This window comes from Gemmatimonadaceae bacterium, from assembly GCA_036003045.1.
Classification (GTDB): Bacteria; Gemmatimonadota; Gemmatimonadetes; order Gemmatimonadales; family Gemmatimonadaceae; genus JAQBQB01.
In genome coordinates this window covers 1-57,671 of the sequence record DASYSS010000104.1, presented here as the reverse complement: position 1 = coordinate 57,671, position 57,671 = coordinate 1, and the positions used below count along the sequence as shown (strand labels likewise).

The 57,671-nt window shown below is 65.6% G+C and carries 44 protein-coding genes (1 of these 44 running past the window's edge); 23 read left to right on the top strand and 21 right to left on the bottom strand.

From position 1 onward, the window contains the following. On the bottom strand, positions 1-820 hold the 5' portion of the coding sequence (locus VGQ44_22835) for a hypothetical protein (GenBank protein HEV8449676.1). It extends 5 nt beyond the left edge of the window; 820 of the gene's 825 nt are visible here — the first part of the coding sequence; it begins with the start codon at positions 818-820; its stop codon lies off the left edge, out of view. Positions 821-1,004: 184 nt separating this feature from the next. Between VGQ44_22835 and msrB the strand changes: the two genes are divergently transcribed. From msrB to VGQ44_22815, 4 genes are all read left to right on the top strand, one after another. Then, entirely contained in the window at positions 1,005-1,592 is a 588-nt protein-coding gene (msrB, locus tag VGQ44_22830) for a peptide-methionine (R)-S-oxide reductase MsrB (GenBank protein ID HEV8449675.1), read from the top strand. Positions 1,593-1,654: 62 nt separating this feature from the next. Next, on the top strand, positions 1,655-2,569 hold the full coding sequence (locus VGQ44_22825; protein HEV8449674.1) for a 2-dehydropantoate 2-reductase: 915 nt from the start codon (positions 1,655-1,657) through the stop codon (positions 2,567-2,569). 38 nt (positions 2,570-2,607) lie between these two features. Continuing rightward, positions 2,608-3,258, top strand: coding sequence for a sigma-70 family RNA polymerase sigma factor (locus tag VGQ44_22820; GenBank protein HEV8449673.1), 651 nt, complete (start codon positions 2,608-2,610; stop codon positions 3,256-3,258). Further along, positions 3,251-3,508, top strand: a complete 258-nt coding sequence (locus VGQ44_22815; GenBank protein HEV8449672.1) for a zf-HC2 domain-containing protein — start codon at positions 3,251-3,253, stop codon at positions 3,506-3,508. Before VGQ44_22820 ends, VGQ44_22815 begins: the two co-directional genes overlap by 8 nt. 110 nt (positions 3,509-3,618) lie before the next feature. On the opposite strand, the gene VGQ44_22810 is transcribed toward VGQ44_22815, so the two are convergent. Continuing rightward, entirely contained in the window at positions 3,619-4,632 is a 1,014-nt protein-coding gene (locus VGQ44_22810; GenBank protein ID HEV8449671.1) for an alpha/beta hydrolase family protein, read from the bottom strand. Positions 4,633-4,734: 102 nt separating this feature from the next. Between VGQ44_22810 and VGQ44_22805 the strand changes: the two genes are divergently transcribed. Beyond that, positions 4,735-6,102 carry an MFS transporter gene (locus tag VGQ44_22805; protein HEV8449670.1) on the top strand — a complete coding sequence of 456 codons (1,368 nt, stop codon included), beginning with the start codon at positions 4,735-4,737 and terminating at the stop codon, positions 6,100-6,102. Here the strand turns inward: VGQ44_22805 and VGQ44_22800 are convergent. Continuing rightward, complete coding sequence (locus VGQ44_22800) at positions 6,062-6,559, bottom strand: hypothetical protein (GenBank protein HEV8449669.1); 498 nt, start codon at positions 6,557-6,559, stop codon at positions 6,062-6,064. The genes VGQ44_22805 and VGQ44_22800 overlap by 41 nt on opposite strands. Before the next feature lie 59 nt (positions 6,560-6,618). Between VGQ44_22800 and VGQ44_22795 the strand changes: the two genes are divergently transcribed. Further along, positions 6,619-7,191 carry a TMEM175 family protein gene (locus VGQ44_22795; GenBank protein HEV8449668.1) on the top strand — a complete coding sequence of 191 codons (573 nt, stop codon included), beginning with the start codon at positions 6,619-6,621 and terminating at the stop codon, positions 7,189-7,191. A gap of 176 nt (positions 7,192-7,367) precedes the next feature. On the opposite strand, the gene VGQ44_22790 is transcribed toward VGQ44_22795, so the two are convergent. Both VGQ44_22790 and VGQ44_22785 read right to left on the bottom strand, forming a co-directional pair. Beyond that, positions 7,368-8,699 carry an ABC transporter permease gene (locus VGQ44_22790; protein ID HEV8449667.1) on the bottom strand — a complete coding sequence of 444 codons (1,332 nt, stop codon included), beginning with the start codon at positions 8,697-8,699 and terminating at the stop codon, positions 7,368-7,370. Next, positions 8,692-9,657, bottom strand: coding sequence for an ATP-binding cassette domain-containing protein (locus tag VGQ44_22785; protein ID HEV8449666.1), 966 nt, complete (start codon positions 9,655-9,657; stop codon positions 8,692-8,694). Before VGQ44_22785 ends, VGQ44_22790 begins: the two co-directional genes overlap by 8 nt. A gap of 103 nt (positions 9,658-9,760) precedes the next feature. Here VGQ44_22785 and VGQ44_22780 point away from each other — a divergent pair, with 103 nt between their 5' ends. The 7 genes from VGQ44_22780 to VGQ44_22750 all read left to right on the top strand — a co-directional run bounded on the left by VGQ44_22780 (position 9,761) and on the right by VGQ44_22750 (position 20,419). Beyond that, positions 9,761-10,651, top strand: a complete 891-nt coding sequence (locus tag VGQ44_22780; protein HEV8449665.1) for an extracellular solute-binding protein — start codon at positions 9,761-9,763, stop codon at positions 10,649-10,651. After that, positions 10,635-11,474, top strand: a complete 840-nt coding sequence (locus VGQ44_22775) for an ABC transporter permease (protein HEV8449664.1) — start codon at positions 10,635-10,637, stop codon at positions 11,472-11,474. The genes VGQ44_22780 and VGQ44_22775 overlap by 17 nt, the downstream gene beginning before the upstream one ends. A 46-nt stretch (positions 11,475-11,520) precedes the next feature. Further along, positions 11,521-12,594: an ATP-binding cassette domain-containing protein gene (locus tag VGQ44_22770; GenBank protein ID HEV8449663.1), complete on the top strand. Its 1,074-nt coding sequence runs from the start codon at positions 11,521-11,523 to the stop codon at positions 12,592-12,594. A 134-nt stretch (positions 12,595-12,728) separates the two neighbouring features. Further along, complete coding sequence (locus VGQ44_22765; GenBank protein HEV8449662.1) at positions 12,729-15,842, top strand: serine/threonine-protein kinase; 3,114 nt, start codon at positions 12,729-12,731, stop codon at positions 15,840-15,842. A gap of 287 nt (positions 15,843-16,129) precedes the next feature. Then, entirely contained in the window at positions 16,130-17,557 is a 1,428-nt protein-coding gene (locus tag VGQ44_22760) for an Ig-like domain-containing protein (protein ID HEV8449661.1), read from the top strand. Between the two features lie 202 nt (positions 17,558-17,759). After that, complete coding sequence (locus tag VGQ44_22755; GenBank protein HEV8449660.1) at positions 17,760-19,034, top strand: M20/M25/M40 family metallo-hydrolase; 1,275 nt, start codon at positions 17,760-17,762, stop codon at positions 19,032-19,034. Beyond that, positions 19,031-20,419, top strand: coding sequence for a M20/M25/M40 family metallo-hydrolase (locus VGQ44_22750; protein HEV8449659.1), 1,389 nt, complete (start codon positions 19,031-19,033; stop codon positions 20,417-20,419). The genes VGQ44_22755 and VGQ44_22750 overlap by 4 nt, the downstream gene beginning before the upstream one ends. Positions 20,420-20,609: 190 nt before the next feature. On the opposite strand, the gene VGQ44_22745 is transcribed toward VGQ44_22750, so the two are convergent. The 7 genes from VGQ44_22745 to sufB form a co-directional block, all read right to left on the bottom strand. After that, entirely contained in the window at positions 20,610-22,064 is a 1,455-nt protein-coding gene (locus VGQ44_22745) for a DUF4403 family protein (protein HEV8449658.1), read from the bottom strand. Between the two features lie 60 nt (positions 22,065-22,124). Beyond that, positions 22,125-22,796: a hypothetical protein gene (locus tag VGQ44_22740; GenBank protein ID HEV8449657.1), complete on the bottom strand. Its 672-nt coding sequence runs from the start codon at positions 22,794-22,796 to the stop codon at positions 22,125-22,127. Positions 22,797-23,108: 312 nt separating this feature from the next. Then, positions 23,109-24,320: a cysteine desulfurase gene (locus VGQ44_22735; protein HEV8449656.1), complete on the bottom strand. Its 1,212-nt coding sequence runs from the start codon at positions 24,318-24,320 to the stop codon at positions 23,109-23,111. After that, complete coding sequence (locus VGQ44_22730) at positions 24,317-24,802, bottom strand: SUF system NifU family Fe-S cluster assembly protein (GenBank protein ID HEV8449655.1); 486 nt, start codon at positions 24,800-24,802, stop codon at positions 24,317-24,319. Before VGQ44_22730 ends, VGQ44_22735 begins: the two co-directional genes overlap by 4 nt. Before the next feature lie 17 nt (positions 24,803-24,819). Continuing rightward, positions 24,820-26,130 (bottom strand): Fe-S cluster assembly protein SufD, encoded by a 1,311-nt coding sequence (gene sufD, locus VGQ44_22725; protein ID HEV8449654.1) that lies wholly within the window; start codon positions 26,128-26,130, stop codon positions 24,820-24,822. Beyond that, complete coding sequence (sufC, locus tag VGQ44_22720; GenBank protein ID HEV8449653.1) at positions 26,127-26,894, bottom strand: Fe-S cluster assembly ATPase SufC; 768 nt, start codon at positions 26,892-26,894, stop codon at positions 26,127-26,129. Before sufC ends, sufD begins: the two co-directional genes overlap by 4 nt. Before the next feature lie 144 nt (positions 26,895-27,038). Then, complete coding sequence (sufB, locus tag VGQ44_22715; protein HEV8449652.1) at positions 27,039-28,472, bottom strand: Fe-S cluster assembly protein SufB; 1,434 nt, start codon at positions 28,470-28,472, stop codon at positions 27,039-27,041. 335 nt (positions 28,473-28,807) lie between these two features. Between sufB and VGQ44_22710 the strand changes: the two genes are divergently transcribed. Beyond that, positions 28,808-29,815, top strand: a complete 1,008-nt coding sequence (locus tag VGQ44_22710; protein ID HEV8449651.1) for a DUF6252 family protein — start codon at positions 28,808-28,810, stop codon at positions 29,813-29,815. Here VGQ44_22710 and VGQ44_22705 read toward each other — a convergent pair whose 3' ends face one another. Beyond that, a complete protein-coding gene (locus tag VGQ44_22705) occupies positions 29,816-30,778 on the bottom strand; it encodes an FAD binding domain-containing protein (protein HEV8449650.1) in 963 nt (320 codons plus the stop codon). 81 nt (positions 30,779-30,859) lie between these two features. Next, positions 30,860-31,057 (bottom strand): hypothetical protein, encoded by a 198-nt coding sequence (locus tag VGQ44_22700; protein ID HEV8449649.1) that lies wholly within the window; start codon positions 31,055-31,057, stop codon positions 30,860-30,862. 195 nt (positions 31,058-31,252) lie between these two features. Between VGQ44_22700 and VGQ44_22695 the strand changes: the two genes are divergently transcribed. Further along, positions 31,253-33,769, top strand: a complete 2,517-nt coding sequence (locus VGQ44_22695; protein ID HEV8449648.1) for a protein kinase — start codon at positions 31,253-31,255, stop codon at positions 33,767-33,769. A 130-nt stretch (positions 33,770-33,899) separates the two neighbouring features. Here VGQ44_22695 and VGQ44_22690 read toward each other — a convergent pair whose 3' ends face one another. Continuing rightward, complete coding sequence (locus tag VGQ44_22690) at positions 33,900-35,138, bottom strand: aspartyl protease family protein (GenBank protein ID HEV8449647.1); 1,239 nt, start codon at positions 35,136-35,138, stop codon at positions 33,900-33,902. A gap of 195 nt (positions 35,139-35,333) precedes the next feature. Here VGQ44_22690 and VGQ44_22685 point away from each other — a divergent pair, with 195 nt between their 5' ends. The 4 genes from VGQ44_22685 (at position 35,334) to VGQ44_22670 (ending at position 39,093) form a co-directional block, all read left to right on the top strand. Next, positions 35,334-36,044 carry a hypothetical protein gene (locus tag VGQ44_22685; GenBank protein ID HEV8449646.1) on the top strand — a complete coding sequence of 237 codons (711 nt, stop codon included), beginning with the start codon at positions 35,334-35,336 and terminating at the stop codon, positions 36,042-36,044. Between the two features lie 353 nt (positions 36,045-36,397). Next, positions 36,398-36,652, top strand: a complete 255-nt coding sequence (locus VGQ44_22680) for a phosphopantetheine-binding protein (GenBank protein HEV8449645.1) — start codon at positions 36,398-36,400, stop codon at positions 36,650-36,652. 6 nt (positions 36,653-36,658) lie between these two features. After that, positions 36,659-37,885, top strand: coding sequence for a beta-ketoacyl-[acyl-carrier-protein] synthase family protein (locus VGQ44_22675; protein ID HEV8449644.1), 1,227 nt, complete (start codon positions 36,659-36,661; stop codon positions 37,883-37,885). Beyond that, positions 37,885-39,093 (top strand): aminotransferase class I/II-fold pyridoxal phosphate-dependent enzyme, encoded by a 1,209-nt coding sequence (locus tag VGQ44_22670; protein HEV8449643.1) that lies wholly within the window; start codon positions 37,885-37,887, stop codon positions 39,091-39,093. The genes VGQ44_22675 and VGQ44_22670 overlap by 1 nt, the downstream gene beginning before the upstream one ends. Here the strand turns inward: VGQ44_22670 and VGQ44_22665 are convergent. Beyond that, positions 39,021-40,271: an MFS transporter gene (locus tag VGQ44_22665; GenBank protein HEV8449642.1), complete on the bottom strand. Its 1,251-nt coding sequence runs from the start codon at positions 40,269-40,271 to the stop codon at positions 39,021-39,023. The two genes, VGQ44_22670 and VGQ44_22665, sit on opposite strands and share 73 nt — an antisense overlap. Continuing rightward, the gene (locus VGQ44_22660) at positions 40,250-40,699 is read right to left on the bottom strand and encodes a DUF2147 domain-containing protein (protein ID HEV8449641.1); all 450 of its coding nucleotides are present in this window, start codon (positions 40,697-40,699) and stop codon (positions 40,250-40,252) included. The genes VGQ44_22665 and VGQ44_22660 overlap by 22 nt, the downstream gene beginning before the upstream one ends. A 114-nt stretch (positions 40,700-40,813) precedes the next feature. On the opposite strand from VGQ44_22660, the gene VGQ44_22655 reads away from it, so the two are divergent. Continuing rightward, positions 40,814-41,785: an NAD-dependent epimerase/dehydratase family protein gene (locus VGQ44_22655; GenBank protein ID HEV8449640.1), complete on the top strand. Its 972-nt coding sequence runs from the start codon at positions 40,814-40,816 to the stop codon at positions 41,783-41,785. A 26-nt stretch (positions 41,786-41,811) separates the two neighbouring features. Here VGQ44_22655 and VGQ44_22650 read toward each other — a convergent pair whose 3' ends face one another. The 4 genes from VGQ44_22650 to VGQ44_22635 form a co-directional block, all read right to left on the bottom strand. Continuing rightward, entirely contained in the window at positions 41,812-42,702 is an 891-nt protein-coding gene (locus VGQ44_22650) for a GAF domain-containing protein (GenBank protein ID HEV8449639.1), read from the bottom strand. A 178-nt stretch (positions 42,703-42,880) separates the two neighbouring features. Then, positions 42,881-43,969 (bottom strand): hypothetical protein, encoded by a 1,089-nt coding sequence (locus tag VGQ44_22645; protein ID HEV8449638.1) that lies wholly within the window; start codon positions 43,967-43,969, stop codon positions 42,881-42,883. Positions 43,970-44,057: 88 nt separating this feature from the next. Further along, the gene (locus VGQ44_22640; GenBank protein HEV8449637.1) at positions 44,058-44,210 is read right to left on the bottom strand and encodes a hypothetical protein; all 153 of its coding nucleotides are present in this window, start codon (positions 44,208-44,210) and stop codon (positions 44,058-44,060) included. 28 nt (positions 44,211-44,238) lie between these two features. Then, positions 44,239-44,766: a DUF664 domain-containing protein gene (locus tag VGQ44_22635; protein HEV8449636.1), complete on the bottom strand. Its 528-nt coding sequence runs from the start codon at positions 44,764-44,766 to the stop codon at positions 44,239-44,241. A gap of 138 nt (positions 44,767-44,904) precedes the next feature. On the opposite strand from VGQ44_22635, the gene VGQ44_22630 reads away from it, so the two are divergent. The 3 genes from VGQ44_22630 to VGQ44_22620 all read left to right on the top strand — a co-directional run bounded on the left by VGQ44_22630 (position 44,905) and on the right by VGQ44_22620 (position 57,545). Continuing rightward, positions 44,905-48,789 (top strand): protein kinase, encoded by a 3,885-nt coding sequence (locus VGQ44_22630; protein HEV8449635.1) that lies wholly within the window; start codon positions 44,905-44,907, stop codon positions 48,787-48,789. 162 nt (positions 48,790-48,951) lie between these two features. Continuing rightward, positions 48,952-49,323 (top strand): hypothetical protein, encoded by a 372-nt coding sequence (locus VGQ44_22625; protein ID HEV8449634.1) that lies wholly within the window; start codon positions 48,952-48,954, stop codon positions 49,321-49,323. A 218-nt stretch (positions 49,324-49,541) separates the two neighbouring features. After that, positions 49,542-57,545 carry an RHS repeat-associated core domain-containing protein gene (locus VGQ44_22620; GenBank protein ID HEV8449633.1) on the top strand — a complete coding sequence of 2,668 codons (8,004 nt, stop codon included), beginning with the start codon at positions 49,542-49,544 and terminating at the stop codon, positions 57,543-57,545. Positions 57,546-57,671 lie beyond the last annotated feature (126 nt).

The window sequence follows — 57,671 nt, the reverse complement described above, 5'->3', positions numbered from 1 at the left end:
CGTTTGCGCGTTGAATGGCCCTCGCCGCCAAGATCGCAGAGTCCAAGAAGGCGTGCACCTGCTCCTTGGGCTCTTCGCCGAGTCTCGATCCGGGAAGCACGGCGCCGACCCATTCGTGCGTGTGCCACGCCCCGCCGCCGCCGAGCGAGGCCGTCGCCGCGTCGGGCTTGGGGGAAGGCGACATGTTCACGTAGAAGTACGGCTCGTCGTAGTACTGGTCGCCCGGCTCCATGCCGACCCCGATCGTCTTTCCGCCGCCGAGGTCGATGAGCGTCGCGATGTCGAAGTGGTGCGGCCAGCAGCGAATCTCACTGGCGTCGGTCGTCGATGAACGGACGTAGTCGAGCGCCTTGCTCGCGGCGAAGTACCATGCGTCCAACTGCGCGAGCGCGGCGGCGTTCTTCGTGTCGAACGTCGCGCCGTCGTCGACGTCGTGGTGCGGAATCTCGTAGTGGCGTTTGAGCGTGAGGCGGTCGCCGTCGGCGCCGCGTTCGGCGATGCGTGCGCGGAGCCAGTTGGCGGCGTCGTCCATCGTGAGGCCGTGAAGCAGCGTAGACGCGACGATCTGATTGTCTTCGCCCGCGACGGAGAGCGACAGGTCGGCCGGTTGGACGAGGGCTCGGAACGGCTGGGGCGCGGGAATCACACGCGCGGCGAGCGCGCGCAAACTCTCGACCCACTCGAGATTGGTGTGGCTGTCGTCCGGCTCCGCCGGCAGGTACGAAATGCCGGTCGCCGTAGCGAGCTGCGCCGCGTGGTGCAGCTGCAGCCGGGCATCGGTGAGCGTTTGGGCCAAACCAGGATCGATAGCGACGGCCACGGCTAGCTCCGCGGTGAGTGAGCGAAAGGACCCGAGATCCAACGGTGTTCCACGGGCGTATTGTAACCGGATGCCGCCCGCCGCCGGTCGGCGTAACTTATCGAGGGTGGAACCAAACGCCGCGCGGAACGGTTTTGAACGGTGAAGGCAAGGACGCCTTCCACGCGCTTTCTAAGGGACTGACATGCTCGAACGAACTCAATTGGCGCGGTTTGCCGGCATCATCGCGATCGCCGCCGCAAGCATGACGACCGCAGGGGTGGGCGCTCTTGGCGCCCAAACGACCAAAATGGCGCAATCGGGTAGCCATACCATGAAGAACTTCACGAAGCCGTCCGACGACAGCCTGAAGAAGGAGCTCACGCCGCTGCAGTACGAGGTCACGCAGCACGAGGCCACCGAGCGTCCTTTCCAGAATGCTTATTGGGACAACCACGAGCCGGGGATCTACGTCGACGTCGTATCCGGTGAGCCGCTCTTCAGCTCGACCGACAAATTCGAGTCCGGAACGGGCTGGCCGAGCTTCACGAAGCCGCTCGCGCCGGAGAACATCAAGACGAAGAGCGACCGCACGCTCGGCATGGTGCGCACCGAGGTTCGCTCGGCACACGCCGATTCACACCTCGGCCATCTCTTCGACGACGGGCCGCGCCCGACCGGCATGCGCTACTGCATGAACTCCGCGTCGATGCGCTTCATCCCGGCGTCCAAGCTCGCGGAAGAAGGGTACGGCGAGTACGCGCATCTGTTCACCGCCGCAGCCAAGAAGTAAACCACTCCGTCCGTAGCGGTCCGTCTCCGCACTTCGCACCCGCACTCCGCCTCATTTTCCACGTGAATATCGGCGTCGTTGGCGCGGGCGGAATCGGCAGCTACTACGCGGGAACGTTGAGTCGCGCGGGTCATCAGGTTCACCTGGTGGCCCGCGGCGAGCATTTGACCGCGATGCGCGAGCGCGGCCTCGAGGTGCGGACACCGGACGAATCGTTCACCGTTCGCCCGGAAGTGTCCGACGACGGTGCGCTGGTCGCGAACTGCGAGTTCGTCGTCGTCGCGGTGAAGAGCTATTCGTTGAGCGAAGTCGGCCCGACGCTCGTCGGCGCGGCGAACAATGGCGCGACGATGGTCCCGCTGCTCAACGGCGCCGACGTCACCGAACGGCTCGTCGCGCTCGGCGTGCCCGAGGCGGCGATCCTCGGCGGCATCGTCAACGCGAGTCTCGTGCGCACCGAACCGGGGGTCGTCCATCGAAAGGGACCGAGCGACCGCGTCACGGTCGGCGAATTCGGTCAACCATCGAGCGAGCGCGCGACAAAAATAGTAGACGCGTTCGCGAAGGGCGGATCGAACGCGCGTCTCAGCGCCGACATCTCGGGCGACATCTGGCGCAAGTTCGCGTTCATCGTGCCGATGGGCATCGCCTGCGGGCTCGCGCGTCAGCCGATGGGTCCAGTTCTCGCGACGGACTCCGGCCGGCGAATCCTGACGAACTCGCTGCACGAGGTGGCGTTGGTTGCCCGCGCCGCGGCCGGCAGGCTCGACGACGCCGACGAGATCAAAGTGCGAGACGAGCTCTTTTCGATCGGGCCGGCGATCAAGCCGAGCTTTCTGCTCGACCTCGAGCGGGGCGGGCCGTCGGAGCTGGATTTGCTCGCGGGGACCGTTCGCCGGCTCGGCCGAGAGCACGGCGTGCCGACGCCGATCACGGACCTCGCGACGGCCGCGTTCGAGGTCGCGCTGGCCGGATAGCCGGGAACTCTCGTCCCGCGTCGCTCGTTTTGAGAAAAATGGATCAAGCCGACGCGCACGTTCCACAGGCTTCGCCCGGATCGAATCGCGACCGCGAGTTCGCGGAAATCGCGCTGCCGCTCCTGCCGACGATCGCGCGCGTCGCTGCCGCGCTCACCGACGATCCGTCCGACGCCGACGATTTGGTGCAAGAGACTTTTCTTCGCGCATACCGCCACTGGAACACGTTCGTGCCCGGCACCGATTGCAAAGCGTGGTTGTCGACGATCTGCCGGCACGCGTTCGTCGAGCAGCGGCGGCGGAACGCGAGGTCTGTCGTGGCTGACGACCAGGAGTTGGAGAATCTGGCCGCGGTGCGCCAGCACAACCGCGCCAAGGCGAGCGATCTGGACGGAATGTTCGGCCGCCTCGATCTCGGCCCCGCGATCGCGCGGGCGATCGCGGCGCTCGAGCCGCACTACCGCGACGTCGCCACGCTCGTTGACGTCGATGGATTTACCTACGAGGAGGTCGCGGCGGCGCTGGACATACCGATCGGCACGGTCCGATCGCGGCTCTATCGCGCGCGGCGCCAACTTCAAGAATCTCTCATCGACTACGCGGTCGACGCCGGTTTCAAGACGTCAGACGCGTCGCAGCGGTCTCAAACGATCACCCTTCGACCGATTCCCGAGCGTCGCCATGGTTAGTCGCGCAGAATGTGAGTTCGTCGTCATGCGGCTCTGGCCGTACCTCGACGGCGTCCTGTCCGAAGAGGAGCGCGAACGCATCGTGCGGCACCTCGAGGTGTGCCGGGATTGCCACTCGCACTTCGACTTCGCCAACGCGTTTCTGGATGCCGTCGCGGCGGCGCGGCCGCACCTCAAAGTGAACGACTCGCTGCGGAGCCGAGTGATGGGCGCATTGACGGCCGAGGGGTTTCGCGCGGCGGGGAACTAGGCGGACGGGTGGACCGGTAGGCTGCGAGGCGGGTAGGCCGGTAGGCCGCTACGACGAACGGCGCGGGTGACTAATGGCTTACTCTCACACGTCGAGCGGCCCAGCGCCCTTTACCCGATTCTCCTCCCCATCCACGCCAGACTCTCCCTCACATGCGTGTTCCAGTACCGCCACGTGTGCGCGCCGGGCCACTCGGCGTACTCGTGCCGAATGCGAAGGCGATTGAGCTCGTCGTGTAGCGCGCGGTTCTGATCGATCAGCGCGTCTTCGGTTCCGCAATCGATGAACATCGACGGCATGCGCCCTTGCCGGCGCTGGAGTGTTTCGGCGGAACGCGCGGGATCGGCCGTGCGCCAGCGCGCGAGGTCCGTACCCCAGTACGTCTTGTACCGCGACCAATAGACGGCGGCCGCGGGAAGCAGTATGTCCGCTTCGGTCGCGTACTGCGGCGGTGCGACGAACGGATGCGGCCCGACATACAGCGGCGACACGACACCGGAATGGCTCGCGGCCGCGCTGAACACGTCCGGGTAGTGCAGCGCGATGCTCAACGCTCCGTAGCCGCCCATGCTCAATCCACCGATGCCTCGGTGCGCGCGGTCGGCCTGCGTGCGGTAGTGCGAATCGACATAGCGCACGACGTCATGCGCGATGTAGTCGTCGTAGCGCTGGTGATTCACGCAGAACGAGAGCGGCGCCTCGGCGTGCACGGTGTCGGCGCATGCCCGATAGTCGAGTTGGTTCGTCCACGTCGTGTACCAACCGTCGTCGCCGTCCGGCATCACGATGATCATCTCGGGCGTGCCGCGGTTGAACAGCGAGTCGGCTGCCGCGTCGATCCCGCCTTTCGCCACCCAGTCGGATTCGGCTCCAGAGAGTCCGTGCAGGTAGTAGGCGACCGGGTATCGCACCGACGTGTCTTTCGCGTACGACGGCGGCAAGTACACGACGAGTCGCTTCGCGACGCCGAGCGCGGGCGAGACGAATAGATCCTGGCGGATCGTGCCGTTCGGGATCGTCGTGCGGGGAGACGCCGACGGAGGGGTCCACGACCAATGCCCGCACGCGGTGGTGAGCGCCAGCGCCGAGGCGGCTGTTGCAATCAACGTCCGTGGACCGCGCATCGATCGCTCCGTTGGTGACGACGACAAACTGGAGCAAACCCGGACATCGCGCCACGCGGCCGAGGACGATGACCGGCAGCCGAGCGCGGCTATCTTCTTGTCATGCACGACTCGAGCGCGCGTGGGCGCGGCGGATGGTATCCGTGGTACGTGGTCGCCGTGCTGACGTTGTTCAGCGTCAGCGGGAACATCGACCAGCAGATTCTCAGTCTGCTCATTCGCCCGCTCGAGCGCGATTTTCACCTGACCGACTCGCAGTTCGGCTACCTCGGCGGGGTTGCCTTCGCGCTGTTCTTCGCCGTGCTCGGCTTGCCGATCGCGCGCCTCGCCGATCGTACGAGCCGCCGAAACGTGATGGTCGGCGGCGCGACACTCTGGAGCTTGTTCACGTCGCTGTGCGCCGGAGCCAGAACCTTCGGGCAACTGTTCGTGTTGCGCATGGGCGTGGGTGTGGGCGAAGCCACGCTCAACGCTCCCGCCGCGTCGCTCCTCGCGGACTATTTCCCACGCGACAAGTTCGCCGGCGCGATGAGTGTTCTCAGCTTGGGAATCTTCATCGGCTCGGGCGCGGGCTACGCCATCGGCGGGTACATGGTAGGAGCGACGGCCAACGCGGCTACAGTCGATGTTCCGATTCTTGGCAGCATCCACGCGTGGCAGCTCGTCTTTCTTGCCGTAGGACTTCCCGGGCTTCTCATCGCGCTGTTGTTGCTGACCGTCCGCGAGCCTCGTCGGCCGCGCGACGGCGAGCAGCCTTCCGGTTCGTTCGGCGCGCTGATGGCCCACGTCGGCAAACATCGCCGCACGTTTTTCACGCAGGGCGTCGGCTTCGCGATGTCGTCGAGCGTGAACTTTTCGCTCGTGGTCTGGATTCCCGCCGTCTTTCTTCGTCGCTTCAATTGGAACGAGGCGCAGGCGGGGCGGCTTCAGGGACTGCTCACGATCTTCATCGGGCCGATCGGCGTTCTCGTCGGCGGCTGGATCGCGAATCGTCTCGTGCGAGCGGGAAAGACGGACGCCCCGCTGCGTGTCGGCATGATCGGCGCCGCGGGAATGCTCGTCGCGGCGACCGCGTTCCCGCTCGCGCCGACGGGGATGGCGGCCGGCTGGTGGCTCGCCGTCGTCAACTTGTTCGCGGCGATGCCGTGGGGCGCGGCGTCGGCGTCAGCGGCCGAAATCGTTCCTCGGCATCTGCGAACGCAAGGCGTCGCGTTCTACGTGCTGCTCGTCGCGCTGATCGCGCGCTCGCTCGGTCCGAGCTCGGTCGGATGGTTGAACGACTATGTGTTCCACGACCCGCTGGCGGTCGGCCGATCGCTGGCCATCGTCAACGTCGCTGGAATGACCATCGCGATCCTGTTGTTCGCCGCGGGACTCGGCGCGTTTCGCCGGACGCTCGCCGAATTGGACGCCGCGGAGTCGCACGGCCTCAGTCAAACTCCACGCGCGACGGCGGCTGCTCGCGGGTGACCTGCCCGACGGCGATGTCGGCGCGCGCGTAGTTCTCACCGCGCACCGGCGCCGCGGCGATGCGGCGGAGCATGTTGATCTGCCCGACGTGCGTGAGCGAATCGGCGATCGCGCCCTGGAAGATCTTCTGCGCGCCGAAGTGCACCTGGGCGTCGGACGCGAGATAGGCGTCGAGCGCGGCGAGCGAACGGAAGAACCGGTCGACGTCGGCGTTCCAGTCGCCGGGTTTCGTGTCACTCCACCTCTGTTGACCCTGCGCCTGGGTCAGCGCCCAGTCCATGAGGTCGCCGAGGTGGGCGAGGATCTGACCGGGTGTGCGCGTCCCGTCGGCGACGATGAAGGTCGAGAACGACGACGGCGCTCCGCGCATGGCCTTCGATGCTCGATAGGCGAGCGTGGCCAAGGTATGGCGAAGGAACTGCCGGCCGCCGGGGATCGGGGGAATCGGATGCGTCATGGGATGTCGAAGTGGATCGTGTGGGTTGCCGCGCTTGGACGGCAGCTTAAGTGTTCGGCATGTCGAAAGGGAGACTCGAGGCGTTCAGCGACGGCGTGATCGCGATCCTCATCACGATCATGGTCCTGGAGCTCAAAGCTCCGCAAGGCGTGTCGCTCGGCGCGCTCCGCGAGGTGATCCCGTCACTGCTCGTCTACGTGCTGAGCTTCGTCTACCTCGGCATTTACTGGAACAACCATCACCACATGCTGCACCTCACGGACCGCGTCAACGGCGCCGTGCTGTGGGCGAATCTGCACCTCTTGTTCTGGCTGTCGCTCATCCCGTTCGTGACGGCGTGGATGGGCCGGAATCACTATGCGTCCGTGCCGACCGCCCTGTACGGTGTGGTGATGGTCCTCGCCGCGATTGCGTACGAGGTCCTTCAATTCGCGATCATCGGAGCGCAGGGCGTGGACTCGCAGCTGGCGCGCGCCATTGGAGCGGATCGCAAGGGCAAGATTTCTCTCGCTCTCTACGTCGCGGCGATTCCGCTCGCCTTCGTGCAGCCGATGATATCGGACGCGATTTTTGTCGTCGTCGCGGGGGTGTGGCTGGTGCCGGATCGGCGGATCGAACGGGCGGTGGAGTAGATCAGTACTCGGCCACTCGGAGTTCGATCGCGCGTTCGACGCTCGCTCGCCGCTAGAAATCGGACGTCTGACGTCTGATTTCGGACATCAGACTCGGCGTCCAAACGGAGCCCGAACACACTCGGAGCTCCATCTAGTCACGCCTAGTCAGACGTCCGATATCAGACGTTAGTCGTCTACGCGTACCGTATCCACCGCGCGACTTCGGCAAAGCTCGGCTTCTTCCCGTACATCAGCATCCCCACACGGTAGATGCGAGCCGACAGCCACACCGCGCCGATGCAGCCGAGGATCGCCACCACGATCGAACCGGCGATCGTGATCGGTGAAACCGTGGTGAGTCCGACCCGCAGCGGCACGATGATCGGCGACGACCACGGGAGCCACGAGAGCGCGACGGCGAGCTTGCTGTTCGGATTCACGAGGACCGTGTTGACCAGCAGCCACGTGCTCATGAGGAGAATCAGCACGGGCGCCGCGGCCTGCTGTGCTTCCTGCTCGCTGTTCACCATCGATCCGGCCGCGGCGTACAGGCTGGCGTAGAACACGAATCCGATGATGAAGTAGACGAGAACGAGGCCAATCGTCGCCAGGCTGATCGTCGCGAATCCGCCGCCGAACTGGTCGGCCGCCGCGGCTGCCGCTTGCCCGCTCAGCCCCTTCGTCAGGATCGGCGTCACGAAGCTCATCAAGTACGCCGTGATTCCGAGCCACGCGGCCTGCTGCGTGAGTCCGACCCCGCCAACGCCGAGCACCTTGCCGGCGAGCAGCACCTCGGGTTTCACGCTCGAGATCACGACTTCGGCGACGCGCGTCGATTTTTCCTCGAGCACGCCGCGCAGCACGTTCTGGCCGTGGAACACGATGGACATGAACAACAGCACGCCCACGATGATGCCGGCGAGGAATCCGCCGGTGCCCGAGCCCGATCGTCCGCGCTCGGTGATGCGCTCCGATTTGAGACGGAACGTCGCCGTCGCGAGATCTTTCACGACGTCCGCGCGAACGCCCTCGCGCTGGAGCCGCGCGATCATGACGTCCTGGCGCACGATCGTGCGCAGTTTGTCGATGTCGTTGATCGTGGATGCGTTGCGGCCGGAATAGCTGGCGACGTTGTTGGTCAGCGTGCTGTCCGTGAGGACCAAGTAGCCGACCAGACTGTTCGGCTGCTCGACCTGCGTCTGCAGCTCACGCTCTTTCGCGGGAAGTTCGGCCGTCGTCGCTACGATGACTCGCGGCTCGATTCCATCGGGCCGGCCGAGCGTCGTGTCGGTCTTGAGCGTCGTCGCGATCTGTTCGCCAAGCCCCGTCCCGCTGGCGTCGAGAATCGCGATGTTGCGCAGCGCGCCCCCCGACGCGCTGCTCCGCGCCGCGACGTACACTGGGAACAGCATCGCGCCGGAGAAGATCGCCGGAACGAGCAGCGTCATCACGATGAACCATCGCGAGCGAATGCGTTCCATGTACTCGCGCTTCGCCACGACGAAGAGTTTGCCGATGTTACCCATGGCCGGACATCCCCGTTTCGACGCCGCTCGCGCCGACGCGTTGTAGGAAGATTTGGTGCAGCGACGGCTGCATCAGCTCGAAGCGCTCGATCGACGCGCCGGCGTCCACCAGGCGGCGCAGCAACACCTGCGCGTCGGCGTTCGGCGCCAGCTCGAGCTCGAAGTAGTTGTTGGTGTCGTCGAATTTGCGGACGAGCTGCGAATCGCGCAGCACTTCGGTCACGCCGTTGTGCGCGCCGCCGGAAAGGCCGAGCGCGATGTTGCGCGTGCCGGCGCCCCGCTTCACCTCGGCGACGCTGCCGTCGAGCACCTTCTCGCCGCGCGCGATGATGCACACCGAGTCGCACATCTTCTCGGCGTTGTCCATCACGTGCGTGCTGAAAATGACCGTCTTGCCGCGCCGCTTGAGCTCGAGCACCGCGTCCTTGAGCGCCTGTGCATTGATCGGATCGAGTCCGCTGAACGGTTCGTCGAGGATCACCAGTTCGGGGTCGTGCAGCAGCGTCGCGATGAACTGCACCTTCTGCTGCATGCCGCGAGACAGCTCGTCGACCTTCGCGTCGCCCCAATTCTTCTGCGGCGTCACGAGCCCGAAGCGCTCGAGCCATTCGTCGATGCGCGGCGCCACGTCAGCGGCGCGCATCCCCTTCAACTCGGCCAGAAAGAGCAGCACGCGGCGCACTTGCATCTTCTTGTACAGCCCGCGCTCCTCGGGGAGATATCCGACGCGGTCGAGGACGCCGTAGTCGGTGTTCGGACGGCCAAAGATCTCGATCGTGCCGGCGTCCGGAAGCAGCACGTCGAGAATCATGCGAATGGTGGTCGTCTTGCCGGCGCCGTTGGGGCCGAGGAGACCGTAGACGGATCCGCGAGGAACCTGAAGCGAGAGCTCGCGCACGGCGACGTGCTCGTCGAATCGCTTGACGATCTTGCGGATGTCGATTGCCAGATCAGACATGGGAGAGGTGTTCGAGGAGCTTGCACGTGGGTGCCACGACGGTAAAAGATGGCGAAAGTTTCCGTCTGTGGCGCGCCCCCCGCCGGAGGGCTTTCTTTAGGGCATGATTGGCCTCCTCGCCGCCGACACCCTGGTCTTGTTCGTCGCGGCCAGCCTGACCAAGCCCCTGCAACCCGTTCTCGACGCCTTTACCGCGCAGACCGGGATCGTGGTCCAAAGAGAGAGCGGCGCCTCGTTGGAGCACGTGCGCAAGATCACGGACCTGCACCGCGTCCCCGATGTCCTTCTTTTGGCGGACGCCGACGTCTTTCCGCGATACCTGGTTCCAGCTCATGCCACCTGGTACGCCGACTTCGCCCGCAACCGGATGGTGGTGGCCTACACTCCCAAGTCGAAGCACGCCGCCGAGATCACGCCGGACAACTGGATGTCGATCCTCGCGAAAGGCGACGTCGAGGTCGGGCGAACGGATCCGAAGATCGCGCCGGTCGGATATCGCACGCTGCTGATGTTCCAGCTCGCCGAGCGGTTCTATCAAAAGCCGGGGTTGGCGAAGTCGCTCCTCGACCACGCGCCGGACCGCAACATGCGGCCCAACGCCGCGGAGCTCGCGGGGCTCCTTGCCGCGGGAGAGCTGGACTACATCTACGATTATCAGTCCGTCGCGGAGTCGAACGGTTTTCGCTATGTCGCCCTGCCGCCCGCGATCGACCTCGGCGACGCACAACGCGAGAAAGAGTACGAGAGCGTTTCGGTAGACGTGCGGGGCCCGACTCCAGGCTCGACGATGCTCCTGCGCGGCGAGCCGATTCTCTATGGAATGTCCATCCCGCGCGCGGCACCGCATCCGGCGAGCGCCAACCGGTTCGTCGAGTATCTCTTCTCGCCGACGGTGCTGAAGCAACTGCGCGACGCACACGTGGACATGATTGCCCATCCCGTCGTACATGGCGCAGGCGCCCCGTCCAGCATCCGCGGTGGGGACGACCGCTAGCGCCGACCGGAAGGCGCCGCCCGCGGCGCCGGCCCCGGTCGCGACGCGGGGAAGGGGCGGCGGAACGGTCGCGTCGATCGTCGTCGCGCTGATCGCGTCGATCTTCCTTCTCTTCATCGTCGGCCCGGTGGCGGGCCTCGTCGGTGCGGGTGGAGCGCGCGGCGTCGCCTCGCTCGGCAGCGACTCGGAGCTTCGGCAGTCCCTGTTGCTCACGGCGCTCACCGCGACGACGGCGACGCTGCTCGGCATCGCGGGGGGCACGCCGATCGCCTACGTGCTCGCGCGACGCACTTTCCGCGGCAAGGCGTTTCTCGCGGCGATCATGGATCTGCCGCTCGTCATTCCGCACCCGGTTGCGGGCATCGCGTTGCTCCTCGTGCTCGGCCGCGGCAGTGCCGTCGGCTCGGCGTTGTACTCCGCCGGGTTGCGCATCGCCGGCTCGCCGGCCGGAATCATCTGCGCGATGCTGTTCGTATCCGCGCCGCTCTACGTGAGCGCGGCGAGAGAAGCGTTCGCCCGCGTCGACGCGCGCTTCGAGGCGGTCGCGCGAACGCTCGGCGACGACGCATGGCGCGCGTTTCGCCGAGTGACGCTGCCGCTGGCGTCGCGCGGACTCACGGCGGCGGCGATCGTCATGTGGGCGCGCGCGGTGAGCGAGTTCGGCGCGATCGTGATCCTCACGTACAATCCGAAGGTCGCCAGCGTGTTGAGCTACGATCGATTCACCGCGTTCGGGTTGAACGAGGCGTTGCCGGTTGCCGCGGTGCTCGTGCTGCTCGCCCTCGTTCCGCTGGCCGCGCTGCGCGCGTTGAGGAAAGAATGACGGGTGGACGGGTGGACGGGTGGACGGGTGGACAGGAGCCGCGCGAATGATCGCCCTCCGACTCGTCAATTCGCGCGTTGGAGGGTTCCGGCTTACGGACATCACGTTCGAGGTCTCCGCCGGCGGCTACGGGGTCGTCATCGGCCCAGCGGGGGCGGGGAAGACGACCCTGCTCGAGACGATCGCCGGCGTGACGCACGCGACGTCGGGGCAGATCATCCTGCGTGGCGAGGACGTGACGACGCTCGCGCCCGAGCGGCGGCGGCTCGGCATCGTCTATCAGCACGCATATCTGTTCCCTCATTTGACGGTGCGCGAGAACGTCGAGTACGGCGCGGCAAGCGCGGACGACGCCGACGACGCGGCCGACCGATTCGGCGTCGAGCCGCTCTACGATCGCGCGGTCGCCTCGTTGAGCGGCGGCGAGCGCCAGCTCGTGGCGATCGCGCGCGCGGTCGCGGCGCGGCCGGAGGTCCTGCTGCTCGACGAGCCCTTCAGCGCGCTGGACCCGCGCACGCGCGGCACGACCCGTCGACAGCTTCGCGCGACGTATTTCGAAAGAGGATTTACAGTTCTGCAAGTCACGCACGATTTCGCCGAAGCGGGGGTGCTCGGCGACGTGGCGATCGTGCTCGACGGCGGGCGGGTGGTTCAGAAGGGCGACCCGGCCGACGTGTTCCACCGCCCGGTGTCCCCGTACATCGCCGACTTTTTGGGTGTCGAAAACGTCTTCGCGGGCACGGCGCGCCCGATCCGGACCGAGGCGCCGGACTGGCGGGACGCGGCGAAGAACCAGTTCGCCGAGCTGCCGGTGGCGTTCACGACCGGCAATTTGACGTTCTACGCCCTCGGCGACGTGGTCCCCGGCCCCGCGCACGCGGTGATCCGGGCGGAAGAGGTATCGCTTTCGGCTGAGCTCTCGATGTCGTCCATGCAGAACCAATTCCGTGGACGAATAGTGGAGATCGTTCCCGCCGGCGCGTTGAGCAAGGTGACGGTGGAAGCCAGCGGCACGCCGATCGTGGCCGCGGTGACGGCGCGATCTGTCAGGGAGCTTTCACTCGATGTGGGTCGCGAGATCGTCGCCGGGTTCAAGGCGACGGCCGTTCACCTCTGTTAATACCGGTTCATCGATAGGCCAGTTCTTGCCGTGGATATAAGGGCGTCCGAGGTCTTCTAGCGGACGCCGTATACGGGGGGTATTGTGTGCTGAACGGTCCAGCCAGCCGACGACGGCCTCGGCTCCCGCCTCCCATGGCTTCGCAAACCCCACCTTCGGGTACGTTCGCCGGTCGCTACACCATCGAGCGTGAGCTCGGGCGGGGCGGGACGGCGACTGTTTTTCTCGCGCACGACACGACGACGTCGACGTCGGTCGCGTTGAAGGTATTGCATCGCGAGCTCGTGGAGAGCGTCGCGGCCGATCGTTTCCTGCGCGAGTTCCGCATGAACGCGGGGCTTCGCCATCCGCACATCGCGCCGATTCTCAACTCGGGGCAATTCGGCGCCGATCTGTTCTTGGTGATGCCGCACATGGAAAGCGGCTCGCTTCGCACGCGACTCGACAAGGAGCGTCAGCTCTCGGTCGAATCAGTGGTGGACATCGTGCGCGCGATCGGCTCGGCGCTGCAGCACGCGCACGAGCGCGGATTGATCCACCGTGACGTGAAGCCCGAGAACATTCTCTTCTCGGACAAAGAAGCGTACTTGTCGGACTTCGGCATCGCGCGCGCGGTGGAGCGCGTGGCCGGCGACTCGACGACGTCGTCGGGCATCGTGCGCGGCACGCCGGCGTACATGAGCCCCGAGCAGGCGAGCGGCGACCATCATTTCGACGGCCGCAGCGACCAGTACTCGTTCGCGTGCGTGGTATACGAGATGCTCGCCGGGATGCCGGCATTTCATGGGCCGACACAAGAGTCGACGATCGCGTTGAGGTTCAGAGTTCCGCCGAGGGAGATCAGCGCGTACCGGCCGGGCGTGTCGCAGGCGATCGAGCGGGTGATTCAGAAGGCGATGTCGCTCGCGCCGGCGGATCGCTATTCGAACATGACGGAGTTTGTGAAGGCGTTCGATGCGGCGGTGACCCTACCTGCTGCCTCGGTGCGCCGAGTGCGCACGCCCCGAACACCGCTCCTTTTTGCCGGGCTTGCGTTGGTGCTAGCTCTCGGTTGGTTGACGACGCGCCCCGGCGGATGGCTTGAAGATATTGGAATTATCAATCCCAAACTAGATACCACGATCTACATCGTGGTTCCGGTCGACTCGGCCGCGCTCGATGCTTCGGACGCGCTGTGGAGCCGACTGTCCCGTTGGTCCGAGCTGACGCTGGTCGACCGCTCCGTCGTCGCAGAGGCGGCGCGCCAGGCTCGGGGCACGACCGCGCAAGACCGCGGGCATGTCGTGGCAGCCTCGCTTCGCGCGGGGCGATACCTGCGTGTAAGGAGCGCGCGTGTACGAGACTCTATCGAGGTTTCGGCGGCGCTCTTTGATACTCGGACCGATACCCGTTTGATCGAAAAGACGTTGCGATTCGCGAACTTCGGAGCGGCGGCCGGGCTTATCGACGCGCTCGCTGATAGCATGCTGTTCCGCAGCGCCGTCGTGCGTGTGCCGCGGCCCCAAGGCCGCGGTGGGACCAATTTCGTTAGTTCGCGGCAAGCCTTCCTTCGCGGGCAAGCGGCACTTGAGGAGGGAGACTTCCTCCGCGCCGACTCAGCGTTCTTTACCGCGACCCGAATCGACCCCGGCGACGCCCAAGCATTAATCTGGCTGGCGAACGTGCGCAGCTGGATGCGCAACTGGAAGGAACACTCCTGGGGTCAACTCACGCGACAGGCGACCCAAGCCGTCGCACTGCATGGGCCGGTCGCGTCATCGGACAGTGTCCTCCTGATTGCACTCGTCGCCCTGGACGCTGAACGATGGCAGGACGCCTGTTCCGATTTGTCGTCGCTGACAAACATCAACCCATTCGACTACGCGGCGTGGTACGGATTGGCCAATTGCCTGGGGCGGGACAAGGGGGTTCTGCGCGATCCCGCTACCTCTGGTTGGCGATTCAGGTCGAGTTATGAGCGCGCGCTGCGCGCATACGAGCAGGCGTTCCGACTTCGGTCTTCAATGTTGCGCGGATTTGGCGGCCGCTCGCTCGGCAGCCTTGAGGATCTTTTTTTTACTCGCGGCATGCGCTATCGGGAGGGCGTCGCGGTCGCGCCAGACACTGGATTTTTTCGGGCCGTGCCGCAGTGGCAGCGCGATTCGTTGGCGTTCATTCCGTTGCGAGGGGATCAAGCCCTTCAAGGGCCGTGGCCTGATGCTCAGGCTCTTGCCGTGCAGCGACAGCGAGAGCGCTTCCATGCCATTTCTCAAATGTGGAGAGCAGAGGCTCCGACGAGTGTCGATGCGGCTGAAGCTCTCGCCATCTCGCTCGAACTGCTCGGCGATGCGGGGGCGCTCGACACGATGCGTCTCGCGCGAACGCTGGCGTCGACGCCGAACGACCGGCTCCGAATCGCGGCCAGTGAAGTCCTGCTGAGAGTCAAGTTTTCGGTTCCGTCCGACACAGTTGGCCTGTACACAGCGCGCGCCCTCGCTGATTCGCTGCTCCGGACACACTCGCCATCCGAGCATGCCGAAACGCAATTGCTTGGCAGCCTGGCCGGATTGACTGGCCACGGACTCCTCGCGGCTCGCTACGCCGCCGCGGGAGGGGTCATCGACGGCGTGCCATCCGCCATTGCGCAGAGCGGCCCCGCGCTTCTGGCTGGTGCGGCGATGGGCGCCTCCTGCGATACACTGAGAGCCTTGGAGGACGCAGTCGAGAGCAGCGTCGCAACCCTGCCCGGAACGGCGGGAAGCCAGATCCGGGCGGAATGGCTGATGCGCGCAGCCGCACTCGCGTTTCCTGACTGCCGACTGCGAACGCTGTCGACGGCGGCTCAATCGCATCCGCACCCGGATGCGCAAACCGAGTTGTTGGTCGCACTCGGCGGCAACGCCGATGCAATCCGGAACGGGCTCGCGAAGCTTTCGCGCGTACGGTCCACCTTTCGACCGGCGGAGATCAGAATGGAGGGCCTCCTTCCCGGGGCGGCCGCATTCGCTTCGATCGGGGATACTCAGCGCGCGATCGACTGGCTTGATCCCACGCTCAAGGTGCTTCGTCTGTCCGCCTCTCAGAATCTGGCCAACGTGGTGCAAACGGGGTCGCTCGTCCGAATCATGGCACTACGCGCGAGGCTCGCCGAGCGCCAAGGCGACACTGCAACGGCGCGTACTTGGGCGAAAGCCGTGGTCATCTTGTGGTCGGGTGGCGACCCCTTTCTGCGTTCCACTCTTCAGGAGATGGAGCGCCTAGCGCGCTAGAACTGGGCAGTCTGTTCGAAATGCCTACGACGTTCCTTTTCACCCGCTCGGAGGGCAAGATGGCCTCAAGTACAACGCAGCAAGGGCGCAGGATCGCGCTTGCGATGTTCGCGGGAACCTTGATTGGCGCTACCGGGTGCACGGAGGAGCACTGGAGCGACTCGCACATGACGGGTACACGACTCCTGGCGACGGCGCCAGAGTGCCCGCAGGTGTGGGACACGATCCCTGTGTTTCTGGCGACCAAGACGGACTCCGAGAGAGTGGCGGCTGGGGGAGCGTCCTCGGTGCCGGGCTACTCGGCGCTCGCCGCAACAGGTCCAATCACCGACATACCCGAGTTCCACGACTGTCAGAAGTTCATCGTTCCCGGCATCGAAGGGCACCCTTCGCAGTACCAATCGCTGTTCGCGATCTTCGCGGCATACAAGCTCGATAGCATTGTCGGAGCGCTATCGTTTGACAACACGACGTGGAGTTCGTCTAACATTTCGGTCGCAACCGTCGACGCAAGTGGACGTGTGACGGGTGTCAGCCCCGGTACCGTCGTCATCAATGCCACGTCAACGGTCGCGCAAAATCGCCGGGCGAGCCTGGCGGTCACCGTGACGACGAACGCTCCACCAGTGAAACCGGTACCCGTCGTCGCACCAGGACCCGGCGTTTCTGTCCGCGTCGGCGACTCTTTCTCCGTCGCGGCGACCCTTGGTGCACCAACGACGACGTCATTACCCGTCGGGGAGATCTATACGTACGGGGCGGGTTACGACGCACTGGGAATCGGTCCGAACTTCAACTGCTTGTTTCTCTACTTCGACGCGACAGGAAACCTGAGCGCGAAAGTAGTCAACGTGGGATTACCCGGATCGAACGGCAAAGCCTGTTTCGATGCTAGCAATTTCAACGATCAGGGAAGACCGCTCGAAGTATTCAGGACGCCAGGACTAGCGGACAGTGATTATCCCCCCGCTGCTCGTTGGGACTGGGATCCGGTGAACAATCGGCAATACATCGGGATCAAATGCGGAGCCGCATGGTGCGAAATCGGCAGTCGAGGGGCCAGACCCTTCACCGTCTCGGCTGGCCATGCACCCGAGCTGGCATCGACAATAACCGTTCCTCGCGTCTTGGGCGTGAAAGGCTGGTACGATGAGCAGTTTCTCGCCGTGAAAGACGGCTCTGGTCAATTCGTACCATCGGGACTCAAGGGAATCGTGATTCCCGACCCCGACCTGGTCTCAAAACACAAAGGAAATTTCGATCAAAAATGGGTCCACGTTGCGTATGTCGGACTCGACACGATGACCGGTGCGCCAGAAGCAGCCAAATACTACAAGCAAAAGTTCAACTTTGATCCGGTTCCCGCTCAGCTGCCGCTGACCCACATGAATATGCTCTCTATGTGCTATGGCACGCGGAGCGACTGCCATGTCCCGTCGCCTCCTCCCGCCGAAGGTTGCGGGCCCGAGCAGAAACTGCCTTTCATTTGGTTCATCAAGCGAGTCTGGGTCAGATTGGACGCGCCCAGCGGGGGCAGACCCATGTATCGCTGCGTCACTCGCCGAGACCACGCGGCCGGTCTGCCGCCAAACGGTACGAACCCGGCAACGGCCCGGTTCCGTTGGCTTGCTCTTGATGAAACGACGTGGAACTACTGTGAAGTTGCCGGCTGTTGCGAAGCCGACGGCAACCAGAGATCGGTTGGTTGGCAGTGATTGATAGGACATAGGAATAGGAGGCGGCGATCGTAGCGCCGAATGAGCCGAGGGGATTGAGGTGGGCTTGCGCCCACTCCGCTCAGCGTGACGAGGGACGGCACTATTCGGGCGGAGGAGCGGACGTCGCGCTCCTCCGCCTTTCGCTTGCGGCGCAGTTCGCGTGCTTCACGCCGGACGGTCGAACATGTACGTTGGTCCCATGCCGACCACCCCTCGCTTCGCCCTCGCCGCGCTCTTCCTCGCCTCGACGACCGCCATCGCCCAACTCCCCATCCCGTCGTCGAACCCACGAGTCCGCGCCGCCCTCGACATCCTCAAAACTGACAACGCCTGGACGCTCCAACAGCAAGTCGAGCTGACCGCGATCCCCTCACCGCCGTTCAAAGAATCCAAACGCGGCGCTGAGTTCAAAAAGCGACTCGAAGCCCTCGGCCTCAAGAACATCCGCGTCGACACCGCCGGCAACGTCATCGCCGAGCGGCGCGGGCTGGGGAATGGGCCGACGGTCGTCATCGCCGGACACCTCGATACCGTCTTCCCCGAAGGCACCGACGTCACGGTGAAGCACGACGGCACCAAGCTCCGAGCGCCGGGCATCGGCGACGACGATCGCGGGCTGGCGGTGGTCTTGGCGGTCGTGCGCGCATTCGAGAAAGCCGGCGTGCAGACACTCGGCACCGTCTACTTCGTCGGCGACGTCGGCGAGGAAGGTCCGGGCAACCTCCGCGGAATGCGCAGCCTATTCTCTCGGGATCTCAAGGGGAAGGTCGATTACTTCATCTCTGTCGACGACACGGGGCTCGGCATCGCGAGCCGGGCAGTCGGCAGCTATCGCTATCGCATCTCGTACAAAGGTCCGGGTGGGCATAGCTACGGAGCATTCGGCATCCCCAATCCGATCCACGCGCTCGGGCGCGCGATCGCCGGGATCGCCGACATCCAAGTGCCGACGAATCCCAAGACGACGTTCAACGTCGGCGTGATCCAGGGCGGCACGTCAGTCAACTCGATCTCCGGCGAGGCATCCATGGAAGTGGACATGCGCTCCGAGGACGCCAAGTCGCTCGCCGACGTCGACGTGAAAGTGCAGCGCATCATCCGCGACGCGCTCAACGCCGAGAACGCGCGCTGGACCGGCCCGCGCGCGGCGGCGGCGAAGATCTCGCTCGTCGTCGACACGATGGGCATTCGCCCGACGGGAGGACAAGCCGACTCCGCGCGGATCGTCCAGACCGCGCTCGCCGCGGGCAAAGCGCTCGGCTTCACCTCGACGACGGGCGCGTCGAGCACTGACGCGAACATTCCGATCTCGCTCGGCATTCCCGCGATCCGCATCGGCGGCGGTGGCAACGCGGAGGGCGCGCACTCACTCGGCGAATGGTACGACGATGGGCCGACCGGCTACATCGGTCCGCAGTGGGCCGCGCTGCTCGTCGCCGCGCTCGCCGGAGTCCATTCGGGAGTTACGCCATGATCAAGCGATCGTATCTCGCCGCGCTTCTGATCGCGGCACCGGCGCTCGCGCAGCAACCGTCGCGCTCCGACTACCACGCGCTCGGCCGCGCGATCCTCCGCGAGCTGATCGAGACGAATACCACGGCGTCGGCGGGCAACACGACGGTTGCCGCCGAACAGCTGCAAGTGCGCTTCAAGGACGCGGGGTTCGCGCCCGAAGACGACCAAGTGGTCGGGCCGACGCCGAAGAATCGAAACCTCGTCGTGCGCTATCGCGGCAGCGGAGCGCACAAGCCCGTCCTGCTGCTCGCGCACCTCGACGTCGTCGAAGCGAAGCGCGACGACTGGACGTACGACCCCTTCGTGCTCACCGAAAAGGACGGGTACTTCTACGGACGCGGCACGCAGGATGTGAAGGGCGGCGCGGCCATGCTCGTCGCCGCCCTCCTGCGGATGAAGCAGGAGAAGATCGTCCCCGACCGTGACTTCATACTGGCGTTGACCGCCGGCGAAGAGGGCGGCATGCCCTACAACGGCGTTCAGTGGCTGATCGCCAATCAAAGACCTCTCATCGACGCCGAATACGTGATCAACGTCGACGCGGGCGGTGGAGAGTTGGAGAACGGCAAGCACACGCTGTTCGACGTGCAGGCGGCCGAGAAGGTCTTTCACTCCGTATCGCTGACGGCGAAGAATCCGGGCGGCCACAGCTCGCTGCCGCGCAAGGACAACGCGATCTACGAGCTGGCCAAGGCGCTCGAGCGCGTCGGTGCCTACGAGTTTCCGGCAAAGCCGAACGACGTCGTGAAGAAGTACTTCATGCAGGCGTCGGCCACGGTCGCGCCTCAGGTGGCTGCCGACATGCGCGCGGTCGCCGCGGGAACCGCGACGCCCGCCGCGGTCGCCCGCCTCAGCACGACGCCGCTCTACAACGCGCTGATGCGCACGACGTGCGTCGCCACGATGCTGAACGGCGGCCACGCGCCGAACGCGCTCCCGCAGACCGCGACCGCGTTGGTGAACTGCCGCATGCTTCCCGGCGACGATCCCGCGGCCGTCGAGCAGGCGCTCGTACGCGCCATCGGCGACACGGGCGTTCATCTCGCGCCGATCGACACGGCCCGGCCCAGCCCCGCGTCGCCGCTTCGCCCCGACGTGTTCTCCGCCGTCGAAGCGTCGGTCAACGCCGTGTGGGGGAAGGTGCCGGTCGTGCCGATCATGGAGACCGGCGCGACTGACGGGCTTTTCCTGCGCAATGCCGGTGTGCCGGTGTACGCGTTCAGCGGCCTGTTCATCGCCACGAACGACGTCCGCGCCCACGGCAAAGACGAACGCATCCTCGTCACGGCGTTCGATGACGGCCTGGATTTCACGTACGATTTCCTGAAACGCATCACGCGATAGAGTCCGTCCACTGCAACTGCCTTACCGCCGAGACGCAGAGGACGCAGAGGACGCCGAGGGCAACACTTTGGGAACCGCCTCGGGAAGGCACTAGGACCTCCCGGGCTTGGTCCAAAAGCCTTCGCAGTCCTCGCGGTTGCTCATTCTCTGCGTCCTCTGCGTCTCTGCGGTGAGGTTGTTCGAATTGCAGCTAACGCTGACGCACCGCGACGTGCGCTTGGCCGGTGGCTACGCCGCGCACGATCAGGCCGTTCTTCGTGACGTAGAGCCCTTTCACCGCCACTGAATCGACCGTGGCGCCGAGAGTCATGGCGTCGCCGATCGTGCGGTTGAGGCCCATCAAGAGCATCTCTTTGCCCTTGTCGATCGCCTCGGAGACGGAGAACTTCGCGCGCTGGCGGAACATGGCGCGGAGATCGTCGGCTTTGAGCCAGGCGTAGGTGTTGATCAGCTTGTCGTCGGTGGTCAGGTCGTAGTCGAGATCGGGGACGAGCACCTCGCGCTTCTTCGCGTTGTAGACCGGCGTGCCGAGGAACCGGAGACGACCGTGCGCGTCGCCGCTGAACGCGACGGTGAAGGCGAGGCGGCCGAGTGAGGCTGGAGTCACGATGGTCGTGTCGATGCGCACCGTGCGGCCGCTCGTCGTGAAGCTCTTTCCCTCGAGCGCGCGGGCGACCGCCTTCGTCGCCGCGTCGTAGCCGACGACGCCGTCCATCTGGATCCGGAAGCCGTTCGCCGACGTGTCGCGTCCCAGCGGCGGCAGTGAGACGCGTTCGACCCTCGGCGTATCGACCGACGTGATGATGCGCGGCGACGCCGCGAGCGTAACCGGAACGCGCAGCGTGTGGCCCGTGCCGCGCACGCGTCCCATCGCGAGCCGGCCCGGGCCGAGAGAGAGCCACACACCGTCGGTGAGTCGAATCGGCCGCTCCAACAGACCCCACCACTCGACGAAACGATTCCTCAGATCCACCTCGGCAACCTTCTTGTCGATGTCCGGCAAGTGGTCGATGATGCCGAGGCGCGCGGCTTCGACGACGCGGGGCGTGATGTCCTTGTGCAGGAGACTCACGTCGCAGTGGTCCTGCGGCAGCGTGGAGGCGGGTTCGACGCGGACGATCTGCGCGTGCGACGCGAGGTGCCAGTTGTCGGTGAGCGTGAGCGGCGTCGCCATCTCGATGACGAGCCGCGGCCGATTCTTCGGATCTTTGCCGCAACCCGCGCTGATCGTCGGTCCGATGATCGGCTTGAACCAGCCGCGCACCTGGTAGTCGAGCGTCGCCTGCAAGTGGACGAGACGGCCGTCGGCAAACGCCGTGAACGGGCTGCGGTCAGCTTGGAATGCGTAGTGACGATGATCGTCGTCGCCGGCCTGTCGCACGCTGTCGATCGAGCCGAACGTCTTGGGCACGGCCCGCTCGACGACGCGCAGGATCGCGCTGAAGTCGTAGTCGAGCGGGACGCTGAACCGCGAGGTCTCCGGAGGGGCCGGCGGCGGTATCGTGAATTCCGAGTCCGCCCGGCTCGTGTCGTTCGCGCTCGAACGACGGTCGCACCCCGTCAGGGATGCGACGACAGCAAAAAAGAGGAGGAGGGAAAGCAGCGGAGGGGCGAATCCAATCGGCCGCGTCGTCGTCCGGCGCATACTGTCATACAATAGAAAGCGCGGCGGCCTCGAGCGCCACTTTCCCTCCCCTCCGGGCGGTCATTTTGCCGGCTTTCCGAAGTTGTAGCCGAACGAGATGCCGTACGTCGGCTTCGACCCGCTTTCGGTCGGGATCAAGACGCTCGGCTGGATCGTAAACACCTTGTTGAAGACGAAACCGCCACCCAACTGGATGACCGTGGTGTTGTCGTCGCCCGAGCTCGAAACGCCGCCGAGCGATGACGAGAAGTGGTCCATCTCGTACAACGCGCCGCCGAACGGAACGAAGTCCATCGTCGGCGACATCGCGACCGTCGTGCCGATCGATCCGCCGAACGCGAACGCGCGGAGCGAGCTGCTGACGGTTCCAAACCCGGTGTCGAAGTCCGGTCCCGACTGATACGCGAAGCCGACCAAGGGGCAGAGCTGCACCGAGCGCGACGTGTTCATCGCGATCGAGTAGCCGCCCTGCAGGCTGACCCCGTTCGAGCCCGCGTCGAGGTCGTCGAACTGCGTGTGGACGTACTCAGCGCTGCCGAACAGGCTATTGCTCGAGCCGAAGGCCAGGCCGCCGCCATATGCCTTGGCGCCGTCCGTGAACTGCATTCCGGCGCCGATTCGGGTCGATCCGGCCGAGAACGGGGCCGTTCCCTGGCAGACCTGAGCATTGGTCGTATTCGCGATTCCCGCGACGAGACCGAGCGCGGCAATTCCGAGATAGTGTGGTCGCATTGTGATCCGGCTAGGGTGGATGAACCCGCCGCATGACGGGCTACTCGTTGACGAGCCCGTTACGCTAGCGGTCACCGCAGCGGTTGTCGGTGACGAGAACCGCTTTGCCAATCGGCATAATGGAGTCGGGCGTTGGCATCACGGCCGCGCTCCGAGCATTTCGGAGGGGCAAGCGAGCCTAGCCTCGAGCATCAGCAGGAGCTTTGAGCTACGCGGTTTAGGCTCATGGCTGATGCTTATGGCTGTTGCTCGAAGGCTAGGCTCGGGTGACGGCACGAGATTCCAGCCGAGGAGGAGTTGCCGGACCGTCAGTCAGGCGACCGCGCCGAATAGCTCGCGCGCACGCGCGACGCCCGCGACCAGCGCCTCGATGTCCGCTTCGTCGTTGTACACGTAGAACGACGCCCGCGCCGTTGCCGGAACTTCGAGTCTTCGCATCAAAGGCTGCGCGCAGTGATGACCGGCGCGAATGCATACCCCGTTCTCGTCGAGAATGGTGGCGAGATCGTGCGGGTGGATGCCGGCGACCGTGAAGCTGGCGACGCCGCCGCGAACATCCGGTGGCGGACCGAAGACGCGGACGTCCGGAATCTCCGAGAGGCGCGCCGACGCGAGGGCGGTCATGGCGTGCTCGTGCTCGCGAACCTTGGCCATGCCTACGCGCGCCAGATAGTCGCACGCCGCGGCGAGTCCGACGGCGTCGCCGACGTTGGGGGTGCCGGCCTCGAACTTGTGCGGCAGCACGTTCCACGTCGTGCGCTCGTCGCCGACATACTCGATCATGTCGCCGCCGGTCTGATAAGGCGGCATCGCCTCGAGCAGCTCTCGCCGCCCGACCAGGACGCCACACCCCATCGGCCCAAGCATCTTGTGGCCGCTGAACGCGTAGAAGTCGACGTCGAGTTGGTCGAGGGAAAGCGCCATGTGCGGCGCGGCCTGCGCACCGTCGCACACGACGACCGCGCCGACCTTCCGCGCGATGGCGCTCAGCGTCGCGACGTCGTTGAGCGTGCCGAGCGCGTTCGAGATGTGCGGGAAGGCGACGACCTTCGTGCGAGGCGTGATGAGTGCGGCGAAATGCTCGATGTCGACGCGGCCGTCGCTCGTGATGCGCGCGATGTTCAGCTTTGCGCCCTTCTCGATCGCGATCTGCTGCCAGGGGACGAAGTTGGCGTGGTGCTCGAGACCCGTGACGACGATCTCGTCGCCGGCGCGCACGTTGGTGCGTCCCCACGCCGTTGCGACGAGGTTGAGCGATTCCGTCGTGCCGCGCGTGAAGATCAGTCGGTCGGTGTCTTTCACGCCGACGAAACGCGCGACTCTGAGTCGAGCGTCGTGATACCGCTCCGTCGCGCGTGCCGAGAGCGCGTAGGCGCCGCGGTGCGGATTGGCGTTGTCGTGCTCGTAGTACTCGAGCATCGCGTCGAGCACGGCGCGCGGCTTCTGCGACGTCGCGGCGGAATCGAGGTAGTGCAGCTCGGGGTTGGCCGCGAGCAGCGGAAAGTCCTTGCGGTCGACGATCATGCGCCTTCTCCCGGTCCGCCGCCCTCGGCGTCGGTCGAGACGACCGGCACGCTCTCGACCTTGGACTCGAGCGCCGCGTGCAGCGCGTGCCAGGCGAGGCTCGCGCACTTCACGCGCAGCGGAAACTTCGCCACGCCGCCCAGCGCGCGGAGCGATCCGAGCGATTCGCGCTCACTCTCCGGCAGTGTGCCCGTGACCAGCCGATGAAAACGGTCGAAGATCTGTTCGGCTTCCTCGCGGCTCTTTCCTTTCACGGCGCCGGTCATGAGCGACGCCGATGCCTTCGAGATCGCGCAGCCGCTCCCCATGAAGCTCACGTCGGCGATCCGGTCATGGTCGAGCTTGACCCACAGCTTGAGCGAGTCGCCGCACAACGGATTGCGCCCCTCGACCGTGCGATCGGCGTCGGGAATCTCGCGGAAGTTGCGCGGCTTCCGGTTGTGCTCGAGGATCAGCTCCTGGTACAGCGCATCCGTGGACACGGTCGACGCTCCGCCCGTCAGACGAACCGCTCGAGGGTCGTGCGCTCGAGTCCCTCGCGGACCGCATCGACCTCGATCGTCTCGAGCACGTCGGCGGCGAACGCGTAGGTGAGCAGCCGACGCGCCAGCGCGTTGGCGATGCCGCGCGACTTCAGATAAAAGAGCGCGGCTTGATCGATCTGCCCCACGGTCGCGCCATGCGTACACTTCACGTCGTCGGCGAAGATCTCGAGCTGCGGCTTCGTGTCGACGTGCGCGGTGTCCGAGAGCAGCAGCGTGTTGTTCGTCTGCTTGCCGTCGGTCTTCTGCGCGATCGGCCGCACGTAGACCTTGCCATTGAACACGCCGTGCGACCGTCCGTCGAGAATCCCCTTGTAGAGCTCCCGGCTGAACGTGTTGGGCTGTGCGTGGATGATCTGCGTTTGGTGGTCGCAGTGCTGTTCGCCGTCGAGCATGTAGAGCCCGTTCAGCGTCGCGCCGCTCCCTTCGCCGTCCAGCGTCGTGTAGACGTTGGTGCGCGACAGCTCGGCGCCCGTGGCGAGCGAAAACGAAACGTAGTGGCTGTCGCGCGCCTGCTCGACCTCGATGGTTCCAACGTGGTACGCGCGGGACGCTTCGCGCTGGATCTTGTAGTGGCGGAGCGACGAGCCGTCGCCGAGCGTAACCTCGGTGACGGCGTTGGTGAAGTACGTCGAATCGGTCGCCGACGCGTAGGTCTCGATCACCGTCGCGGTCGCGTGGCGCTCGACGATGATGAGATTCCGCGGATGCATCATCGCTCGGGCCGCGGCGGCGTCGGTCACGAACAGCAGGTGAATCGGCCGACCGACTTCGACGTTGCGTGCGATGCGCACGACGGCGCCGTCCTGCGCGAACGCGGCGTTGAGCGCCGTAAAGGCGTGCGATTCGTGGCTCGCCAGGGACCCGATTCGCTCGGCGACATCCGGGGCCGACCATGCCGTGGCGAGATCGGTCACCTCGACGCCCGCCGGCAACTTCCTGAGATCCGAGAGCTCGGGCGCGAACCGGCCGTTCACGAACACGATCGTATGCCAGTCGCCGGCGCCCACCCCGAAGCTGAACGGCGCGAGGTCGTCGCGGCCGATGTCGCCGGTGCGCGACGCGAGCAGAGCGAATTCCTGATCGGCGATCGGCGCGACGCTCGTGTAGTGCCAGTCTTCGTTCTTCGGCGTCGGGAAACCGAGCGCGGAGAACCGATCGAAGGCGGCCCGCCGCAGGGCGCGCACGGCCGCCGGAACGCCGACGTCGCCGGAGATGACGTCGAACGCGGCCGCGTACGCGTCGGCCACCATGACGGGCGCGCTCACGACGCGGACGCCCCCGCGAGCTCGGTCACCCAGTCGTAGCCCTTCTCCTCGAGCTCGAGCGCCAGCTCTTTCCCACCGGACTTGGCGATGCGTCCGCTCACGAGCACGTGCACGAAATCCGGCACGATGTAGTTGAGCAGCCGCTGATAGTGCGTGACGACGATCGTGGCGTTGTTCGGACGCTTCAGTTTGTTGACACCATTGGCGACGATGCGCAGGGCGTCGATGTCGAGCCCGGAGTCGGTCTCGTCGAGGATGCCGAGCTTGGGCTCGAGCACCGCCATTTGAAGAATCTCGTTGCGCTTCTTTTCGCCGCCCGAGAAGCCGGTGTTCACGGAGCGGTTGAGCATGGACGAATCCATGTCGACCAACTCCAACTTCTCGTCCATGAGATCGGCAAACTCGAGCGGGTCCACCTCGTCTTCGCCGCGCGCCTTGCGAACTTCGTTGTACGCCGCCCGCAGGAAGTACGCGTTCGACACGCCCGGAATCTCGACCGGGTACTGGAACGCCATGAAGATCCCCGCCTGCGCCCGCTCTTCCGGCGGCATGGCGAGCAAATCCCGGCCGTTGTACGAGACGGAGCCGCTGGTGACCTCGTACGCCGGATTCCCCGCCAGCACCTGCGCGAGCGTGCTCTTGCCGGACCCGTTCGGGCCCATGATGGCGTGGACGGAGCCGGTTTCGACCGTGAGGGTGACGCCCTTGAGGATGGGCTTGTCGGCTACGCTTGCTTTGAGATCTTTAATAACGAGAAGAGACATTTCTGATTCTGTAGGTCACCGGTCACAGGGTCCGGTCTCCGGGAATCGGGGAGAACTGAGTCGTTCCCAGTGACCTGTTACCGGTGACCAGTGACCAAGAGTATTCAGTTAACAGTGATCGAGTTTGGTGCGCGCGCGCCGTTCTTATCCGACGGACCCTTCCAACGTGATGCCGAGCAGCGCCTGCGCTTCCAGCGCGAACTCCATCGGCAGCTCCTTGAACACTTCCTTGCAGAACCCGCTCACGATCATCGAGACCGCCTGCTCGGCGGACAGCCCGCGCTGCTTGAGATAGAAGATCTGGTCTTCGCCGATCTTCGACGTGCTGGCCTCGTGCTCGACGATCGCGCTGTTGTTGCCGACTTCGACGTACGGGAACGTGTGAGCGCCGCAGCGGTTGCCGACGAGCATCGAGTCGCACTGCGTGTAGTTCCGAGCGCCGACCGCTTTCGGCAGCACCTGCACTCGACCGCGATACGAGTTGTTTCCTTCGCCCGCCGAAATGCCCTTGGAGACGATGGTCGACTTCGTGTTGCGGCCGATGTGAATCATCTTCGTGCCGGTGTCGGCTTGTTGATGATTGTTCACGACGGCGACGCTGTAGAACTCGCCCACCGAGTTGTCGCCCTGGAGAATCACGCTCGGATACTTCCACGTGATCGCCGAGCCGGTCTCGACCTGCGTCCACGAAATCTTGGCGTTCTTCTGCGCCTTGCCGCGCTTCGTCACGAAGTTGTAGATGCCGCCGCGGCCTTCCTTGTCGCCGGCGTACCAGTTTTGGACCGTCGAGTACTTGGCCGTCGCGCCTTCCAGCGCGACGATCTCGACGACGGCGGCGTGCAGCTGGTTCGTGCTGCGCTTGGGCGCCGTGCAGCCCTCGAGATAGCTGACGTACGAGCCTTCATCGGCGACGATCAGCGTACGCTCGAACTGGCCGGTGTCGGCCGAGTTGATGCGGAAGTAGGTCGAAAGCTCGACGGGACAGCGCACGCCTTTCGGTACGTACACGAACGAGCCGTCGGAGAAGACGGCACTGTTCAACGCCGCGAAGAAGTTGTCGCTGTACGGAACGACGGAGCCGAGGTACTTCTCGACCAGCGTCGGGTGCTCGCGAATCGCTTCGCCGAGCGAGCAGAAGATGATGCCGTGCTTCGCGAGCTCCTCGCGCATCGTCGTGCCGACCGACACCGAGTCGAAGATCGCGTCGACGGCGACGCCGGCGAGCACCTTTTGCTCCGTCAGCGGAATGCCGAGCCGCTGGTAGGTCTTGAGCAGCTCGGGATCGACCTCGTCGAGGCTCCCGAGCGGCTTTTTTGTTTTTGGAGCCGAGTAGTAGCTGACGGCCTGATAGTCGATCGGGTTGTAGTGGACGTTGGGCCAGTGCGGCTCTTTCATCGTGAGCCAACGCCGATAGGCCTTGAGCCGCCACTCGACCATGAACTCCGGCTCGTTCTTGCGCGCCGAAATCGCGCGAACGACGTCCTCGTTCAGCCCGGGCGGGAACGTGTCCGACTCGATGTCGGTGACGAACCCCGCCTCGTATTCGCGAGTGATAAGCGATTCGATCGAGCTACTCATCTATGCTCCACAAGAGCTTGGTGCCGCCGACGGCGACCGGCCAACTCGCTACGGGCAAGCAGCTTAGGCAGTCGGCGCGTGGGCTGGTTGTGGGATCGCTCGACCGAGCAAACGGGGCGATCCACTATGTCGATAAAATTAGTCGGATTTGAGGGGGGAGGCCAGTTCCGGCGGGAACTCCCCAACTCCGAGACTGCGGAACGCGGAAAACTGGCCGACGGGCCGGGGTCGCACGGAATGACGTTTTTGGCCCTTGAGTCGCGCAACTCAAAGGGCGGCGGGAGCCCTCGTCGCATACGCCTAGCCCACTCGCCGACGAGCCGGAGATGTCCCAAATGCGCGCCTCGAGAATCCTCGCGAACGTCATCCGTACGACCGGAAGCGCGGCCGTCATAGCTCCTTTGGCGCTGGCGGCTTTCGCTTGCGGCGGGGGCGCTTCATCGACGACCGGCCCCGGGGGGCCGAGCGGAAACGCCCGCTACTACTTGCAGGCCAGTATCGACGGAGCCGCATGGGGCGAAGACGCGGTCTCCGCGGCAGCGACGGGAGCCCGCTGGGCCGCCCCGGGTCTCTTCACCATCTCGGGATACGATGCCTCGAGCAACATCACGATCCTGATTACGCTGTACAACGTCTACGGGCCCGGCACGTATGCCCTTGGCGTCAACGCCTCGAATTCCGGGGGCACGGCCCAGGTCACCAACATCAGTGCGGGGTGGGCGACCCCGCTCTCTGGAGCCGCGGGTTCGGTCACCATCACGAGCCTGACGCAGACTGAGATGGCCGGCACATTTACGTTCGTCGCGAACGGCTTGCTCAACGTGCCGGCGACGAGCCTCAAAAACGTCACGTCGGGAACATTCGACCTCCCGGTGAAGGCAAACGGCGTCATCACGCAGCTCACCGGCACGAAGGGAAGCTCGATCAGCGGAACGATCGCCGGTTCCGCGTTCAACCTGGCGACGATTACCGCCACCACTTCGACCACGCGCGGACCTCAAGGCGCGACGATCGGCACGACGCTCACGTTCGGCGGCGGCTCGACGACTTATGGGATGGGCGGGTCGGTCCCCGCGATCACGGGCCCAGGCGTTTACCCGCTCGGACCCGGCAGCGCCGCCAACGGCTTCAACGCCACGACACTGAACGCCAGCCTCACGAACGGAACCGTGATTCAGGCATGGAACTCGAGCGATGCGCTGAGCACCGGCTCGGTGACGATCACGAGTTTCACGCCGAATCGGATCCAAGGTTCTTTCAGCGGCAACCTGGGCCCCGGCTTCGGAACGTCGGCGCGGATCAACGTAAGCGGAACGTTCGACCTCGCGATCGCGATCCCGTAGCTAACCGACTTCGGCCATCACCTGCCGCAGCAGCGAGGCCGCGAGCTCCACCTTATAAGCGTTCTTGGACAAGGGCTTCGCGTCGAGCAGCGCGCGTTCGGCGAGCGTCGCGATGGCGTCGTCATCGAGTCCTCCCGATGCGACGTCTTCTTCGACTGACGAATTCACGCGCCACGGCCGCGGCGCGACGCCGCCCATCACGATGCGCACGCCGCCGTCCATGCGCTTGCACGCGGCGACGCTCACCAGCGCGAAATCCCACGCGTCGCGCTGCATCAGCTTGTGGTAGCGCTGTGTGCCGCCGACGGACTCGGACGGGATCGTGATCGCCGAGATGAATTCGTGCCGTTCGAGTGTCGTCTCACGATCGGCGCGTTCCGAGGGCGACAGGTAGAGGTCCGCCAGCGCGACCTTTCTACTTCCGCGCGACGACGACACGATCGCGGTCGCTTCGAGCGCGGTTAGAGCCACGGCCGGATCTGACGGATGAACCGCGTAACACGGCCCCGCGTCGAGAATCGCGAGATACTGATTCTCACCTTCCGTCGCGGGACACGACGAACCGCCGCTCTTGAGACAGGAAACGCCGCGGCGGAAATACCAACATCGCGGCCGCTGGCAGAGGTTCCCGCCCAACGTTCCCATGTGGCGCAACGCCGGCGTGCCGACGACGGCACACGCTTGCGCGAGCGCCGGGAACTGCGACGCGACTCGTTGATCTTTCGCGAGGTCCGCGATGCGCGCCGCCGCGCCGATCGTAACGGATCCATCACGATGCATCACCACGTCGGCGCTGCCGGGAATCGTGCGCAGATCGACGAGCGTTTTCGGTGCGGCGAGCTTCTCTTCGATCGCGACCAGCAAATCCGTGCCGCCCCCGAGCGGCACTGCGCCCGGCTCAGCGAGCTCTTTGACGGCGTGTTCGAGCGACACGGCCGCTCTGTATTCGAAAGGATGTGTCACGGCCAAAAAGAAAGCGGGACCCATGAGGTCCCGCCATTGCCGCTTTCTTGGTTCCGGCCCCGCGGCCCGCCCGACCACTGCCTACTGTCCACCCTCCGGCGGGGCCAGATCCCCGGACCCTTTGCCATGCCACGTCGGATCCGTTGGATGACGGTAGGTCTGTTTGTGGACGTACGTCGCCGTGACCACGCAAGCGAGCGCGAGTGCGATGATGAACGCGGCGATGCCCTTGCCGCCGTTGGTCACGGCCGGAACGTATCGATCGACGTGGGGTGCCATGGGAGCTGAATGTAACCGGCCGATTCGGACGGCGAAACCGCGACGCCGCGGGCGACTACCCAGCGCGAAAAAGGGCGATTTCTGGTTCGAGTTCGGTAAGAACCGCCGATTTCCGCAACCTTTGGCCGTGCACCGGGTGTCTTACGTGTTGAGCGGGGCGTAACTTGGGACGCCTCGCAGTCCCGGCGATACGACGTGACCGTTCTTAGAGACGAGCTCCAGCGCACTTTAGGCACCTCCTACACCCTCGAGCGGGAGCTCGGCGGCGGCGGCATGTCGAGCGTGTTCGTCGCCCGCGACAATGCGCTCGGGCGCGCGGTCGTCGTGAAGGTCTTGCCGTATGAACTGGCGGCGGCCGTCTCCGTGGATCGCTTCAAGCGCGAGATCATGCTGTCGGCCGCGCTTCAGCATCCGCATATCGTGCCGGTGCTCACCGCGGGCGAGATCCCGGCAGACGCGTCCGTCTCGCCACCGACGCCGCTGCCGTACTTCATCATGCCGTTCGTCGAGGGCGAGTCGTTGAGGACCCGCCTCGAGCGCGGACCGCTCTCGGTTCGGGAGACGGTGACCATCCTCAAGGACGTCGCGCGCGCTCTCGCCTACGCGCATGGGCGCGGCGTCATTCACCGCGACATCAAGCCGGACAACATCCTGCTCACGACGGGGTCGGCGACGGTGACCGACTTCGGCGTCGCGAAGGCGCTCACCGCGTCGCGCGAAACGCGCCGTCCGCTGCCGCAGGGAAATCGGAGCGGCACGATCACGATCGTCGGCACGTCGATCGGGACGCCGGCATACATGGCGCCCGAGCAAGCGGCCGGCGATCCGTCGATGGACCACCGCGCGGATCTCTACGCGCTCGGCATCGTCGGCTACGAAATGCTCGTGGGAACCCCACCCTTCCACGGGCGTCCGCCTCAGCAGTTGCTCGCCGCGCATCTGACCGAGAAGCCGTCGCCGATCGGGTCGCGACGCTACGACGTTCCTGCCGCGCTCAACACGCTGCTCATGCAGCTGCTCGAGAAAGAGCCGAACAAGCGTCCCAAGGCCGCGGCCGAAGTCGTTCGTTCGCTCGAGGACCCTGCCGTCGTGAGCGGGACGTTCACTCCGCCCGCGCTGCCGAGCGCAAAGCGTCCGAAGCGAGTGCTCTGGGCGCTCGCCGGCGCCGGGATTCTCGCGTCGGTCGCCGCCGGCGGCGCGTGGTTCACGAATCGCAAATCATCGAACGCGACGGACACGCCGAGTCCCGCGTTGACGACTCCCGCGCCGGCGGGGAAATCGATCGCCGTGATTCCGCTCGTCAACATCAGCCGAGACACGAGCGACGCGTACTTCGCCGCGGGAATGTCGTCGGATCTGTCGAACGCGATCAGCCGGATTCCCGGCGTGCGCGTCGCGGGTTCGCAGAGCATTTCGCACGACGCGTCGGCTAGCCCCATCGAGTTGGGCAAATCACTGGGCGTGAACATGGTGCTCACCGGCACCGTGCAGCGCGACAAATCGCGTCTCCGAGTGACGGCGCGCCTCGTGAACACGTCGGACGGGTTCACCGTCTGGTCCGACATGTTCGAACGCGACTCGAAGGATCTGTTCAAGGTCCAGGACGAGATCTCGGGCGCGATCGTCGCGGCCATCTCACCGGAATTGTCGGGCGCCGGCGCCGGGCAAGCAGCGACACCGGCTCCGGCCGCGAGCAGCTCGCCGACGCCGGCGTCGGCGTCCTCGGCACCGCACGGCACGTCGGACCTGCTGGCGTACGATCTCTATCTCCGCGGACGCTACTTCTTCGACAAGCGCGGCGAGGTGGGACTGCGCCGAGCGCTGGATTACTTCCAGCAGGCGACGCAACGCGATTCGAACTTCGCTCGCGCATACGCCGGCATCGCCAACGCGTACGCGCTGCTCCCGCTCTATGCGAACGTGCGCGTCGATTCGCTCATGCCGCTCGCGATGTCGGCGATCGACCGCGCGATCCGCCTCGACAGCACGCTGGCCGAATCCTTCGCCTCGCGCGCGACGCTGCTGCAAGCGGCTTGGCGCTGGTCCGAAGCCGAGCGGGATTACAAGCGCGCGCTGACGCTCGACCCGAACGCGCCGTCGACACATCAGTGGTACGGCGAGCTCCTGCTCGTCCTCGGCCGCACGCCTGAGGCGAAGGCCCAGCTCGCGCGGGCCGCGCAGCTCGATCCGCTCGCACCGGTGACGCTCGGTTCGTACGCCTTCGTTCTCACGATCGCGCGGCAGCCGGATTCGGCGATCGCCGCGGCGAAGCGCGCCGTGGAGCTCGACTCGACCCTCGTCGTCACGCGCTTCATACTCGGCACGGTGTACCTGCAGGCCGGGCGTCTGCCTGACGCCGTGCGCGAGCTCGAAGCCTCGGTCAAGCTCGACTCGTCATCGACTCGCGCGCTCGGCTTGTTGGGATACGCTTATGCAAAATCCGGCAAGACGAGGCAGGCGAACGACCTCGCGAAGTCGCTGGAGAACCAAGTCGGCCGCAGCGCCGGCGCGGCGACGGCCGCGGCGCGAGTGTACCTAGGTCTGGGCGATCGTGGTCGGGCCCTGACGCTCCTCGAACGCGCGGCGACGGATCGGGACTCGTTCTACTCGAGCGAGTCGCTGGCGGAGAACTTCTTCGATCCGATCAGAGCGGATCCGAGGTTCGCGGCGATCGTCAGTCGAGTCGGGGTGGGTGCGGGGCTCGCCAAGTAGATCGCGGCCAGCTCTAGGCGTGACGAGGCGAAGGTCGCGTAACGCGAGCGTGCGTCGCTGAACCCGACTTCTAGCGCCGGCGGCAAATCGACTAGGCGATCGACCTCAGACTAGGCCGATCACGCGCCGTTTACACCATCCGTCGGGTTACCAACTCGACTCTTTTCTCCTCGCCCCCTCTTCGCACCACGAGCGCGATTCGCTCGCCCGGCTTTCTGAGCCGGTCGCGCAGTTCCCCGAGCAGCTTCTGACTTCCGGGCACTCCGTCCACCGATACGACTTCATCGCCCGGTCGTACGCCTGCCTCCGACGCCGGCGAGCCTTCGGCGACCGTCTCGACGATGATCGTCGTCAGTGAATCGTTGAGCCGTAGGAGCATCCCGCTCATGTCCGCCTCGAACGCGTCGTGCAGCGTCGCGTTCGGCTCGAAGATCATTCGCTTGCCCTGGTAATCGAGGAAGACGGTGAATCGCCGCAGAATCGCGCCGCCGATGTTTCCTTCCCACGAGCTCGAAACCGACAGTGAGCCGGCGGAATCGCCGAAGAGATTCACCAGCGGACGCGAGAGCTCGATCCCGCCGATGCTCAGCGACGCGAGGCGTCCGATGTCGGACGTTGTCGCGCCGCCGACGCCGCCGCCTCCGGTTCGCCGAATCGTCGGACCGACGCGCTGCCGTAGCCGGTTCTTGTCGACGAACGCCTTGGTCAGCGACAGCGAGCCGTTCGAGCCGACGTCGATCACCATGCGTCCGCGAATCGTCGCGCCGTCGGCGAGACCGACCTCGGCGTCGATGTGTGGAAAGCGGTTGATGAGCGTAACCGGGACGGAAACGCCCGGACCATCGTACTGAAAGGCGGGCCGGTCATAGATCCGCAGCTCGTGCCGCGCGTAGTCGATGGCGACGACATAGCGCGAGATGAAGTCGTAGCCGAGGATGCCGTCGATCGGATGGCCCTCGAGGCGGGGCAAACGCGATAGGTCGATCGCGCTTACGACGGCTTGCGTGATCGACGAGCCCTCGACGGCGACGCTGGCGTCGTCCACCCGCGCGCCCGCGACTCGCGACGGACCCGCTCCACCGACGCTGAAGCCCGGGCCGAGCTTGACGCCGAGTTGCTTGGCGGTGTTGAGGTCGAGCGAGGTGTTGCCGGCGCCGGTGTCGAGAATGAAGTCGAGCTCGCGTCCTTCGACACAAGCCTTGAGGAAGATGTGATTCCCCCAGAGATCGATGGGGATCGTGGCCGGCAGCGTCGACTGCGCCGGCGCGGTCGCGCACGCGGCCGCCACAGCCCGCTCGACGAAGGCCATGGGACGCGGGCGCACGGCCGGCGCCAAGCTCAACACACCGCTCGCAAGCAGAGTCAGCATCGGGATTCGACTCCTCGGGTTTCCACCAAAGTTCATCTCGCGAAGCGGACGCGGCCACTACGCTCGGCGGCGGCCCACGTTTCACGGGGGAATTGTAAAGATGGGCATGCACGTTGCCCTTAGGGCCAATAGGCGCCGTTTCCCCCCACCATTGCGGCCGCTCCATACCTCAAACGGCCGCGGCCGGGAGACCCAATGCGTCGTTTTCACATCGTCCACATAGTCACCGCGACACTGGTGGCGACGACGGCTTACGCCGGAATCGCGCAAGCGCAAGGCGATCAGGGTCGTGGACGGGGACGCGGTCACGAGCAGTCGGACGATCGCGACAAGCGAATCAAAGACGAGCAGCGTCGGATGGATGACTACCGCCATCATCTCGACGATCAGGCGCGCGTGACGCAGCAGCAAGCGGCGCAGTTGCAGCAGGCGCGTCGGGCCGCTCAGTATCGCGCGCAGCAGGAATACGCCGCGCAGCTGCAAAGACAGCGCGAGCAGCTCCAGGCCGAGCGTCGGTACGACAACGAGCCATACGTGGTGGCCGCCCCGACCTATCGCTACCAGTTGAACGGGACGTACCACGAAACGAACCAGTACGGCGTGGACATGCTCCGTCGGGCCGTGAACAACGGATACCGACAGGGCTACCGGGCAGGCGTGGCGGACCGCCAAGACCACTGGCGCTTCGACTATAGAAATTCGCCGGCATATCGAGAAGCGACGCTCGGATACTCGGGCAGCTACGTCGACCTCGACGACTATAGCTACTACTTCCGCCAGGGATTCCAGCGCGGATACGAGGATGGCTACTACAGCCGGACTCGGTATGGAAGCGGGTCGAACGGGACGGTCTCGATTTTGGCCAACGTGTTGTCGGGGATACTCGGTCTCAAACCAATTCGCTAACGCGGTTCGCGGCCATTCCGGCGTCCGTCGTCGCCGGGTTGGTTCGGTCGTGCGTTGGAAATCGGACGTCTGACATCAGGCCAAGAGTACGCGGTGACTCACCATGACCCCACCGCGTAACGCGTGGTCTTGTGTCAGACGTCGTATGTCCAGTCTCCGACTTCGAGCGCAACAGCCGGCGGATGGGCAGGAGCGGACGATCGCGCCTCGAGACTAGCCGAATCGACTCGGAGTGGCGGGCCCGCCCCCTTCCGTCATCTCACCGACAGCAACAAAACCAAACTTCCTCATGAAGGGATCTTAGCGGCACGGGAGCGTGAGAAGCCGAGCACATGGGGTATCTTGAGCCACACATGACGACCCTGAGTGCCATCACGGAGCTCGCCTCCAAACAGTTCGGCCGCGACGCCGCGGAGATCGACGTCGACGCGCCTTTCGACAAGTTGGGCGCCGATTCCCTCGGCATGCTCGAGTTCTTATTCGAGCTCGAGGATCACTTCAGCATCTCCATTCCGCAGGACGAGGCGGTCAAGGCGAACACGATTCGCTCGCTGGCCTCGCTCGTGGATCAGCTGCTGGCGGCCGCGCCGGTCCCTCCGCTCGGCTAGCTCGCCGTGACGCGCGTCCTCGTCACGGGGATCGGCGTCGTCGCGCCGTGTGGCCGCACCGCGGACGAGCTCTTTCACAACCTCGTCGAAGCGCGCTCCGCGGTCTCGCTTGTTCCGAACGGCGCACAGAACGCCTCGTCATCGCTGGTCGCGGCACAGATCTGTTTCGAATCGTCCGTTCACTGGCCCGCGAACGAATCGGCACAGTACGACCGCGTCGCGCAGTTCGCGCTCGTCGCGTCGTCCCAAGCGATGTCCGACGCCGTGCTTTCGCTCGGCGAAGACGAGTTGCCCGACGCGGGCGTCTACTGGGGCAGCGGTTTGGGCGGCGCGGCGACGATCGAAGATTCGTACAAGCGGTACTTCGAGTCGGCGGGCAAGCGCGTGCGTCCGACCGCGGTCGTCCTCGGGATGAACAACGCCGCCGCCGCGCACGTCTCGATGGCGCACGGATTCCGAGGACCGATGCTCAACATCTCGACGGCGTGCTCGTCGTCGGCCGCGAGCATCGGCGAGGCGTATCGGCTGATCCGGAGCGGAGACGCGCAGGTCATGCTTGCCGGCGGTTCGGAGGCGCTCATTACGCCGGGCAATCTGGCCGCATGGGACGCGATGCGCGCGCTCGCGCACGCCGATCCCATCGATCCGGCGAGAAGCTGCAAGCCGTTCTCGGCTGATCGAACGGGACTGGTGCTCGGTGAAGGAGCGGCGGCTCTCGTGCTCGAGTCCGACGAGCACGCGGCGCGGCGCGGTGCGCGTGTCTACGCCGAGCTCGCCGGCTACGGCAACGCCTCCGACGCGTCGAACATCTCGAGGCCCGACCCCGGCGGCCAAGTTCGCGCGATGAAGCGCGCGCTCGCCGACGCGAAGCTCGACGTGGGCGACGTCGGATACCTGAACGCGCACGGGACCGCGACACAGGTCGGCGACGTCGTCGAAACGGACGCGGTCAAGCAAACGTTCGGTTGCCACGCGCGAACGCTCAGCGTTTCGTCGACGAAGGCGTTGCACGGACATCTTCTCGGCGCCGCCGGCGCGCTCGAGATGGTGGTCGCGATCATGGCCCTCGCGCGAAACGTCGTTCCGCCGACGGCGCATCTCGACCGGCGCGATCCTGCCTGCGATCTCGACTACGTCCCGAACGAAGCGCGCGACAAGCAACTCGACGCAGTGATGTCGAATTCATTCGGCTTCGGCGGCATGAACTCGGTGTTGGTCGCGCGGCGCTACTGATGCGCGACCTCCGCGAGCTTGCCGCGTGGTTCGACGCGCGGCCCAACGCACACGACCCGCTCGTCCCGTCGTCGCTGCCCGACCCGTCGTTCGAGGCGAACGGCCGCACCATCATCTCGTTCAGCACGAACAACTATCTCGCGCTCGCCACCAGTTCGAGGATGAAATCGGCCGCTCGGCGCGCGCTGGACCGCTACGGGGTCGGGAACTGCGAGTCGCGGCTTCTCGGGGGCAATCTCGATCTGTACGACCGGCTCGAGGCGCGTCTGGCGCGACTCAAGCGCAAGGAAGCGTCGATGCTGTTCGCGACGGGATTCCTCACGAACCTCGGCGTGCTGCCGATGCTGACGCGCTCCACGAATCTCGCGCGCGCGATCGGCTACGTGCCGAGCACGAACTGGAAACACGCGTTCTTCACCGACGAGTTCAATCATCTCAGCCTGCGCGAAGGAATCCGCGCGTCGGGCGCGCCGTCGATCGCGTACAAGCACCTCGACATGGACGACCTCGAGCGCAAGCTCGTGTCGTCGTCGGCGAACGTCAGGATCATCGTCACCGACGGCGTTTTCAGCCAGCATGGCGACGTCGTTCCGCTGCCGGACATGATGGCACTCGCCGAACGCTACGACGCGGTCGTCTACATCGACGACGCGCACGGCACGGGCGTGCTCGGGCCGACGGGAGCCGGGACGACGGAGCACTTCGGGATCGACAGCCCGCGCATCATCACCATGGGCACGCTGAGCAAGGCCTACGGTTGCATCGGCGGTTTCATCGCGACCGAGTCGCACGTGCGAACGCTGCTTCACGCCGGCTGCGCCGCCTACGGCTTCACGTCCACGTTGCCGCCCGATCAAGCGGCCGCGGTGCTCGAGGCGATCGACATGGTGGAGGATGAGCCGGAGCGCCGCGAGAGTCTGTGGCATAACCAGCGGTACTTCGTTTCGCGCATGCTCGGCGCCGGGTTCGACTTGCCGGCCGTCACGACGGCGATCGTCCCGCTCGTCCTCGGCGATGAGCTCGAGTGCACGCGCGTCGCGCGCGACTTGCGCGAAGCCGGGTTTCACGTGGACGCGGTGCTCTATCCCGCCGTGGGTTTCGGTCAGGCTCGGCTCCGATTCATCATGAACGCCCGTCACACGTTCGAGGACATCGACCGGCTCGTCGCCGCGCTCTGTGAGTCGGTCCGTCCGGCGACGCGTGCGTGAGCTTTCGTCGCGTATAAGATGACGAGAAACAACACGGCGAACACACCATTCGAGAGCGCGTCGACGGCGAGCATGCCGTGGACGCCGAATCGCGCGTGCCCCCAGCCGTCGAGCCGCAGCATGTACACGACGGGAACGTTCACCGCCGCCATGAAGAGCGTGAAGCGCGTTCCGCTCGCCGCGGAGCTCGTGCCGACAAGTTGAAACGCCAGCGCCATGAACGCGGCGTAGCAGAACCCGACCGAGAGAGCGTACGCAGCCGCACCCGCGAGAAACGCCGCCGGGGATAACGGGGCGAACGCCATGACGCCGGCGCTGACCGCGGCAGCGAGTCCGGTGATCGGGTACACCAACCAGCGGTCGAAGCGATCGCAGACAACGCCACCGATCAGCGCGCCCAGCGGTGTAAGGGCCCCGCCGAGCACGACCGTCCAAATCACCACGTCGGCTGAGGCGCGAAAGTCGGACGCGATGCCGGAGAACAAATCCATCAACGCGCCGGCGCCGATCGGGCTCAAAAAGAACAGGAGGCCCAGCCACACGTCCCGCCTCGCCAGCGTGCCACGCACGTCCCCGAGCATGTCGCTGAAATGACGACGCCAGCTCTCGATCTGTGGCTGTGGTTCGTCGATCGTGAGCGCGACGAAGCTCGGCGCGGCGATGAGCGCCGCGGCGACGATCGCGACCGACGTGGCCGATACGCGATCGCTGAGCCACACCGTTGTGGCGCCCGTGACGACGCCGCCGAGGAAAATTCCGGCTTGCGACCAGCCCGCGGTGCGTCCGCGATGCTCATTCGGCATGACGGTAGCTACGAGGCCGCCCATCGCGCTCGACACCGGCTGGCAGAAGACGGACGCAAGCACGAGGAGCGTCGTCAATGCTCCGCGTGATCCGTCCGCCGCGCCGAGCGCCGCGGCGGCGCACAGAGCCGACGCCACGCTCAACACGACGATCCACGTCCTCCGCCGGAACCCGAGATCTACGACCGGCCCCCACAGGAAGAACCAGATCGACGGCGCCTGCACGAACGCCTCGACGATCGCGATGCGTTCGACTGGAATACCGCGTTGGCGCAGGATGAAGGGCAAACCGACAGCCACGAGTCCATTGAAGGCGCCGTACGGCGCCGACGCCAACGCGAAACGCCGGACCGTTACTCCTGTCGGCGCACCCACGTCTGCGAGCGGCCGAACATCGGAATGCCGACGTAGCCCCTCACGATCAGCTTCTTGCCGTCGTCGGTGAGCTTCATCGTCGCGCGATACGTCTGCCCGTTCTCTGGATCGAGGATCTCGCCGCCGCTCCATTCGTCGCCGCGCTGCCGCATGTGGCGAAGGATCTCCATTCCGACGATCGGCTGACCTTTTCGGTCGTCGGTGCATTTGTCACACACGCTGTCCTCGGGACCGGCATCGACGAGAATTCCGCGGACAACGCCGACGAGCTCTCCGTTCACTTCGCGGATTTCCACGACCCCGGTGGGCTTCCCGTCTCGGTCGCTGACCGTGCTCCACAGGCCGGCGGGGCTCTCTTGCGCGACGGCGACGCGACCGTTGACGAGAACCAGACATGCTGTCGCAAAGAACAGACTTCTGTGTGTCATGCGATCACGCCGCCGTGCGCGCTAAGGAACTTGAAGTGAGTCCATAGCGGTTACTATCAAGGAGCTTGCCGGGTTGGCGGGCTCGACCTACCCCCAACACCACACGGCTCGACTATGAGAGTTTTTGTGACCGGCGGGAACGGCTTCATCGGATCGGCGGTCGTGCGCGAACTGGTCGCGCGAGGCCACACGCCCGTGTGCCTTCTTCGCAAAACGAGCGACACAAAACGCATCGACGCGCTGTCGTTCGAGCGCGCCGAGGGCGATGTTCGCGATCTCGCGTCGGTGCGGGCGGGCATGGCCCGCTGCGACGGAACGGCACACCTCGCGGCCCCGGGCGGTTGGCACGCGGACGACGCCGCGGGCCTCGAGGACGTGATCGTGAACGGCGCTCGCAACGTGTTGGAGTCGGCGGCGGAGATCCCGGGCCACCGCGTCCTGCTCGTTTCGAGCACGGCGGCGATCAACGCGTCGGACGGGCCCACGGTCTTCGATGAGCGCGCCGAATTCGCGGTGAAGGATCCGCGGTTGCACTACGCGCACGCCAAGCACAAAGCCGAATTGGTCGCGCGCGAAGCGTTCAATCGCGGTGTCGCCGTGGTCATCGTGAATCCGGCGGAGGTATACGGACCGGGCGACACCGCGCTCGGGACGTCGGCGAACCTGATCGACTTCGCCAAGGCGATTCCGGTGTTGGTGTGCGACGGCGGCACGGGCGTGGTTCACGTCGACGACGTGGCGACGGGCATCGTCGCGGCGCTCGAGCGCGGGCGTCCCGGTGAGCGCTACATCCTCGGCGGCGAGAACATCACCGTTCGCCGAATGGCCGAATTGACGCTCGAGTCCACGGGGCGCCACGTGCCGATCGTTCCGGTGCCGAACGGGATCTCGAGATTCGTCGCCAGCGCGGCGATTCGGTTGCACGTGCCGGTGCCGTTCAATCCCCACGTCGTGCCCTACGCAACGCTCTATTGGTTCGTGGACAGCAGCAAGGCGCGGCGCGAGCTCGGCGTGACCTTTCGCGACGCACGCGCGACGATCGCGTCGACGATCGACTGGCTGCGGGGGGCCGGAATGCTGAATTGATGGTGGATGGGACGGGAAACGTCCGACTAGGTTTCCCCCGCCAAAATTTCGGCGACTTCGCGCGCGAGCACGTCGATGCGTTCGAGCTCTACGGGTTCCGGTTTATGGCAATGACGCCAGTGCGTCGATAGCATGCCCAGCAGACGCTGATCGCCGGCGACGAGCGGAGTGGTTTGCACGGCGCGAATTCCGGCGTCGCGAAAAATGCGCAGATCGATGGTGTCGCGAATGAACGACGCCTCTTCGACGTCCGGGACGACGACGCGCTGCTTTCGCTCCAGCGCCTTTCCGCACGCCGTGCCCGATCCCGCGCCGACGCGATCCCAGAACGCGGCGGCGTCGGCCTGAAAGCCGCGGTGCGCGACCAGCAGCAGTTCTTCACGATTCGCGTCGAGTAGCTGAAGGCTGGCGAAGTCGGAGCCCGTCAGCCGAACGGCGGCATCGAGCATTTTCTGATGACGCGATGCCTCCGGCGCGGCGTGCATGCTTTCCACGGCGATCGCGAACAGGCCGTCGATACTGCCGCGATCGCCCCGAATCGCGTTGCAGTAGAAGTCGACGTGGGCGGCCGACGCGCCGTCGTTCGGCTCGACCGGTATGCCGCGCGCGGCGGCTGCATTGCCCGAGAGGAGAACGTGCTCGACGACCGGGCTGATGATCGGCCAGGCGTCGGCCCAGGACTCGCGGGCTGGCGCGCCCGGCGACGAGAAGAGTCGTGCGCGGACCATGGGCGCCCCGGCCCCGTTGTAGAGCTGAGACAACTCCGGTCCCCACCAGATGAACGTCGGTACGCTGGACTGGAGGCAGACGTCGAAGGCGCTTCGAAGCTGCTCCGGCCACGCGTCGCTCGGGCCGAGGGACGTCCCAGAAAAAACGTCGCTCGGGTCGGACCGAGCGGCGTCGGTTGAATCAGCCACGGCTGTGATCCGAAGACAGAAGTAGGAGCCGTTACGTCAGCCTCATCGCTGTCGGCGGGCGCGACACGCAAATGAGCCTCGGAACCACGGCTGTGCAGTCAGGGTCCACCGTGTTACACCGGCTGGGACGTCGGGTTGCTACGGGAAAGCCCGGTGACCAGTCACCGGTCACCCGGTTCTAGTGCTTGATCGCGAACAGCCACGCGCCGATCTGCGGACCGCGCGGGCCGCGACCACGACCGGTCGGCGGCGGCGAGCCCGGCGCTGGCGCGGGAGCCGGCCCGTATTCCGGCGTGAAGACGTACGCGGTGTGGGTCTTCGGGTCGACGGTGATCGTGCGCGCGCCTCTCATCGTCGTCACGGTGCCGACGGTCGTGTACTTGTCCGGCGAATCCTCGTGCACGATGGTCACGTTGCCGTCGGCGCCGCTCGGGATGTAGAGAAGCTTCTGCGATTGGTCCCAAGCGATCCCGTCCACGCCGTCGCCATTTGTGATCTGCGCCACGATCTTGCCGCTCGCGGCGTCCACGACCAACGAGGTCTTGCCGCAGCCGACGAAGATACGATTGGCCGCGCGATCCATCGCGATGCCGGTCGGGCCGTCGCACGGCGAGACCGGCCACGTCGCGGTCACCTTCCATGTCTTCGTGTCGATCACGTCGATCGCGTTCTTGTCTTCGAGATTGATGAAGACGCGACCCTTGCCGTCGCTCACGCCGCCCTCGGGAGCGGAGCCGGTGGTCGTCGACGTCGTGACGACGTCGCCGCTCTGGGGGTCGATCACCACGATCGTGCCCGGTGTGGGCGGATTCTCCGGGCTGTGGTTGATCGTGATCACCTTCTTGGTCGCGTCCTCGTACATGAAGCCATCGAGGCCGCTCTTGCCGGCGTGGATCTGTTTGAGCACGCCGAGCGTGGTGACGTCGAACATCGTCGAGGTGGAGTCCGCGCGATTTGTAGTGAATCCATGATTTGTGGAATTCACGATCAGCGCGCCGTGCGTGCCCGGCGTGTTCGGAATCTCACCGAGGTTCTTGCCCGTCGCTCCGTCGACGACCTGGATACGGTTGCCGCGAGAAACGAACACGCGTCCCGTCGCGCTGTCGGCCGTGAGATAGTCGAAGTTGCCCGTGCCGCCGATGTCGAATTTGGTCGCGGTGAACTTCTGCGCGCTCGCCAACGCGGGAACGGCGAGCAGTGCGACGGCGAACGAGGCACGCGAAAGAATGCGCTGCATGGAGGTCGTCTCGATGAGAGTGATGTGCATCACAGCCGGGCTCCGGTGCTCCGGAGCCGCGCCTATCTATTGTATGTGCGGTAGCTGACGCCAGCATGACACAAGAGCACGCGCAACCCTAGCCCAAGATCGACGGAACGAATCCGACGAGCATCGCTTCGCCGAACTTCTGCGCCCACAGAAGCCACGCGGCGACGAACGCGGTCGACACATCCGTGAACAACTTCAGCGGATGGATCTGGTGGCACAATACGCGCTCGGCGAGTGTCATACCGATCGGGCTGGCCGCAACGCACGGGTCAACTTCGAGTGAGGCCCGGCCAGATGGGACGCGCGAGACCGCCGGCGTCTTCATAAAAGCGAACCGCGCCCGGCGCGTGCATCTTCGCTACGAGAATGATCTGGTAGGTGTGGCCGGCAAAGTGTTCGACGACGTGATACACGGCTTCCATCACGTTCACGTCGCGCCCTTGAATCCTGCGCACGCCGGCCAGATCCGTCGCGGTGAGCCTGGAAAGAACTCGGTCGGCTTCGTCCAGCACGGCGTCGAGCGCCGACAGCAGCGCGGCCGCATCGTCGCCGTCGCGCGCGCCGAATTCCCCGGCACGATCGCGCACGTCCGGTGCGCCGCCGACGCCGCTCACGATCCACTGCCGAACGTTGCCGGTGAGGTGCGCCAACAAGTTGCCGACACTATTCGATTCGGCATTCGGCCGACTCCATAGCGCGCCTTTGGGTAGCGACTCGACCGCCGCGCGGATCTTGATCCGGTATTCGGTGGCCAAGTAATAGCGCGAACGCTCGAGAAAGGTGGCGACAAAATCCATTGCAGAGCCCCGGAAAAAATGGACTGCGATATCTCGTAACTCGTTGTAATTCGTTGCCCTGGAACCCAAAGCAGGTTCCGCCCGCTGCGCAATGTCGGGAGGCCCTCCAAAACCGCGTGGTGAAAAACAAGCCCCTGTGTGCGGGTCCAACCGTCCACCCGTCCACCGGTCCACCGGTCCACCCGCCCATCGAGGCCTCTGACCATCACCGCCGCACCCTCACTGCTCCCGCTCGCCGACACTGATCCGGCCTTCCCTTCACAGGAAACGGCGATTCCCGGGCGCCTTGCCCTCGGCACCGTCGTCAACGGACGCTACGAGATCGAGTCCGTGCTCGGTTCGGGCGGCATGGGCATCGTCTACCGCGTGCGCGACCGGCAGAATCCCGATCGTCTCGTCGCCCTCAAGACCGTTCGCGGATCGTGGATGAGCGCCAACGCGCTCAACCTGTTCAAGGCCGAGTTCAAGACGATGAGCGGTCTGCGCCATCCGAACGTCGGATCGGTGTACGACTTCGAGCCGATCGCCGGCGGCGGCGACTACCTGTTCACGATGGAGCTCGTCGAAGGGAAAACGGTCCTCGAGGCCACGTCCGAAGGCGACTACGCACACATCGTCGAGCTCGTGGTGCAGATCTGCCGCGCGCTCTCGTACATGCACAGCCGCGGCGTCATCCATTTCGATTTGAAGCCGGCCAACATTCTGGTCGGTCGCGACGGACGCGTGCGTGTGTTGGATTTCGGCGTCGCCGGCGCGAAGCCCGACGTGAAATCCGTCGGCCCGATGGGAAGTCCCGCGTACATGGCGCCGGAGCTCACCGGCGGAACCGGGGTCGACCACCGCGTCGACTTCTACAGCCTCGGCGTCACGCTCTTCGAGTTGCTCTGTCGAAGAATTCCGTTCGAGGCGAGCTCGCCGATCTCGCTCGTGCTCAAGCACGCGCGGGACCCGATCGCGTTCAACGCCGAAGAGCGTCAGCGGATTCCCGCGTGGCTGCGCGCGCTCGTCGAGCGCCTGTGCGCGAAGGATCCGTCGGCGCGATACCGGTCGGGCAGCGCGGTCATCGACGCGATCAACGCCGGCGGCGGGCTGTCGTTCGCCGTCGACACGTCCGAGACGCGCGAGAGCTACTTCTTCTCCGGAAAGTTCGTCGGCCGCGAGGCGGAACAACGTCGGCTCACCGATTTCGTGAGGCGCCGTCTCGGCGGCGACGGACCGCCGGGTCCTCCGATGTTCGCGGTCAGCGGGCCTGCGGGCGCCGGCAAGTCGCGACTGATGCTCGAGCTGAGACGTTGGGCGCAGCTCTCGCGGTTCACGTTCATCGAGGCGAACTGCTACGAGGGCTCGTTGTCCGAGTACGGGCCAATCGCCGACGCGATCGGCTACGTCATTCGTCTCGCCGACGCGGCGTCGGCTTCGGATCTCGTCGATCGGTTCGCGCCGGAATTGGCCCGCCTCTATCCCGAGCTCGCGCACGAGCGGAGCATCGTCGCCGCTCAGGCGGGAGTGAGCGCGCAGGACGACCGCGTCGGCCTCATCGACCGCGTCTGCGAGTTCCTCCTCGCCGTCGCCGAGCGCGCGCCGTTCGTCCTCTACGTGAACGACGTACACTGGGCGCGCTCCGGAACGATGGACCTCGTGAGCTACGTGCTGCGGTCGATCGCGATTCGCGAACGCAACGGCGATCGCGTGGGCCTTGCCGTCATCGTCAGCTACCGAGACGACGAGACCGAGAATCGTCCCGTCGAAAAGTCGCTCGAGCAGTGGGCGGCGCGGAGCGAGTTCGAGCACGTCGCGCTCGGTCCGCTCGCCGGCCGCGATCTCTCCGAGCTCGTGGCGTCGATGCTCGGCCTCGAGTCGCTGCCCAACGCTTTTGTCACGCGTGTCGCGCGCGAGACCGCTGGTAACCCGTTCTTTGTCGGCGAGGTGATTCGCTCGCTCGTCGAGAACGACGCGATCTATCTGCAGCACGGACAATGGGCCGCCGACCGGCCGATCGACGCGCTCGAGATCCCGTCCACCGTGCGCCAGACGCTCGGGCGCCGGCTCGAGAATCTCGACGACGACGAGCGCGCCGTGTTGCACGTTCTGGCCGTCCACGGCCGGCCGATAACAACCTCGATGTTGGCGGCGGTGTCGGGCGTCGCTCAAGCGCCGCTGCACGCCGTGCTTCGCACACTCTGCGACCGGCACCTCGCCGCACCTTTTCCCGACGCCGAATCGACCTACCGCACGAGCCACGACCGGCTGCGCGAGCTGCTCAGCGCGAGCTTGTCCGACGCCGCTCGGCGGGCGCTCCACCGCCGCATCGCCGAGACGATCGAGGTCGTGTACGCGGGCGCGATCGACCAGCACATCGAGGCGCTCGCCGAGCACTACTCGCTCGCCGACGTACCCGATAAAGCGCTCCACTACTGCATCATCGGCGGGCGACGCGCCAAGCAGGTGCACGCCATCGAAGTCGGGAGCCGCCTGTTCGCCAAGACGCTGGAGTTGCTGCCGGCGACGGAGACCGCGCAGCGATTGCAGGTGAGCGAGGATCTCGCCGACATGCAGGGCCTGTCGGGTGCGTTCGACGCGGCTCTCGCGAGATACGACGGAATTCTCGCGACGCTCGACCGGGACTTCGACAAGGCGCGCATCCTTCGGAAGAAGAGCGTCGTGCAGTACGCGAGGGCCGCCGTCGCGCAGGCCGTCGACCTGGCTTGGCAGAGCCTTTCGCTGCTCGGCGACTCGAAGCCGCGTTCACGCATGGCGCTCGCCGCGGCGACGCTGCGGCAGGCGGCGGTGCATCTCTATCGGCGCACGTTTCCGCGAAGCGTCCGCGTCGAGCATGATCGGGCGCGCCGCGCGCTGATCGCCGAGCGCGCCGACACGTATCTCGCGCTGATCGAAATGGAATTCGCCATCGAGCCGGCCCTCATGCCCTTCTGCTGGCTCCGCGCGATGAATCTCGCCGAGCAGCTCGGGCCCTCGCGCCAGCTCAGCGCGGCGAACGCGCTGATCGGACTCGGCTACGCCTGGTTGCTCGGCGATTTCAAGCGCGCCGACGAGTACACCGGCAGAGGCGAGAGCATGGGGCGCGCGCTCGGCTCGCCCTGGCACGTGGCGCACGCCGTGGGGCGGCGGTCGATGGTCCGCATGCTCGAGGGCGACTGGAAGCGCGGCATCGAAGAGGCGCGCGTCGCCCGCAACGCGTTTCAGATCCACGGCGACATGCACCTGCTGGGCGTGCAGCACTGCCTGCTCGTCATCATGCACCACTCGAACGGCAACCTCGACGAAGCGCGGCGCGAGGCGGAGCGGGGGCTCGAGGCGTTGGAGCGGGTCGGCGCGTTCATGAACTCGAATCCGATCTGCATCAAGTGCGCGGCGGTGTCCGCGGAGCTCGGCGACACCGAATCCGCGGCCCGGCAGATCGACCGCGCCTGCGAGCTGGCGCAACGGTTCGAGTCGGAGGACCTTCTCCAGGTCATCTGGGTCGAGGTGCTCCGCGGGCATGTCCACTTTGCGCTGGGCCGAATGCGCGAAGCAGTGTCGGCGTTCGAGGCGTCGCAGCAGATGCGCCGCGCGCGCTCGGTGCCGATCGATTTCGTCACGGGGCGGGTGAATCCAATGCTGGTTCGCGCCTACGTCGAATTGTTGTCCGAGACATCAGATCCTCGCGAGCGCGCCGTGTTGCTGCGTAAGGCGAAGGCGTCGGCGTCGGCGGGGCTGCGGTTCACGAAGCGATTCCGGCACATCCGGGCGTCAGCGCTCGTCGGGACCGCGGTGTACGAATGGGAAGCGGGGTACCAAAGCGCCGCGCGGCGGCGCTTCGAGCAGGCGATCGATCTCGCCCAGCGGCAGCAAGCCAAGATCGCGTTGGCCGACGCCCACTTCGAGCTCGGCCGCCGGTTGAAGCATTTTGCCGGCGAGAGGCACGTGGCGCGCGAGCATCTTCAGAAAGCCTTCCACCTTTACACCGAGTGCGACGCCGCGCCCTACGTAGCGCGAGCACGGGCCGCGCTCGAGGGGTCATGACATGGCCATCACCAGCCCGCCGACCAACGCCAGCCGATTCGGCCCGCTCCATCCGCACAGCGATCGCCGCGACGACGGCACGGAGCTCGTCTCGTAAACCACGCTGCGCCGCGTGGTCGGCCTGCTGGGCATCGCGATGCCGATCGTCGTGGCGATCGTGGTTTGTCGGCGAGCGGCCTGTTCCTCACGCTGGCGATCTTTGCGTTGCTGTTCCGGCAGTCGCGCGGGTTCATGACGCCGGAGAAGCGGAAGCGCAATGCGATCTATCTCGGGTGCGCGATCGTCATCGTCCTCTGCATCGCGACCATCGGCGTGTTCAGCGATTCGCTGAAGACATCGCTCTGGCTGGGAATCCCGGCGTTCTACGCGCTCGAGACGCTCGCGCTGTGGGCCTTCGGCATTTCCTGGTTCATCAAGGGCGAGACGTTATTCAAGGACAAGACGCCGGCATACCCCGGCGCTTTCGCATTCGCGCTCGCAAACGCGAATTCGCGCGAGTACGTCGCGAATCGTGCGACGATGTTCGCGTCGTGAAATTCGGTAAGTCCTTGTAGCGACATCGAGTCGCAGCGCCAGCGAGCCCGGCGCACGCGTTGCCTTTGCTCGGCGGGTCATCCACCCGCTCGACCAAGGAGCTACGCGTGTCTCTTCGCTCGATCCGTCCACGTCATGCGGCCCTCGCCGTCATTTCCGCGCTGCTGTTCTCGTCCCGGGCCGCAGCGACATCGCCGCCGAGGCGATCGGCACGAACGATGTTGCAGACCATCGTCGTCGTTCCGGTGAATGGAACGGTCCTGACGTCAGGAACCATCAGCCCGTTGCAGGTCGTCTGGTGTGATCCGACGAACTCGATGGTCGCTCACACCATCACCTGGCAGGGACAGCCGCTCACGGGCGAAACGTTCAGCTGGAGCAGCACCCGGGGGTGCGGCAACCAGTGGACGTCGTCATTTCAGCACGTCACGGTCGATTTCACGAAACCGCTCACGATCGTCGCGTCGGCGACCGATCGCTCGGGACAGGTGACGACGACGACGACGACGTACACGATGTCGGCGAATCTGGTGCACATCCTCGTGGCGGCCGCGACGACCCAAACGGCGACCGTTCGGCGCGGCGCCACCGGATCGATGACGTTCACGGTCACGAACTCCGGCACCGTCGCGCTCCCGCTGACGTTGGCTCCGTCGTGCGGATCGATGACGTCATGCGCCACGAGCCCGGCCTCGATGACACTCGGCGGCGGCAGTTCGCAGAACGTCACCGTCAGCTTCCTTGCGCCGACCGGCTATTCGGTTGCGAACACGGTGTCGCTCACGGCGACGGTCACCGCTGGCGGGCAGAACATCGCGCGCTCCGCGTCGGCGTCAGTGCGCACGCCTGACGCCGAACCGTGGGTCAATCCCAAAGCCGCCGCGGGAGCGAGCGTCGTCGTCGAAGGAGGGCAACCGTCGTCGGTGAACTTCACGGGTGGGAGCAACCCCACCAACGCCTCGGGTGCATACGCGCTCTCGATGAGGTGCCCCGCCTCCTGGTACTGCGACGTCGACCCGCCGGAGATCGAGCTTCCGTGGTACGGCACCGGTGTGTCGGCGAGCGTAACGCCGCCTGCGTCGCTCGGTAATTCGACGGCATCACCGGTCACGATCCAAATGATTGCCTCGCTCCTCGATGGAGCGACGATCGTCGCGGCTGATACAGGCATCGTGCAGGCGTACCTCGCGTACCACACGCCGAGGCTGTCGCCCAAGACGACCGCGGCGGCCGCGACCAACGGCATGCTGCATACGGATTCGTTCTCGCTCACGAACAGCGGCAACGCCGCCGCGACGTACACGCTGAGCGGCGTGTGCGGCTCGCTCGGCTCGAACGGCTGCACGACCAACGTTCCGTCGATCACGCTGGCACCGGGTGCGTCCGGAAGCGTGTCGGTGTCGTACACGCCGCCGACGTCCGGCGCGATCTCCGGCACGGTCAAGCTGATCGCGAAGCGTCAGGCCGGATCGCTCATCGAAGCAGACACCGCGTCTGTCGCAGTGACATCGGGCGACGTCAATCCACCGACGATCGGCGTGACGCCATCCGAGGGAGCCGTCCTGACGACGCGCGCCGTCAACTCGGTCGTGACGGTTTGCGACGTGGATGGAATCGTCACGGCGCCCGCGCTCACCGTCAACGGGTCGGCGGCAAGCGGCAGCTTCGTCATGGCGACCCAATCCGGGTGCGCCACGGCCGGCAGCACCGTGTTCGGCATCAACGCACAGCCCGGGACCAACACGCTCGTGGCGACCGTGAGCGACGGCGTGCACACGACGACGTCGACTCGAACGTTCGTGTACGATGAGGCCGTCGAGCTCACGCCGGCCATCGTCGCGGTCACGCCGTCGCGGACGCGGGCGGCTCAGTCAACCGCCGCGGACACGTTCACCGTTCGCAACCCGGGATCGCTCACCGCGACCTATGCGCTCGTCGCCGGTTGCACGATGCCGGTCTCCGGGTGCTCACTCTCTCAGAGCTCGGTCTCGTTGGCTGCCGGCCAGACCGCGACCGTCGCCGTGTCGTTCATGGCCGGCGCCTCGAGCGGAACCGCGATCGTCACGCTCTCGGCGACAATCACGGGCGTCACGGGACACGCCATCACCGCGAGCGCGTCCACGTCCGTCGTCGTCGATGCCACGCCGCCGACCATCGCGATATCGCCAACTGGTACCGTGACGTCGGCCTCTCCGCCGACGATCACGATTCAATGGTGCGACGCGGAGAGTGGGTTGCAAGCTCACAGCGTGACGTTTGATGGCGTCGCGCTGCCTGATGTCTTCGCCGCATCGTCGGCTTCGGGATGCGCCGCGGCGGGCACGTCTACATATCCGAATTTTTCGATGTCTACCGGCGCGCACAGCATCGGCGCGTCAGCGACCGACGCAGCCGGTCACGTCTCGACATCGAGCGCGAGCCTTACCTATTCGCTGCCCGTGCTGAGTGATTTCAGACCGGAGGTCACGCCCAAGAATCTTTCGCTGGATGTATTCGCGGGCATTTCCGCGCAGCGCACGTTCACCGTCCGAAATGCCGGCGTCGCGAGCGCCGCGTTCCAACTGGCCGTGGTCTGTCCCTCGCTGACCTGCCAGATCAGCAAGACCTCGTCGACGCTCGCCCCGGGCGCGACCGACTCCGCGGTCGTCACCTTCACGCCCACCTCGGCCATGGGGCCGTCGGCGACGATTGGCCTGCGTGCCACGTACACGGACGCGAGCAACCACTCGGTCGCCGACACGGGCAGCGTCGTCGCGACGCTCGCGCAGATCGCATCGCACGCCGTGCCGTCGCTCGTCGCCGACGCGCCGTCGGTGACGATCGAGCCCGGCTACATCTCGGGCTACTTCTTCGATCTTTGGAACACCGGTACACTCCCGGCGGCGTACGACTTCAGTTCTGTCACCGCGGGCGGCTTCACGTGGCCGTTCGGCTGGGCGGTCTATGACCTCGACGACCCCGCGGCTGGCGCGCTGACCTCGCTCCAGCTCGCGCCTGGACAGCTGGCGACAGTCTACGTGACGCCGCGTGCTCCGATGGCGCCGAACGTCTCCGGCCAGATCACGCTGACCGCGACGTTTCACGCCTCGGACGGTTCGGTGTCGAGCGCCAGCGCGTCGATGCAGGTGTTCACGAAATCGCCGGATCTGGGCATCGGGATCACGCCAAGCGTGGGCGCCCCGCTCACGGTCACGGTGGATCGGTCGGTCGCGTACCACGAGGTCACGTTCTCCGTGATCAACACCGGCACGATGAGCGGCTCGTATCAGTATCTGCCCGCCTGTCACGGATTCGCGCAGAACTGCCGCTTCGCGCACGGTCCCTCGAGTCCCTTCGTCCTCGCCGCCGGTGCGACGGGCAGCGTCACCATCGGCTACGACGCGACGGGGCCCACGGATGGGCCGAACTTCATCGAGCTGTTCGGGACTCAAGTCGAGAGCGGGCGCCAGTCCGTCGGAACGATTCTCCTCTCCGCGAGCACGAGCCCGACGATCGCGGCGAGCGTCGCGCCGGCGAACGACCAGGTCTCTCCGCCGGCGCACAGCGCGCAGACCGTCACGTTCACGATCACCAACACCGGGGGAGTGACGGCGTCATTCTCGTTCGCTGTCGTGTGTTCGGGCTCGGTGACGTCGTGCGCGAGCACCGCCGGACTCACCGGTTCCACCAGCAGTCTCGCCACCGGCGGACAGTCGCAGGTCGTCGTCAGCTACCAGTCGGGAGACGCGGGCTCTGTCGGCACAGTCTCGCTGAACGTTTACAGCGCCGACGGCTCGGTGAATGTCAGCGGCACGCGCACCGTTTCAGTGCCTGCGCCGACGACGCTCGCCGTGCGAGCGCGCACCCTGAACCCCGACGGCAACGTGTCCCGCGCGCAATGCCTGACGATCGCCGCCGCAACGGGCGCAGCGTACGAATGCGGAGATCTTCGTCTCGTGCACTCGTTGCCCACGACGACGACGATGGGAAAGGCGCGAACGCCGACGCTCGTCTTTGGCAGCGACCATGCTCGCCCGGGCGGCGTCATCGCCGCCGAGGTGACCGTGCCCGCGTCGATCACCGCGAGCGTTGTACGGGCAACGCTCACTTTCCCAGCCAAGTCCGCGGTGAGTGTGCAGCGCGATTTCTCGTGGAGCGGAACGTTGTCGGACGGACGGCCGCGCCGCATCGCGGTGCGCTTCGAGGCGCCGGACTGGGAGACGGGCGCGTATACCTACGTCTTCCAGGTGCAAGCGATGAGCGGCTCGACCGTTCTCGCGGTGGCGCGCGATACGGGGATAATCGCCGTCGTGAATCGTGTGAACAGCCCATTCGGTCGCGGATGGTGGCTCGACGGCCTCGAGCAGATCAGCATCACGACGCCGGATTCATCGCAGCGGCTCTGGGTCGGCGGCGACGGCAGCACGCGCCTCTACTCGAAGGTGCCCAACAGCGGCGACGCGAAATGGGTCGTCGCTCCTTCGCTCGACCGTCAGGACACCCTCTATCACACCACGGGCGGCTACAAGCGCCGCCTGCGCGACAGCGCCTACGTCACGTACGACGCGGCGGGGCAGCAGGACACGACAGTCAACGCGCTCCGCCACCGCACGACGTTCACGTACCTCGGCGGCCGACTCGGCGCGGGAGGCAAGCTCACGACGGTCGCGGTGCCGGTGCCGCCCGGTGCCGCGGCGGTGGCGTATCAGTTCCAGTTCACGATTGTCGGAAGCCTACCGGTTCTCTCCAGCGTGAGCGCGCCGCAGGGGCCGAATGGCGTGCGGATGGTGTCCATCGCGCGCGACAACGTCGAGCCGAATCGTGTCTCGTCGATCACCGACCCGGATCTCAGCCCCGTGAGCTTCTTCTATGATGCGAACGAGCAGATCGTCGCTCGCGTCGATCCGATGAGCCACGCCGTGCATTTCGGTTTCGACCCCGCGTCGCGGCTGCTCGTCGCCGACACGGTTGATCTGAGCGGCGAAGCTCCGCTCGCGTCGGCGTTCTGTCCGGCGCAAGCGACGACGCTCGCGGCGTGCGCGCCGGGCGTGGTCGACACTTCGGCCGTGCGAACGAAGTACACGAGCCCGCGTCGAGATATTCTCGACACGACCGCGTTCTATCTCACGCGCTATGGCGCTCCGCGAAAGATCGTGGACGGGCTTGGCCGCACGACGCTCGTCAGTCGCGGCCTGTCGTCGCTGCCTCTGCTCGTGACGAAGGTAGACAGGCCGGGCGGCGCGATGGACAGCACCGAATACGACCTCCTGCGCGCGCTTCCAGTCCGCGGCATCACGCGTGTCGACGACGCCCGCGTCGCCACGACGCGGACATTCTGGAATCCGATCTGGGACGAGCCTGACAGCACGGTCGCGCCGGAGGGCGAGCTCACGAGCTTCACCTACGACCAGCGCGGCAACCGAAAGACGCAGAGCAGCGGCCGCGGTGCGTCGGCACGGATGGCGACGTTCAACTACGACGCATCGAACCGCGCGACCTCGGTGTTCGAGCGCGGTGCCTCCGATTCGAGCCGTATTTTCTATGACGCTCGGTTGGGCAACGTCTCGAGCACGCGCAGCGCGCTCGGGATCACGACCTTCTTCGATCGCGACGCCATCGGCCGCGACTCGGTGACGCGCTCGCCGCTCGACGCCGCGCAGCAGCACGTGGTCGTGGCGCAGACGAAGTACGACATCATGGATCGCGACCTGTTCGTCTTCACGAGCGGTCCGCGCGCCGTCATGACGTCTGGCATCGCGGGCACGTATGACGAAAGCCTGCGCGATTCGCTGATCGTCTCGAAGTCATACGACGGTGAGGGCAACGTCTTGTCGCTCACGCGTCGTGTGAACCCGAATCCGAACGGCATCAGCGCGCTCACGACGACGTGGGCCTACGACGCCGCGCACCGCAAGCGCCGCGAGGTCGCGCCGGACCAACACCGGGACACGACGGTCTATGGCGACGGCGTGAACGTGACGTACACCGAGGACCGCCGTGGCCATGGCGTGACTCTGACCTACGACACTCTGAATCGATTGAAGACGCGGACGCTCGATCAAACCAGCGTGACGACGTCCCTCCTCGGGACGACGTCGACGCCCGGCGGCGTCGAAACGTTCGAGTACGACGCGCTGGGCAACGTTCGCGAGGCCGCGAACGCGTACGCGACCGTCGATCGCGAATACAACGTCGGCGGTACGCTTCGCCGCGAGGTCCAGCGGATCGCGACCGAGAGCGGTCAGTTCGGCCAGCACGACTACGAGTTGCTTTACACGTACGATCTCGAGAATCGCCGCCTCACTCTGCGTCAGCCGTGGCAGGCGTTGTTCCACATGATCGGCGATGGCAACCCCGGCCCGCTGACGTATCGGTACAACGACTTCGGTGACCTCGACCAGATCTCGACGAGCGGATCGAGTCCATTCAGCTACTTCTACGATCAGCGGGGCCGTCTCGACAGCCTGCGCTCGCCGAACGGCGTCGCCGAGATCCGGAAGTACGACGATGACGGGCGCATGACGTTCGTGTTGCATCGTGCGCCGAGCGCGACGCTGGGGTGGCGCACCGAAGGCTTCGCCGACACCGACACGATTCAATGGGCCAAGATCTCGTACGACGCCGCGGGGCGCGCCGACTCGGTCCACACGTACGGCGGCGCCGCGATCCACAACGGATATACGGCGCAAGGCGGACTCGCTTGGTTCGTGCGCACCGACTCGATTGCCAACTCGACGAAGACGGAGACCTACGCCGTCGATCCCCTCGGCAACGTCAGGGAGTCGTCGGTGACGTTCCCGACGGAGGTGTCGGACGGAATTCACCAGTACGACCAATTGACCGGCCGTCTTCAGTCGATCAAGAAGACGAACACGGGTCCGGACGATTTCATCCAGCTGACCCAATACGACCAAGCGGGAAATCAGATCCTGACCTCGCAGGCCCGCTTCGTCCCGGACAAGACCGGTCACGTCGCGGTGCCGATCGAGACGGATGCCCAATTCGCATACGACGCGAACGGCCGGATGCGGTTCTACACGGAACGCCCGCAACCGCATCCCGGCGTCGAAGTGTTCCCCGAGGAGGAGTACAGCGATCAGGAGACTCGGTACGACGCCCTAGGGCGTCGGGTCTGGGTGAAGACGCGCCACATCCCGACGATCCCGAGCGGCGAGTGCGGCGAATTCTGCAGCGTCGAGCGGTTCGTGTGGGACGGTGATCAGCTGCTCGCCGAGTTCCGCATGCCGGATTCGATCGCCGAGCTGGATACGGCGTTGGTGTACAACTTGGTGCAACCGTCGAACGACATCCTGAATCCAACGCCACCGGTTCGTCAGTATTCGTGGCTCTGGGGCCAGGTGCTGTACACGCACGGTCTGGGGATGGACCAACCGCTCGCCGTGCATCGTTCCGGCGCGGGCGTCGACACGCTCGACCTCAGCTCGTTCGCGATGTATCCGCTGCACGACTGGCGCGGCAACGCGACCGCGATCGCGTTTGCCGGCGGACGGCCACTGTACAACGGCAACGTCGCATACACGCCGCCGCTGCCGACGGACGAGAACAAGCTGCTGACCGCCTATCGCGAACGCACCCACGATTCGCGTCGCGTGACGAGCTGGATGGGCTCACTGCTCACGGGCCAGATGACCGCGATGGGGTTGGAGTATCGGCGGAATCGGTACTACGACCCGAAGAGCGGCCGGTTCACGCAGGAGGATCCGATCGGGTTGGGGGGCGGGCTGAATCTGTACGGGTTTGGGGGTGGGGATCCGGTCAACTACTCAGATCCGTTTGGGCTGTGCGTCTGGGATCTGTGCATCGGCGAGAGCTATGCCACCGCCCTTGCCGCGGCCGGCCTTGCGACGCTCGTCGCCGCAGCATACGTCGACTTGACCAACAAGTTTGGCCCTCCGAGTAATTGGTTTAATATTGAAATTCCAACGATGTGGTCTAGTCGGAGCTCCACGAGCGGCGAAACGAGCGCCGCCGCAGGCGGTCGTGCCGCTCACAAGGCTTGGGACGCCGGGCAGGGATTTCAAAAGGAGCAGCGCCTGCCGAGTGGAAAGCGGTGTGATGCCTACAATCCCGAGACTTGTGTAATCAAGGAACTAAAGCCGGACAATGAGCGGGCGAAGCGACGTGGCGCGAAACAACTTGAGGACTACAAGAAGGAGCTTGAGGAACAAACAGGTAAAGCGCATAAAACCACGCTAGAGACCTACAGGCTGAAGCAACCATGAACACAAAGGAGCTTGAAACGATCTTCGAGGGAGCCCTTGCGCCGGTTGGGTTTCGCCGGCGTAAGGACACCTGGTACAAGACCAATGAGGACACGATCACACTAGTAAATCTTCAGAAGAGCCAGT

Excerpts from the sequence above, each read along its gene's own strand:
- msrB (HEV8449675.1), top strand. The coding sequence starts at position 1,005 with ATGCTCGAACGAACTCAATTGGCGCGGTTTGCCGGCATCATCGCGATC.
- VGQ44_22820 (HEV8449673.1), top strand. The coding sequence starts at position 2,608 with ATGGATCAAGCCGACGCGCACGTTCCACAGGCTTCGCCCGGATCGAAT.
- VGQ44_22815 (HEV8449672.1), top strand. The coding sequence starts at position 3,251 with ATGGTTAGTCGCGCAGAATGTGAGTTCGTCGTCATGCGGCTCTGGCCG.
- VGQ44_22810 (HEV8449671.1), bottom strand. The coding sequence starts at position 4,632 with ATGCGCGGTCCACGGACGTTGATTGCAACAGCCGCCTCGGCGCTGGCG.
- VGQ44_22805 (HEV8449670.1), top strand. The coding sequence starts at position 4,735 with ATGCACGACTCGAGCGCGCGTGGGCGCGGCGGATGGTATCCGTGGTAC.
- VGQ44_22800 (HEV8449669.1), bottom strand. The coding sequence starts at position 6,559 with ATGACGCATCCGATTCCCCCGATCCCCGGCGGCCGGCAGTTCCTTCGC.
- VGQ44_22795 (HEV8449668.1), top strand. The coding sequence starts at position 6,619 with ATGTCGAAAGGGAGACTCGAGGCGTTCAGCGACGGCGTGATCGCGATC.
- VGQ44_22790 (HEV8449667.1), bottom strand. The coding sequence starts at position 8,699 with ATGGGTAACATCGGCAAACTCTTCGTCGTGGCGAAGCGCGAGTACATG.
- VGQ44_22785 (HEV8449666.1), bottom strand. The coding sequence starts at position 9,657 with ATGTCTGATCTGGCAATCGACATCCGCAAGATCGTCAAGCGATTCGAC.
- VGQ44_22780 (HEV8449665.1), top strand. The coding sequence starts at position 9,761 with ATGATTGGCCTCCTCGCCGCCGACACCCTGGTCTTGTTCGTCGCGGCC.
- VGQ44_22770 (HEV8449663.1), top strand. The coding sequence starts at position 11,521 with ATGATCGCCCTCCGACTCGTCAATTCGCGCGTTGGAGGGTTCCGGCTT.
- VGQ44_22765 (HEV8449662.1), top strand. The coding sequence starts at position 12,729 with ATGGCTTCGCAAACCCCACCTTCGGGTACGTTCGCCGGTCGCTACACC.
- VGQ44_22755 (HEV8449660.1), top strand. The coding sequence starts at position 17,760 with ATGCCGACCACCCCTCGCTTCGCCCTCGCCGCGCTCTTCCTCGCCTCG.
- VGQ44_22750 (HEV8449659.1), top strand. The coding sequence starts at position 19,031 with ATGATCAAGCGATCGTATCTCGCCGCGCTTCTGATCGCGGCACCGGCG.
- VGQ44_22745 (HEV8449658.1), bottom strand. The coding sequence starts at position 22,064 with ATGCGCCGGACGACGACGCGGCCGATTGGATTCGCCCCTCCGCTGCTT.
- VGQ44_22740 (HEV8449657.1), bottom strand. The coding sequence starts at position 22,796 with ATGCGACCACACTATCTCGGAATTGCCGCGCTCGGTCTCGTCGCGGGA.
- VGQ44_22735 (HEV8449656.1), bottom strand. The coding sequence starts at position 24,320 with ATGATCGTCGACCGCAAGGACTTTCCGCTGCTCGCGGCCAACCCCGAG.
- sufC (HEV8449653.1), bottom strand. The coding sequence starts at position 26,894 with ATGTCTCTTCTCGTTATTAAAGATCTCAAAGCAAGCGTAGCCGACAAG.
- sufB (HEV8449652.1), bottom strand. The coding sequence starts at position 28,472 with ATGAGTAGCTCGATCGAATCGCTTATCACTCGCGAATACGAGGCGGGG.
- VGQ44_22710 (HEV8449651.1), top strand. The coding sequence starts at position 28,808 with ATGCGCGCCTCGAGAATCCTCGCGAACGTCATCCGTACGACCGGAAGC.
- VGQ44_22700 (HEV8449649.1), bottom strand. The coding sequence starts at position 31,057 with ATGGCACCCCACGTCGATCGATACGTTCCGGCCGTGACCAACGGCGGC.
- VGQ44_22690 (HEV8449647.1), bottom strand. The coding sequence starts at position 35,138 with ATGCTGACTCTGCTTGCGAGCGGTGTGTTGAGCTTGGCGCCGGCCGTG.
- VGQ44_22685 (HEV8449646.1), top strand. The coding sequence starts at position 35,334 with ATGCGTCGTTTTCACATCGTCCACATAGTCACCGCGACACTGGTGGCG.
- VGQ44_22680 (HEV8449645.1), top strand. The coding sequence starts at position 36,398 with ATGACGACCCTGAGTGCCATCACGGAGCTCGCCTCCAAACAGTTCGGC.
- VGQ44_22670 (HEV8449643.1), top strand. The coding sequence starts at position 37,885 with ATGCGCGACCTCCGCGAGCTTGCCGCGTGGTTCGACGCGCGGCCCAAC.
- VGQ44_22660 (HEV8449641.1), bottom strand. The coding sequence starts at position 40,699 with ATGACACACAGAAGTCTGTTCTTTGCGACAGCATGTCTGGTTCTCGTC.
- VGQ44_22655 (HEV8449640.1), top strand. The coding sequence starts at position 40,814 with ATGAGAGTTTTTGTGACCGGCGGGAACGGCTTCATCGGATCGGCGGTC.
- VGQ44_22645 (HEV8449638.1), bottom strand. The coding sequence starts at position 43,969 with ATGCACATCACTCTCATCGAGACGACCTCCATGCAGCGCATTCTTTCG.
- VGQ44_22640 (HEV8449637.1), bottom strand. The coding sequence starts at position 44,210 with ATGACACTCGCCGAGCGCGTATTGTGCCACCAGATCCATCCGCTGAAG.
- VGQ44_22635 (HEV8449636.1), bottom strand. The coding sequence starts at position 44,766 with ATGGATTTTGTCGCCACCTTTCTCGAGCGTTCGCGCTATTACTTGGCC.
- VGQ44_22620 (HEV8449633.1), top strand. The coding sequence starts at position 49,542 with ATGTTGCAGACCATCGTCGTCGTTCCGGTGAATGGAACGGTCCTGACG.